Genomic DNA, 49,923 nt, shown 5'->3' with positions numbered 1-49,923 from the left:
TACGCTCCACGCTTCCTCCCCACACTCGGTCGCCCTCATGCAGTTGCGCTTCACTTCATTCGCTGTGACCAGCTTGTGGCGGGACTTACACCCGCAGGAGTGCGCCCATGCTGGGCGCACAAGAAAAACGCCGCCGGGATTGGCGGCGTTTTTGCAATGGCAGGTGCTAGAGCCAATACACCACGACGTAAAGACCCAGCCAGACGACATCGACGAAGTGCCAATACCAGGCCGCGCCCTCGAAGCCGAAGTGGTGCTCCGGCGTGAAGTGCCCCTTCAGAATACGGATAAGCATCACACTCAGCATCACCGTACCCATCATGACGTGAAAGCCGTGAAAGCCGGTCAGCAGGAAGAAGGTCGAGCCGTAGATGCCCGACGTCAACTTCATGTTGAGTTCATGGTAGGCGTGGAAGTATTCAAACCCCTGGAACCCCAGGAAGGTAACGCCAAGGCAAATCGTCAGGAATAACCAGAACGCCGCGCGCGCCCGCTGGTTCGCACGCAAGGCGTGGTGGGCAATCGTGATGGTCACGCCCGAGCTGAGCAGCAATGCCGTGTTGAGCGTCGGAATCGGCCACGGCCCCATCGTGCCGAATTTATCAACCACGCCAGCCGGCCCGAGGGTTGGCCAAACGGCGGTGAAATCGGGCCATAGCAGCTTGGCGTCGAGCCCTGCCAACTGGGGCAGCGCGAAATTCCGCGCGTAGAACAAGGCGCCGAAGAACGCCGCGAAAAACATCACTTCGGAGAAGATGAACCAGCTCATGCTCCACCGATAGGACACATCGACGTTGCGGCCGTAATGCCCGCCCTCTGACTCGCCGATGGCATCGGCGAACCATCCGCGCAGCACGAGCAGCAACCCCAGCATGCCGACGGTGAAAGTCCACGGCGCAAAAGACAGGCCATTGACCCAGCCGGCCGCCGACGCCAATATCACCAGCAGCCCGACGCTGGCAAGGACAGGGTAGCGCGACGGCGCTGGCACGAAATAGCGAGATGCCGCCTGGTGTTGACCGCTCATTGTTGTTTCTCCACTTGAGTCCAGTTTTTCCGCATTCTTATTACTTGGCCAAATTGATCGCCACTCGAACCACCACAATCAGTATCGCAATGAACAGTGCCGCCCCGACCAGCCCCGCCACAATCACATGTACCGGATTGAGCTGCGCCATGTCGCGGTCGTGATCCTTGCCCTTGCGCACGCCGAAAAACGACCAGAATACAGCGCGCATCGACTGGCCAAACGATGGTTTGCGTCGAACCGCCCGCTTGAGGTCATCCACCGCCACTCTCCCGTTGATTCGTCGCGACATCGGTTGAAGTCGCGCCCAGCTCGAAAGAAGTATAGGACAGCGTGATCGTCGGGATATCCTTGGGCAACTTGGGATCGACGACGAAAATCACCGGCATCTCCCGACTCTCGTTGGGCTTGAGCGTTTGCTGGGTAAAGCAAAAGCACTCGATCTTCTTGAAGTAACTGGTTGCTTCGGCCGGCGCATAGCTGGGAATCGCCTGCAGACGAACCACGTGGTCCGTTCGATTGCTCACTTTGTACAACACCTGGGCAATTTGCCCCGGATGCACCGTCATGCTCCGTTGCATCGGCTTGAACCGAAACTCGCCGCGCGCATTGGCATCGAATTCGATGGTTATCTCGCGGCTCTCGTCGACCTGGGTGTTGCGCGCCAGCGCAAGCGAGGTTTTGTCGCCGACGCGATTAATCCCGGTCAGACTGCAAAAAGCCCGATAAAACGGCACCAGGGCATAACCGAATCCGAACATGAATGCGGCCAGCAATAGCAATTTGCCGAAAGTGCGTCGGTTTGCGCGCCGGTTGCGCTCGATCATGACGGATTCCTGAAATGGTTACCGCACTAGAAACCCAGCAATTTGACTTTCACCATTACGCCAAAGAAAAAGATCGCCACGATCGATACCAAGATCCAGGCCAACCTGATGTTCCTGGCGCGAGCATCCTGTCGCGATTTTTTCTCTTCCTGCTGCGAAACCATGGCATCCCCGAGCGGGATGAGCAATCACGCTCATCCCCGTGTTGGCCGGACCGGCTCAGAGAACCTGAGGCGGCGTCTCGAAGGTATGGAACGGCGCCGGGCTCGGGACCGTCCACTCGAGTCCCTCCGCGCCATCCCACGGCTTGTCTTCCGCCTTTTTGCCGCCGCGGTAAGTCGGCAGCGCGACGCAGAAGAGGAAATACACTTGCATCAGCCCGAACCAGAAGGCCCCGACAGTGGCAATCTGGTTGAAATCCGTGAATTGCGCCGGGTAGTCGGCGTAGCGGCGCGGCATGCCCGCCAGTCCCAGGAAGTGCATCGGGAAGAACGCCACATTGAAGGAAATCAGAGATCCCCAGAAGTGGATTTTGCCGCGCAGTTCGCTATACATATGGCCGGTCCACTTGGGCGACCAGTAATACCATCCCGAGAACAGCGCGAATAGCGAACCCGCCACCAGCACGTAATGGAAATGGGCCACCACATAGTACGTGCCATGCAACTGAATATCGATCGGCGCCATGGCCAGAATCAGGCCGGTAAAGCCGCCCATCGTGAACACGAACAGGAAGCCGAGCGCGAACAGCATCGGCGTCTCGAAGGTCAGCGAACCGCGCCACATCGTCGCCACCCAGTTGAACACCTTCACGCCGGTCGGCACGGAAATCAGCATGGTCGCGTACATGAAGAACAACTGGCCGGTCACCGGCATGCCGGTGGCGAACATGTGGTGCGCCCAGACCATGAACGACAGGATCGCGATCGACGCGGTTGCATACACCATCGAGCTGTAGCCGAACAGCCGTTTGCGCGAGAATGCCGGGATAACCTGCGAGATGATGCCGAACGCTGGCAGGATCATGATGTACACCTCGGGGTGCCCGAAGAACCAGAACACATGTTCGTACATGATCGGGTCACCGCCGCCAGCCGCATTGAAAAACGACGTGCCGAAATGGCGATCGGTCAGCAGCATGGTGAGTGCGCCAGCCAGCACCGGCATCACGGCAATCAGCAAATAGGCCGTAATCAACCATGTCCAGCAGAACATCGGCATCTTCATCAGCGTCATGCCCGGTGCGCGCATATTCAAAATGGTGACGATGATATTGATCGCCCCCATGATGGACGAGGCACCCAGAATGTGGCCGGCGAAGATCGCCATGTCCTGGCCTGGGCCCATCTGAATGGACAGCGGCGCGTACATCGTCCAGCCGGCGGCAGTCGCGCCGCCCGGCGCGAAGAACGAACCGAGCAACAGCGCACCGCCGACCGGCAGCAGCCAGAAGCTGAAGTTGTTCATCCGCGCGAACGCCATGTCGGGTGCGCCGATTTGCAGCGGAATCATCCAGTTCGCGAAACCCACGAAAGCCGGCATGATCGCGCCAAAAATCATCACCAGGCCGTGCATCGAGGTCAGTTGATTGAAGAATTCGGGTCGCATGATCTGCAACCCAGGCTCGAACAGTTCCGAGCGGATCAACAAGGCCATCACGCCGCCGGACAGCAGCATGACAAACGAAAAGCACAGATACATCGTGCCGATGTCTTTGTGATTCGTCGCGAACAGCCACCGACGCCACCCATGCGGATGGTCGTGTGCGTGAACGTGATCCGCCACATGATCGTGAGCGATGGAACTCATACCGAATCTCCTTCTTGAAACTCGTCGAACCGCACTTTAATTATTTTCTGATCGAACACGACACCCGGGCGGCACTCGCACTCAGGGCATCTTACCGTTGCGTGCCGCCGCCACTTGCCGGGGCTGCAACACATCACCGGTCTTGTTACTCCACGAATTACGTTCGAATGTGATGACCGAAGCGATCTCGACGTCGCTCAAGTGGCTCCAGTTCGGCATGACGTTCTTGCCATGCAGCACGATATAGACATGATTGGCAATCGGGCCGTTGGCGATCTTCGAGCCGTCCAGCGCGGGGAATGGGCCACCGCCCTTGCCGTTCGCCTGGTGACATGCCGCGCAATTGGCCATGTAGACCTGACGGCCGCGCTCCATCAGCTCGGCCATCGTATAAGTCTTGTTCGGATCGTCAGCCTGGGCCGCCATCTTCTGCTTTTCCGCATCGACCCACTTGGTATAGTCAGCCTGCGACACGACCTTGACCACCACCGGCATGAAGGCGTGCTCCTTACCGCACAGCTCGGTGCAAAAACCCCGATACACGCCAACCTTGTCTGCCTTGAACCAGGTATCGCGCACGAAACCAGGAATGGCGTCCTGCTTGACACCGAAAGCGGGAACATACCAGGAGTGAATCACGTCATTGGACGTTGTGATGATGCGTATCTTCTTATTGACCGGCACCACCAGCGGATTGTCCACCTGTTGCAAATAGGTGTTGCCCTTGGGCTGCTGGCCGTCGATCTGTTCGCGCGGTGTCGAGATCGTGGACAGGAAACTGATGCCCTGCCCTTCACCGTTGATGTAGTCGTAACCCCACTTCCATTGATAACCGGTGACCTTGACCGTCAAATCGGAGTTGCTGGTGTCCTTCATCGCCACCACGGCTTTGGTCGCGGGCAATGCCATCAAGATCACGATGATGAACGGCACGACCGTCCAAATCACCTCGACCGTCGTGCTTTCATGGAAATTGGCCGCCTGATGGCCCTTGGACTTGCGGTGCATGATCACCGAATAGAACATGACACCGAACACGCCGACGAAGATCACGAAGCAGATGATCAACATCATCGTGTGCAGGTTGTACAACTCTTGTGCAATTTTGGTGGCCGGCGGCTGGAAGTCGAGTTCGTTGACAGCCGGGCCGCCCGGCATATTGGTCACGGCCATCGCGGGAACACAGGCAAGCAGCATGCCACTCGCCAGCAAAGCCGCCCAGGCATGTTTCATTGTTTTCATAGCTTCCTTACCCAAAATTACAATTCAATTCTTGTCTGCTCGCCTTCAGGCGCACCGCCGGAGCCAGCCTCGCAGTTCGCGGGCAAACGGCTCACGCCGATGGTACGCCAGATACTTGCCGAGGGGCAGCGTCTGCCGCCCTGCGCATAAAGTGATGCGCGTGCGCGGCTGACCGTCCACCTCGATGCGCACCCAGCGCGGGTTGAACGCGTAATGGGTCAACCGGTCGGCAGACTGCTGCTCCACCACAAGTTGCTCTGGTGATAGCCGAATGTACTCGTAATCCGTTGCGTGTCGGGCATAAACAACAAAAGCTGCACTCACGGCCAGCAAATCCAACCCCGTGAAAGGCAACACCAGCCAGGCGCCGCGGATTGCCACCACAACGGCAATGCCGAGCGACGCGGCCACCAGCGACAGGTAACACAAGACAAACTGGCGCGGGGACATGGCGCAATTTCGCTTGAGCATCCAGTCCTTGAGCACAACGTCCGTGTCCCGGCAGATCGCTTGCATTGGTTTCACCCTGAGGTAAATCGCTGCTTTCTGGCCTTTATCCCAAAAGTTCCCTCCTTCTGGGCGACAAACTGCCGCATTATAGACCTGCGTCTTTGCGAACGACAAGTTTGATACCGGGTATTAAAAAGTACGTAAGAAGGGGGGTCGCCCCGCAATCGAGCGGCCGCCGCCCGCCTCAGAAGCCGCCCGATCTGCGCCCGCCGATATCCTGCAATCGCACCACCGCATTGCCCTGTTCGTCGGTTTTTGCAGGCGTGCGCCAGGCGTGACCATAAATGAATTCAAAGGTAAGCGCTAACACACCGTCCGGGCGGCGCTGCTGCTCCAGTGCACGACACAGGGCCTGATGCCGCCGACGTCCCGTTAGTCCGTCGAAGCGTTCCGACATCGGGTTGCCGCCAAGCAATCTGACGTCCCTCAGCAACGCCGCGGGCGTCTCATAGGTCACGGTGAACGTCTCCATATCGACCACCGGCAGGCCGAAACCGCTCTGAACCATCATATCGCCGAGGTCATGCATATCCGTGAAAGCGATAACATGCGGCCTCGCGTCGACGGCGTTCCAGGCGGCGCGCAATTCGCGCAGGGTGTCCGGGCCAAACGTCGAAAACAGCAGCAGCCCATCGGTATGCAGCACCCGATGCCACTCGGGAATCACACGGTGAGGATCCTCGCGCCAGTGCAGCGCCAGGTTCGACCAGACCAGATCCAGCACACCATCCTTGAGCGGCAGGGCGCCGAAATCCGCCTGAACGACCCCTTGCGGCGGCGCGCGTCTGAGCCAGCGCCGCCAGCCCTCGGACGCGCCGCGCTCGGCGGCGGCGCGCGCCATGCCCAGCGACGAGTCGGCCCCGACCAGATACGCCTGGGGATAACGCGCCTGCAATGCCGCAAAATCGGCCCCCGTGCCGCAGCCCGCATCGAGAATGCATTTGGGAGTCAACTTGATGTAGTCCAGCCGTTCGAGCAATCGATGCGCTACCTCGCGCACCAGAAAATCGGCATCGGACCAATGCGCCGCACGGCGATCGAACACGCGACGCAGATGACGGGAATCGAAGTTCGACCGGGCGTCGGCGGTGGAGGGTGGATTCATGGCGGAGCTCATTGAGGCGGCAGTATACTCGCGACTGCGGCAGGCCGTCTCCGACCGGCTGTCACCGGCCGCGAGAATCCCGTTTGCCCGGAGTAAGACGCCCCGTGTTTGTCCATACGCTGTCACCGAAAATTCGCCGCAGGCTCGCCGTGAGCCTGCGGCGAGCGTTTGACGCTGCGCTGCCGAATACCTGCCGGCTGTGTGATGACACTGCCCACAGCCTGGTTTGCACGCCATGTGCGCGCGATTATTGGCATGACCGGAACAGGCAGCGATGCCCCGCCTGCGGGATCACACTGGCGCCGGGCGCCGGCGCGCGCCGTTGTGGCAACTGTCTGGCGCATCCTCATGCGTTCGATGCCACTGTCGCGCTGCAGGATTATCGAGCGCCGCTGGATCGCTTGATTCTGGCCCTGAAATTTCGCGCCGATCTACCCCTCGCCCGGGACTTCGGCTACCGCTTGAGCCACGCACTGCGACCCCGCATCGCGAGCCCCGCCGCACTGGTCGTGCCTGTGCCGCTCTCGCCGGACCGGCTGGCCACGCGAGGCTTCAATCAGACCTGGGAAATCGCCAGAAGCGTCGCGCGCCACCTGCGCCTGGCCAGCGATCCGCACGTACTGCATCGCGTGCGGCAGACCGCGCCGCAAAGTGGACTCGACATCGCAGCACGGCGGCGCAACGTCCGGCAGGCCTTTGCCGCCGGTGACGAAGTGCGAGGGCGTGAAATCATCGTCGTGGACGACGTCATGACCACCGGTGTCACTCTCGACGAAATCGCCAAGACGCTCAAGCGGCAAGGTGCGGCGCGCGTGGTCAATGCGGTCGTGTTGCGCACGCCGCCGAACAACTGATCTTCTTCAATGTAAAAACGCTATGTTCAATGTCGTGCTGGTCGAGCCGGAAATTCCCCCCAATACCGGCAACGTTATCCGTCTGTGCGCCAACACCGGCGCACGGCTCCATTTGGTCGAGCCCCTGGGATTCCCGCTCGATGACACCAAAATGCGGCGCGCCGGGTTGGACTATCACGAATACGCGGAAATGCGCGTGCATGCGAGCTGGCAGGATTTTCTCGAGGCCGAAAAACCGCTGCCCCAGCGCATGTTCGCGCTGACCACTCGAGGAACGCGTCGTTTCGGCGAGCTGCCGCTGGAGGCCGGCGACTGGTTCATCTTCGGCGCAGAAACGCGCGGCCTGTCTCCTGCGATCCTGCAGACGTTTGCGCCGGAGCAGCGCGTCAGACTGCCGATGCGCCCGACGAGCCGCAGCCTTAATCTCTCCAACACCGTGGCTATCGTGGTGTTCGAAGCGTGGCGTCAGAGCGGCTTTTCAGGCGGCGTGTGATCCGGTCTCGGCACGGGCGTCACGCTTCAATAAAGATTCAACCGCGGCGCGAGGCGCCAGTTGCTCGAACAGCACCGCGCACACCGCCTCGGTTATCGGCATGGCAACTTGGTGCCGCCGGGCCAGTGTCAGTACCGTCTGGGCGCAGCGCACGCCCTCGGCCACGTGCCCGAGGGCGGCGAGCACCTCGTCCAGCGTGCGGCCTTGCGCCAATTGCAGGCCGACGGTCCGGTTGCGCGACAGGTCGCCGGTGGCGGTCAGGATCAAATCACCCACGCCGCTGAGCCCCATGAAAGTCTCGGGCTGCCCGCCCAATGCCACGCCCAGGCGCGTCATTTCGGCCAACCCGCGAGTCACGAGGGCGGCGCGTGCATTCATACCCAGACCGAGGCCATCGCTGATGCCGGTGGCGATCGCGAGCACGTTCTTGACCGCGCCCCCGACTTCGACGCCGATCAGGTCGTCGCTCGAATAGACCCGCAGCGCACCATGATGGCAGGCACGGATCACCAGGTCGCACAGCTCGGCAGAGCGGCTCGCGACAGTGAGCGCGGCCGGCAGCCCCTGAGCCACTTCCCGCGCAAAGCTCGGCCCCGAAAGGATGCCGGAGCGCGCCGCCACCTCGTCTCCCAAGACTGCCGCGACAACCTGGTGCGGCAGCAGTCCGGTGTCGGCCTCGAAACCCTTGCAAAGCCAAAGCAACTGGCTGGGCGCGGCGCCGCCGTCGCGCAGGCGCTCGCATAATCCGCGCAAGCCCGCCACCGGCACGGCGGCAACGCACAGCGCGTCGGCGCCGGTCGCGTGAGCCAGCGCGCGATCGAAATCGGCACCAAAGCGCAGTGCCGGCGTCAGCGCGCAACCCGCCAAATACACGGCATTCTCGTGAGTGGCCGCCAATTCGGCGGCGCGCCCGGCGTCTCGCGCCCACAGCAGCACGTCATGGCGCTGTGCGATGTGGCTTGCCAGGGCGGTGCCCCACGCGCCTGCGCCAAAAACCGAGACTCTCATGGATTTCGTGGCGGAAGGGCGGTTGGCCGTGCGCTCAGTGAGGGCGCGCGGACGAGCCGTCGGGCAGCACGATCCCGCTGCCATCGGCGCCGGCCGCGCCCTGCTGCTCGGCCAGCGCGGCCAGACGTTGCTCGTAGAGCGCCTGGAAATTGATTTCCGACAGATGGATCGGCTGGAATCCGGCGCGACTGATCGCATCGGCGATGTTCGAGCGCAAGTACGGATAGATGATCGTCGGGCAAGCGATGCCGATCAGCGGATCGAGTTGCTCGGCGGGCACATTGCGAATGTCGAATATCCCGGCTTGCTTGCCTTCGACCAGAAATGCGACTTTCTCGTTGACCTTGGCCGTTACGGTGCCGATCACGACGACCTCGAACACACCTTCGGCCAGTTGCTCGGCGCCCACGTCGACCTGCACTTCAACCGTCGGCAGATCCTGCTCGAGGAAAATGGCCGGCGAATTGGGCTGCTCCAGCGACAAATCCTTGAGATAGACGCGCTGAATGTTGAAAAACGGCTGTTGCTGGTCGGACATGGGATTTCCTTGAAAAATGAACAGCCGCGCATGCGCGCGGCCGATGGAGCCATCAAGGCCGGGAGCCTAGGCGACTTGCTGCAGCAAAGGCACCAGGCCGCCGGCTCTGTCGAGAGCCGAGAGATCGTCGTACCCGCCGATATGCCGATCGTCGATGTACACCTGCGGGACCGTGCGGCGCCCGGTGCGAGCCATCATTTCCTCCCGTCGGCCGGGTTCCTTGTCGATCAGGATTTTTTCCACGTGCTCCACGCCGCGCGAGCGAAGCAGGCGCTCCGCCATTTGGCAATAGGGGCACACTTGAGTGCTGTACATTACGACTTTGGCCATTGCAAATTCCTTATTTCACGATCGGCAGGCCGGCTTGCTGCCATGCCTCGACGCCGCCCTGCAGACTGAAGGCTTCGGCGTAGCCGAGCTGGCGCAGAATCGTCTGCGCCTTCGCTGAACGCTGGCCGCTGCGGCACACCAGCAAAACGGGTGTCGTCTTGTTCTTGGCCACCTGCCCGGCCTTTTTCTCGAGCTCTTCGAGCGGCACGTGCCGGGCCTGAGGCAAATGGCCGCCGCCGAACTCCTCGTCGGTGCGCACGTCGAGAATCAGTGCATGCCGGCGATTGATCAATTGCGTCGCTTCGACAATCGACACCCCGCGGCCGCGCCGCGACAATACAGGCCAAGCCAGCAACCCACCGGAAATCAGGGCGATCGCGATCAGGACGAGATTGGAATAATCAGCAAAAAACTTCACGAACCACCCGAAAAATTCAAAATAATCCAACCATTATAAAATAATCCGTTTGGCGTGCCTGTCGTCCCGGGCTGCGCGCACAGATTTTTTACTCTAATTGAACTTCTTATGTACAAACTCGTGCTCATCCGTCATGGCGAATCGCTGTGGAACAAGGAAAACCGCTTTACAGGCTGGGTCGACGTCGACCTCACCGAGAAGGGGGCTACCGAGGCGCGCCATGCCGGCCAGCTGTTGCGGGAAGCCGGTTACGTTTTCGATCTGGCCTACACCTCGGTGCTCAAGCGCGCCATCCGCACGTTGTGGCACGTCCAGGACGAAATGGATCTGATGTGGATTCCGGTGGTTCACTCGTGGCGCCTGAACGAGCGGCATTATGGCGCCCTGACTGGACTCGACAAAGCCGAGACGGCCGCCAAATATGGTGACCAGCAAGTTCTGGTGTGGCGTCGCAGCTACGACACTCCGCCGCCGGCCCTGACCGCAGGCGATTCGCGCGACGCTTGCAGCGACCCGCGCTACGCCAGGCTCAAGCGTGAAGAAATCCCGCTGTCCGAATGCCTTAAGGATACCGTTGCCCGGGTCATGCCGGTATGGAATGAATCGATCGCCCCGGCCATCCGCTCGGGCAAGCGCATCGTCATTGCCGCCCACGGCAACTCGCTGCGCGCGTTGATCAAGTATCTGGACGACGTATCGGATCAGGACATCGTCAACCTTAACATCCCGAACGGCATTCCCATCGTCTACGAACTGGACGAGAATCTCAAACCGCTGCGCCACGAATACCTTGGCAACCAGGGCGAGATCGCCAGCGCCATGGCATCGGTAGCCAGCCAGGGCAAGGCGCGCTAACCTGACACTGTTTTTGGGATTCGTGGGCACCCGCGAGAACCACCGGCGCGGGTGCCGGTCGAATGCGAAGGCCGCGTCGCCGGCCCGGCAAAAGGTTATACTTCGCGAATTGTGCGTTGATTTCCCGATTATCGACGCACCATCAAACCGGAATTGATCCCCCTATGCGCCAACACCTCAAACACATCGGCCTTATCACGCTGGGCCTGATTACGGGCATTGCGGCCACATTGGCTTTTTCGCTGGCATCCGCGCAAAGCGCGCCCGCTCCCTTGCCGCTGGACCAGTTGCGCCTGTTTGCCGAGGTATTCGGCCAGATCAAGCAGGAATACGTCAAGCCGGTCGATGACAAGAAACTGATCACGGCAGCCATCAAGGGCATGGTTGCCAGCCTCGATCCGCACTCCGCGTATCTGGACAAAAAGGATTACAAGGAGCTGCAGGAGCAGACCAACGGGCAATTTGCCGGCCTGGGTATCGAAATCGGCCAGGAAGACGGCATGGTGAAGATCATCGCCCCCATCGAAGACACCCCGGCGTTCCGCGCCGGCTTGCGCCCGGGCGACCTGATCACCAGCATCAACGACAAGCCGGTGCGGGGCATGTCGCTGGATCAGGCGGTCAAGAACATGCGCGGCGCGCCCGGCACCAAGGTCACGCTGACGATCTATCGCAAGACTGACCAGCGGACCTTCCCGGTGACGATCACCCGCGCCATCATCAAAGTGCACAGCGTCAAATTCAAGATCGTCTCGCCCGGCTATGCGTGGGTTCGCATCACGAGCTTCCAGGAGCGCACCGTTCCGGATCTCGCCAAGACCCTTCAGCAAATCGCCAAGGAGCAGCCCCATCTGAAAGGCCTGGTGCTCGACCTGCGCAATAACGGCGGCGGCATTCTGCAATCGGCGGTCGGCGTGTCGGCGGCCTTCCTGAAGCCGGATGCGGTCGTCGTCACCACCAACGGCCAGATCGCGGACGCCAAGCAGACCTATCGTGCAAACTTCGACAACTATCGCTTGAGCGCCAGCCCCGAAGATCCACTCAAGGACGAACCGGCGATCTTCAAGACCGTGCCGATGGTGGTGCTGGTCAATGCCTACACCGCGTCAGCCTCCGAGATCACTGCGGGCGCGCTGCAGGATCACAAGCGCGCGATCATCATGGGCAAAACGACCTTCGGCAAGGGTTCGGTGCAAACCGTGCGCCAGTTGTCGCCGGACACAGCGCTGCGCCTGACCACGGCTTACTACTACACGCCGAGCGGGCGCTCGATTCAATCGATCGGCATCACGCCGGATATTCCGGTTGATCAAAGCGCGAATGGCGATCCGGACGATATCCTGGCCACGCGCGAAATCGATTATTCGAATCACCTGCACAACCTGCAGGACCCGAACGAGCAGAAGCAAATCGAGCAACGCGAGAAATTACGCCTCGAAGCGCTGCGCCGGCTCGAGATCGAAAACGCCAAGAAGACCCCCGCGGAGCTCGAAAAAGAAAGCAACGCGCGCCTGCCGGACTTCGGCAGCCCGGGCGACTTCATGCTGCAACAGGCGTTGCACGAACTGAAGGGCGAGCCGGTCCAGCGCTCCAAGTCGCCGGTTGCAACGGCCGACGCAACGACCTCGACGCAGGCCCCGGGCAGCGCTTCCGCACCCGCGGCGCCGGCCCCCGCCAGCAAGGCGCCTGCCGGCAAGAAGTAATTGACTTACACTGATAGCCGGACCTGGCAATCGCCGGTCCGGCTTTTTTACGTCTGCACTTTATCGCGCCGCATCCATGGACGATTCACAGTTACTGCGTTACTCCCGCCATATCCTGCTCGATGAAATCGGTATTGAAGGCCAGCAACGCCTGATGGACGCCCATGCGGTGATCGTCGGCGCCGGCGGGCTGGGCTCGCCCGCAGCCCTTTACCTGGCCGCATCCGGCGTCGGCAAGCTCACGCTGCTCGATGATGACACCGTTGATCTGACCAATCTGCAGCGACAGATCCTGCATGACACGCAAAGCGTCGGCCAACCCAAGGCGGCATCCGGGCAGGCCCGCCTGGCATTGATCAATCCCGAGGTGCAGGTCGATGCGGTTGTGCTGCGTGCCGATCAGGCGGTGCTGGAAGAAATGGTGGCCGAGGCTTCGGTGGTGCTCGACTGCAGCGACAATTTCGCGACACGACATGCAACCAATCGGGCCTGCGTCAGCCGGGGAGTGCCGCTCGTTGCCGGCGCCGCCTTGCGTTTCGATGGGCAGGTAAGCGTGTTCGACCCGCGCGACAACGCCTCCCCCTGCTATGAGTGTCTTTTCCCTGCCGATCAGGAATTTACCGAACAGCAATGTGCAACGATGGGCGTGTTCGCCCCGCTGGTCGGCATCATCGGTGCGGTGCAGGCGGCCGAGGCGCTCAAGCTGATTGCCGGGATCGGGGTATCGCTGGCGGGGCGACTGCTGATGCTCGATGCGCGCACCATGGAGTGGAACACGATGCGCTGCGCTGCCAATCCGACCTGTCCGGTCTGCGCGAGCCGTCCGGCCCGTTCACCGCAATGAGGCGCGGTTAGACAGCGGCGAGCCGCGTCAGCGCAGCCTGCAGATCCTCCGGCTCGACGGCCGCCAGCACATCCTTGACTACCGGCTCCAACGCCGGCAAATAAGCCCGCAGCACCTCCTGCTTGACCTGGAGAATCTGGCTCGGATGCATGGAAAACTCGCGCAGCCCCATGCCCAGCAAGAGGCGCGTGAGCATCGGGTCGCCGGCCATCTCGCCGCACACGGCGATCGGCACGCCGGCGGCTCGGGCCTCCCGAATCGTGCGCGCAATCAATTGCAGCACGGCCGGATGCATCGGATCATAAAGATGCGCAACCGCATTGTCGGCGCGATCGATTGCCAGCGTGTACTGGATCAAGTCGTTGGTGCCGATCGAGAGGAAATCGAGCCGCTTGAGAAACATGGGCAACGCCAACGCCGCCGCCGGCACCTCGACCATCGCGCCCAGCTTGATATTCGGATCGTAAGCCAATCCGGCCGCGTCACACTGCCGCTTGGCCTCCTGCACCAGCTCGAGTGTTTGATCGATTTCCTGGGCATGGGCGAGCATCGGGAACAAAATGCGTACGGGCCCGAGGGCCGACGCACGCAGCAGCGCCCGCAACTGGGTCAGAAACATGCGCGGCTCGGACAGGCTCCAGCGAATTGCGCGCAGCCCCATCGCCGGATTCGCGCCGTTCTCGTAACTTTCGTGACTATCCAGCGCTTTATCCGCGCCGACGTCGATCGTGCGGATCGTCACCGGCAACCCCTGCATGGTGGCAACCGCGCGGCGGTAAGCTTCGAATTGCGCCTCTTCATCCGGCATGTCGGCCTGGTTCATGAAGAGGAATTCGCTGCGGAACAAACCCACCCCCACCGCGCCGGCGGCGACCGCCGCCTCGGCGTCTTCCGGCAACTCAATGTTTGCCAGCAGCGCCACCGGCGTGCCGTCGATGGTTTGCGCGGGCGAATAGCGCAAGCGCTGCAGCCGCCGCTGTTCGAGCACCTTTTCGCTTTGGCGGTAGCGATACTCCTCCAGGATCATCGGCGCCGGATCGATGATCACCACCCCTTGATCTCCGTCGATAATGATCAGATCGCCCTGCTCGATCAATTGGCTGGCGTGCTGCACCCCCACGGCCGCAGGAATGCCCAGGCTGCGCGCCACGATGGCAGTATGCGACGTCTTGCCGCCCAGATCGGTCACGAAGCCTCGAAACACCTGGGTCTTGAACTGCATCATGTCGGCCGGCGCGATATCGCGCGCCACCACGATCATGTCATCGCGAGGCGCCTGAACCGCCACCGAGCGGATGCCAGGCGCTCCCGCCAGCACCTTCAGCATGCGGTCGGCCACCTGTTCGATATCAGCCTTGCGTTCCCGCAGGTATTCGTCCTCGATGTCCTCGAAACGGGCGATCAGTGCCTCGACCTGTGTCATCAACGCCCACTCGGCGTTGTAATGGCTCGAGCGGATCAAGTCGAGCGCCGTGTCGGCGAGCATGGCGTCGTTGACGATCAGGGAGTGAACATCGAGGAACGCGGACATTTCACCGGGTGCATCGGGCGGCAACTCGGCCTTGAGCGTATCGAGTTCCTGCTGCACGGCACGCCGCGCCTCGTAAAAGCGCGCCATTTCGCTCTCGACTTGCGAGGACTCGATCAGGTAATGCGGGACATCCAGTGTGGCTGGGGCAAGCAGGTAGGCACGTCCGATGGCGATGCCTTGAGACACCGGTATTCCATGCAAGGTGAACGACACGCGGGACTCCCGATTTTATTGTCGTGGGCGCCGGAAACCGCCGATACGTTCCCGATCTTCGGCAGTCGCCAACGGCATTTCAAGCTCGGCGCAAGGCCTCGCCTATTCCCCTTCGCCGAATCGATCGGCAATCAGCTGGAGGATGGCGTCCATGGCTTGCGCCTCATCCTCGCCCTCGGTTTCCACCTCGATCGTGGACCCAATACCGGCTGCCAGCATCATAACGCCCATAATGCTCTTTGCGTTGATACGACGCCCGTTCCGGCTGAGCCAGACCTCGCTTTGGAAACGCGCGGCCAGTTGCGTGAGCTTTGCCGATGCACGCGCATGCAGGCCAAGTTTGTTGATTATTTTGGTTTCTTGTCGGAGCATGTATTTACTTCATGATGATTGAAGGGACGGCGCGGAGCACGCCCCAACTTGCAAAATACCCTGCGCGCCCCCGGCCAGCACCTTATCGACCAGCGTCTCGAGCGGCACCGTGCGATAGCAGACCGCCTTGATCAGCATCGGCAGGTTGACGCCCGCCAACACGCGGACATCCGGCGCCGCGAGCTGCGCCGCGATATTCGATGGCGTAGCGCCAAACAGATCGGTAAGCACCAGCATGCCGTTGTCTTCTCGCAGTGCCTGAACCTGTTCACGGGCGGCAACCAGCAGGGCAGCCGGATCCTGGTCCGCCTCGACGTCGAGCGCGCCAATATGCGAGGGACAACCGCAATAGATGTGAGAAAGACATTCCCGCAGCGCCGTAGCGTACGGAGCGTGAGCGACTATTAAGATTCCTGCCATACCAGCCTGGCCTTCATGTGTCCGTTCACGCCTGGACGTGAGCAGCCATGTTTTACCGCGATAAGTTTCCGAGGAACGCATTGTAACAGGGCCAAAAGCCCGATTTTTGCCTCGCCAGGCTTCATGGTGGATGGACGCGGGCAGCCGCGGTCAGACGGCCCGCTCCAAAGCATCTATGAACATCTTAGCGACATCAAAACCCGTCTGTTGCGTGATTTCCTGAAAACAGGTCGGACTCGTCACATTGATTTCGGTCAGGTAATCGCCGATTGCATCCAGACCGACCAGCAACAGGCCGCGCGCCCACAATCGCGGCCCGAGTTCCCGGGCAATCTCGCGATCACGCGGGGTCAGCGGCTGCGCCTTGCCCAAGCCGCCCGCTGCCAGGTTGCCGCGCACTTCGCCGCCCTGAGGGATCCGCGCCAGCGAGTACGGCACGACTTCGCCAGCGATCACCAGAATGCGTTTGTCGCCAGCGCTGATTTCGGGGATGAACCGCTGCGCCATCACCGACCGCCGTCCATTCTCGCTCAGGGTCTCGATGACGGATCCCAGGTTCATTCCTTCGGGCGTGATGCGAAAGACACCGGTTCCGCCCATACCGTCGAGCGGCTTGAGAATGATGTCGCCATGCTCGGCGTGGAACGCGCGCAAGCGCTTCTCGTCCCGCGTCACCAAAGTCGTCGGCATGAACTGCGGGAATTCGGCGATCGCGACTTTCTCGGAATGATCCCGGATCGCCTGCGGCTTGTTAAAGACCTTGGCGCCGGCACGCTCCGCCACCTCCAGCAGCCACGTCGACGTCACATACTCCATGTCGAACGGCGGGTCTTTGCGCATCAGGATCGCGTCGAAGTCCGACAGTGCGAGCACCTTGCTTTCAAGCTCCTCGTACCACGCATGGGCGTCGCCGGTCAGCCGGATGTGCGTGACCCGGGCTTCGACGCGGCTGCCCTGCCATGCCAGATCACCGGGCCCGCAAGCGTAGATTTCGTGCTGCCTGGCCGCCGCCTCGCGCATCATCGCAAAGGTCGTATCCTTGTAGATTTTGAAATGGTCGAGCGGGTCGGCAATAAAGAGAATATGCATTGCACAGTTGCGACGAGCGAAAACTTCATTTTAGCCGAGCGCACCCAAGTGCGCTTGAGCCCCCGAGCAGACCAGCCGCGCCCCGTCAGACGCCGATCAGCGACAACAGATCGGCCGCATGCTGACCGTGCAGGCGGCTGCGAATTTGCCGCAAGTGGGTTTTCATCGTTTCGGCCCCAATGCGGCAACCGCGCCGCACTTCGTCACGCGAGGCCCCGGCCGCGAGCCGGCAAGCGATGCGCCGCTGGGCCGGCGACAACGTCGTATCTCGCAGGCACCGCAGCACATAGAGCTCCGTTGGTATTTGTTCGCGCAAGGTGACGCTTACCGCGGCATCGCGCCGCCCGCCGCAGGCCGACAGCCGCGCGGCACGCAGTCGCACGCGCCCGCCCGGAACGGTCATCGACCGCTCGACGGGCGCGGCGCGCTCTCCACCCCGATCGATCAGTCCGGCCAACTCGTTGCAGCATCGTGCCACCGGCGCGATATCGAGCCATCCGCCGCCAGGGGCGCAGCGCAGTCGTTGCTGGAGCAATTGCTCGGCGGCCGCGTCGCTCCATTGAGGAAGTCCGTGGCGAATTACCAGCGTGCCATCCGTGCCGCTGTCGCGAAATACAGGCACCGCGCGCTCGGGCGCGGCCAGTTGGGTGAGCAGCGGCAGCCACTGCGCGACCCGTTCGCGCTCGCGCCGACCGAAGCGGCTTTCCGATGGAGACCTGAACAACAGCAGTACGGCATGGGCGCGATGTTCGCGCTGAAGCCAGATGTCCAGCACATGCCCGAATGCCCCCGGCCCCAACAGATAACGCTGGAGATCCGATTCACCCGCGGGTTCCGCACCCATCGCACCGAGCCGGCGCAGTCGGGTAGCCAATTGGCAACGCTGCGCCAGGGTCAGCGAGGGTAGCCAGAAGTCCGCGGGCCGGGCGCGCGAATCCAGCCAAAGGCAGCCGGCCGCACTGGATGGGATCAGCATCCGCAACGCAGCCAGCACATCGGGCATGACGATCCGGCTATCCCAGCCGGTACGGCACAATTGATCGAGATACGCAGTGAAATTGGCCTGTTTACCCACACCGATCCTTATAAGAGCAATCTGATATTGAACTTGCTTCGCCATTTATCCCCCCATCGGGGGATGTTTCGATCCGGGAAAGCAAGCATCATTCTGTGGCGCGAACACGATTGAACGCTTGCAAGGTCAACCGGCAAGACAGGCAAATCAGGGAGTCGATAATAAGGTTCTGCGCCCACCGCGTATGCGGTGCGAGAATTTGCCGCACATCGCTCGCATGTGCGGCAAATATAGTGCCCGGCTTGTCGGGGGGCCGGCCGGGCACATTTTTTTAATACACTTCTTGATCCGGATCCGTACGCTCCAGCTCAAGCGATGCGGCCAACAACGCCAAGCGCGCCACAACGCCATACATATAGAACCGATTGGGCGGCGCCGCACCCGGCTTGGCATGCACATCCGGCAAGGCCGTATGCTCGAACGCCAGCGGCACGAAATGCATGCCCGGCGCATTGAGGTTTTCGTCAATCGCCCGTCCCGTGTGAACCCGATAAAATCCACCAACCACGTAACGGTCGATCATATACACCACCGGTTCCGCGACGGCTTCATTGATTTTCTCGAACGTGTGGACTCCCTCCTGCAGCAAGACGTCGCTCACGGGCAACCCCTCCTGCGCCACGCTCATCCGATTGCGCTCCTTGCGCGGCAAGTGTTTGACTTCCGCGGCATCGCGCACCGTCATCACACCCATGCCGTACGTTCCGGCATCGGCCTTGATAACGACAAAGGGCTTTTCTTCGATACCGTACTCGCGATATTTCTTGTTGATCTTTTTGAACAGCGCGTCAACGCTGTCAGCCAGGCATTCCTCGCCGGTGCTGTGCTGAAAATCGATACCGCTGCATTTGGTGAAATAGGGATTCAGCATCCACTGGTCGACGTCGATCAGTTTGGCAAATTTCTTTGCAACATCGTCATAACATGCAAAATGCTGGCTTTTGCGACGCACCGCCCATCCTGCGTGCAATGGCGGCAACAGATACTGCTCGTGCAGATTTTCCAGGATCGGCGGAATACCTGTCGACAGATCGTTGTTGAGGAGAATGGAGCAAGGATCGAAGTTTTTCAGGCCCAGCCGACGCGAAGTCCGCTCGAGCGGTTCGATCACGAGTTGCTGGCCGTCCGGCAGCTCGACCGTGGTCGGCTCGGTAATATCCGGAGACAGACTGCCCAGGCGCACGTTCAGGCCGGCGTGCCGCATGATCGAAGACAAGCGCGCAATGTTTTGCAGGTAAAACGTATTGCGCGTGTGCTGCTCCGGAATCATCAGGAGATTCTTGGCGTCCGGGCAGATCTTTTCGATCGCGGCCATGGCCGCCTGCACAGCCAATGGCAACATTTCCGGCAACAGATTGTTGAAACCGCCCGGAAACAGATTGGTATCGACTGGCGCGAGCTTGAACCCCGCATTGCGCAGATCGACCGAACAATAGAACGGCGGCGTGTGTTCCTGCCATTCCATACGGAACCAACGCTCGATTGCCGGCGTGGCATCGAGGATTTTTTTCTCTAGATCAAGCAGCGGCCCCTTGAGGGCCGTAACGAGGTGCGGGACCATGCGCTTCTCAGATACAAATGAAGCTCCGATTGTAGAGCAAATACTTCTTTGTATATTTGCGGCCGTCCAAAAGGAAATCAAGCAAAAAAACGGGCGCCCCGCGCCCGCCTCAAACGTCTGGACTGCCTACCTCGGCAGCCAGACGGCTCTCCTCGCGCATACCCCTTAAACCCAAAAGGTTATTTCGCAAGATGGTCTATTCGACGTGTTCCCCATGCAGCGTCACGTCCAGACCTTCGCGTTCCTGCTCTTCGCTGACTCGCAGGCCCATCACCTTATCGATCACCTTCAGCAGGATGAAGCTCACCACGCCGCTGTAAATCAACGTCGTCAGCACCCCTTTTGCCTGCAATATCACGCTGCCGTCGACCCCGCCGATATCCTTGACCGCGAACACCCCCGTGAGCAGTGCGCCGACGATACCGCCGATACCATGCACGCCGAAAGCGTCCAGCGAATCGTCGTAGCCCATCTTGCTCTTGAGCCAGGTTGCCGACCAGAAGCAGATCACGCCAGCGGCCAACCCGATGGCGAGCGCCCCCGTGACGCCGACAAAACCGGACGCCGGCGTGATGGCCACCAGCCCGGCCACCGCACCCGAAGCGATGCCCAGCACCGACGGTTTGCCCTTGGCGAGCCACTCGACGAACATCCAGGCCAGTGCCGCCACGGCGGTAGCCACTTGGGTGGTCAGCATCGCGAAGCCCGCACGGCCATCGGCAGCCACCGCCGAGCCGGCGTTGAAGCCAAACCAGCCGACCCACAGCATCGCGGCGCCGATGAGCGTGAGCACCAGATTATGCGGAGCCATCGCCTCTCTGCCGTAGCCCACCCGCTTGCCCAGTACGAGACAGCACACCAGGCCGGCAATACCGGCGTTGATATGCACCACTGTGCCGCCGGCGAAATCGAGGATGCCTGCGCCCGCGAGCCAGCCGGTCGGCTCCCAGACCATATGAGCGATCGGGGCATAGACGATGACCGACCACAGCGACATGAAGATCAGCATGGCGGAGAACTTCATGCGGTCCGCGAAGGCGCCGGTAATCAACGCCGGAGTAATGATCGCAAACGTCATTTGGTAGACGAAATAGACCGTTTCCGGGATCGTTGGCGCCAGGTGACTCACCGTGAGCGTGGTCGCCTTGTCTCCCTTGATGTAATTCATGCCTTCGAGGAAGACACGCGAGAGCCCCCCGATGAACGGCCCGCCGGGCGTGAACGCCAGACTGTAGCCAATGACCGTCCAGAGGATCGTCACCACGCAGGTGATCGCGAAGCTTTGCATCAACGTGGCCAACACGTTTTTCTTGCGCACCATGCCGCCATAAAACAACGCCAGGCCCGGAATCGTCATGAACAGCACCAGCGCCGTGGAAGTCAACATCCAGGCCGTATCGCCCGCACTGATCTTCGACGCGTCGACCGAAAATGGCGCGGTCGGCGCGGCAGGGGCCGCCGCCGGGGCCGCTGGGGCAGTCGCCACAGGCGCTGCCGCGGCCGGCGCGGAAGCGTCGTCCGCCATCGCTGCGCCTACCCCGCCAGCGAGCAGCGAGCCGGTGAGCAACAAGAACACCAATAATTTACGCATCTTCGTTTTCCTCTTGTCCCTATTTTTTTACAAAGCGTCCGCGCCGGTCTCGCCGGTGCGGATCCGAATCACTTGCTCGACGGGCGTCACAAAAATCTTTCCGTCGCCGATCTTGCCGGTGCGAGCGGCCTGCTCGATCGCTTCGACGGCCTGATCGACCACGTCGTCGCCGACGACGACCTCGATCTTCACTTTTGGCAGGAAATCGACCACATACTCGGCGCCGCGATACAGCTCCGTGTGCCCCTTTTGCCGTCCGAAGCCCTTGACCTCGGTCACCGTGATGCCCGAGACGCCGATCGCGGATAGCGCCTCGCGCACCTCGTCGAGCTTGAATGGTTTAACTATGGCGATAATCAACTTCATGATGTCTGGCTCCTTGGAGGTTGCTGCAATCTGGCTAGGTTCTGCCGGTCGCCCGACGCAGCCGCATGCGATGCGGATGGGCCGTGCCCGGCACCCGCATCACGCCCTAACAACTTCAAAACGTTCTGGTAATGCTGGCAACCACCGTGGCCCCCCCCAAAAACCTGCCGTTGTTGGCAGCCGAATAGACGGATTTTTTCGCGTTGGTATCGATATAGGCGAGCGAGGCGCTGAAGCCCTTGCCGAGATCCTTGTTCAGGGCGATCTTCCAGTCGGTGTACGACGCCTGGCTGTAGTTGTGGACAAACTGGTGGCCCACATGCCCCGTCGCACTCAATCCCCACCAGCCAAGGTCGAAATTGCCCGTCAGATCGAGGTATCCGCTGTTCGTGGTCGAGGCGCCGGTCACCGGATTGACCAATCCGAACAGTCGCGTCAGGGAATTCGAGTATTTCAGCGTGAACGGCCCATAACCCAGTTGTGCATAAAGCTCGAACGTATGCGGACGCGGGAAATATTGGTTGCTCGGATACGAGCCCGGGTAGTAATACTGCAGGCCGCCGACATCGAAGGTCAGACCCTTGACGATCTCCCCGCGATATCCGCCATAGAAATCCATTTCGATCGGAGCGCTCACCGCCGAATTCCCATCCGAAATCCAGCTAATATTGGAGGCCCATACCCCCGCATATAACCCGCTCGTATGGGTGAGATCGAAACCGCCTTGCACGGCGGGATTCTTGTCGGTCTGGGAAATCCCGCGGAACCGATAGTCCGACGCCAGCCCCACGTTGGCCGTGATGGTCAGCGCACTGGCTGGCCCCGCAGACGCCGACTGCGCCCGCGCCGCGCCAGTCATGCCGGCCATCGCGCCACAAAATAGACACCCCGCCATCACAGCTGATACAGTTTTCATATCGCGTTACCCCGGTTGAATTCATTGAATGACAGTTGCTTGTGACCCACCTTCCGTCAATGGGATAAGCAACTCCCGTGCCATCTGAATTCGACCCATGCGACTGACTGGATTGACGGGCGCCCCAGGGATCCCGGGCGCTGCGAAAACGCCCCTTGGCAACGCCAGCAAGGACGTTCGCGAGCCAAACGCGAAAGAAATTCCGTGATACAGTTCCGGGCATTTCGGAACGCCCCGCCGGGCACCCCGCCCCATGCCCAATAGTGCGTTCCAAACGCACGGATTCGGTGCATGCACTACCGCAGTGCCCGTTTGATTGAATACCTCAGCCAAGGAGGAATAGGCGATGAAACCCAATGACATCCTGTCCGACATGCAAGCCAAGTTGGGAGAAATGCTCAAGCATTCACCGGTCCGCGACATCGAGCGCAATATCAAGGCAATGATGGTGCAGGGCTTCAATCGGCTCGATCTGGTCACGCGCGAAGAATTCGACGTCCAGGCTCAGGTCCTGGCGCGTACCCGGGAAAAACTCGAAACCCTGGAGCGCCGCATCGCCGAACTCGAAGGTCGTTCTCATCATCAGGACTAAGCTCGGATGTTTTCCGTTGCGCTGCTCCCGCATTCCGATTTTGTCCCTCATCACTCCCGCGGGCGGTCGATGCCTCGTATAGTGCTCCGCTAACGAGGCGCAGCCGGGTCATCCTGGCAACACCGGCTCGCCGCCACAGGGAGAAAACACGTCATGTCGCTCGCGGTCGTCAAAAGCCGCGCGCTAGCTGGAATGCGCGCGCCCGAGGTGACGGTCGAAGTTCATCTCGCCAACGGTCTGCCGTCGTTGACGATCGTCGGATTGCCCGACACCGAGGTCAAGGAGAGCCGCGACCGGGTTCGCTCCGCGATCCAGAACTGCCGCTTCGAATTTCCCGCACGCCGCATCACCGTCAATCTGGCGCCGGCAGACTTGCCCAAGGAGTCCGGTCGCTTCGATCTGCCCATCGCGCTGGGCATCCTGGCGGCCAGCGGACAAATCCCGGCCCCGGCGCTCGCCGATCACGAATTCGCCGGCGAGCTGTCGCTGTCCGGGGAGTTGCGGCCAATACGAGGGGCCTTGGCGATGGCGCACGCGCTCGCGCATGCCGAGGTCCCAGCCGCCTTCGTCCTGCCGGCGGCCAACGCGGACGAAGCGGCACTGGTCGGGTGCGCGACCGTCTATCCCGCCAGGTCGCTGCTCGAGGTCTGCGCGCACCTGACGGCCCGCGACGACGGCGACCGGCTCGCCGCCCACCGCCGGGCGGCGCCGGCGTGCGTCTGCGACTATCCCGACATGAGCGAAGTCAAAGGGCAAGCGCCCGTCAAGCGAGCCCTCGAAGTTGCCGCCGCCGGCGGACACCAGGCGCTGTTGATCGGCCCGCCCGGCACCGGAAAATCCATGCTGGCAACCCGCTTCCCGGCCCTCCTGCCGCCGCTGAGCGAAGCGCAGTCGCTCGACGTCGCCACCGTGCTCAGCCTGAGCACGCAAGGCTTCGACCCCACCCGGTGGGGCGCGCGTCCGTTCCGCGCGCCGCATCACACCGCATCGGCCGTGGCGCTCGTCGGCGGGGGTGGCACGCCAAGGCCTGGCGAAATCAGCCTGGCCCACCACGGCGTCCTGTTTCTCGATGAATTGCCGGAATTCGACCGCAAGGTTCTGGAGGTCTTGCGCGAACCGCTGGAGTGCGGCCGCATCACGATCTCGCGCGCCTCCCGGCAGGCGGAATTTCCCGCCGAATTCCAGCTGATCGCGGCCATGAACCCCTGCCCCTGCGGCTATCTTGGCCATGCCTCGGGCCGCTGCCGCTGCACCCCGGAAGCCGTTGCCCGTTACCAGGGTCGCTTGTCCGGGCCGCTGCTCGACCGGATCGACGTGCAAATCGAGGTACCCGCACTGAGCGCCGACGATTTGGCGAACCAGCCCGCGTGCGAATCGAGCAGCGACATCGCGCGCCGGGTCGGCGCGGCCCGCAGCCGGCAGCTCGCCCGCCAGGACAAGCCCAACCACGCGCTGCAAGGGCGGGACATCGAGCGGTACTGCCAACCCACGCCGACGGCGGCCGGCATGTTGCGTCACGCCGCAAATCGATTGCACTGGTCAGCCCGCGCCTATCACCGGGCGCTCAAAATCGCACGCACGATCGCCGATCTGGATGGCGCCGAGGGAATCGACAGCGCCCACATCGCGGAAGCGATTCAATATCGACGGGCCGTCTCGGTCAAATGATCTCCACGGGCAAAAGCGATCGAACCGCCTGGCCCGTGACGGCGGCGCTGGATTCGCGACACGCCGATTACTCGAGCGTGAACGAGTCGAAGAATTGCTCGATCTGCTCTTGCGGCGGCGCCTTTTCGCCGAGCACGACAACCTGATAGACCCGGTCGCCATACGCAACGAAGCGCGCATCGACGAAGCGCTGCTCCTTGCCGTCGACACCATGCCCCTGCGCGTACACTCCCGTGCCGGTCACGAACGGCGGCGACTGCGAGGCCACGCGAATCTGCACCGTCTGCACTTGCGATTGCGCGGCACCCAGGTTGGCAAGCAGGCCCTTTTGCAGATCGGCCATCACGCGGGTGCGTAAGGCGACGTCCGCACTCGGCAGCTTGATCACACCCACTGCAAATAAGGCCTGGTCGACCCGCGCTGCCTGCATGTGCATCGGCAATACTCCCGTCGACAGATGCACCTCGCGCGCGTCGCTGCTGGGTTTGGCTGGATAAGTGATACTGTAGGCGCCCTCGGAGGACTGCACGACACGCCAATCGTAGTGGGGGGAACAAGCCGCCAACCCTGCCAGGCACCCGAGCGCGGCAAGCCGCTGAAGTGCCAAACGCCGGAAAAATAATCGCGTCACCCGCCCCTCCCCGTAAAATTGCATTATCCATCACGTGGCCAGCGTCCGGCGGCGTACGCGACAATATGTTCATGCCCCGCCGGCCCCGGCATTTCCATGACGGCCGTCAAGCTTGCGTCGTCATGGCCAGTATGGTTTTCGCGGCAAGCTACAATTCAGAGTAGAATTATTTGCCTTGAGTTGACTGTTTGCAGAACGACAATGACGACAACTTCCTCACGCCCGTTTTCTTTGGGAAAACTGCTTGCCGCGGCGGTGGCTGTCATTATCGCCATGACCGCCTACCTTGCGTTCACTGGCCGGAAGCCGGCGCCGGACGTCACATTCACCCTGCTCTCGGGACAAAAGATCGATAGCGCCCAATTGAAGGGCAAGGTCTATCTGGTCAACTTCTGGGCGACCAGTTGCACGACCTGCATGCAGGAAATGCCGTCCATGGTGCAGACTTACGATAAATACAAAGGCCGCGGCCTGAAATTCATCGCAGTCGCCATGAATTACGACTCGCCGACGTATGTGGCCAACTACTCACAATCCCGTCAGCTACCTTTCATGGTGGCGATGGATTCCGATGGCAGCGTCGCCAGGAAATTCGGCGACGTGCAACTCACGCCGACCACCTTCGTGATCGGCAAAGACGGCAAGATTCTCAAGCAGTATGTCGGCCCGCCATCTTACGCGGAACTCGACAAGCTGCTGAACCGGGCGCTGGGCAAACAGGCCTGAACGTATGGTTTGGGCACCCAGGGGTCCCGCTGGCGCGGGACTTTGTTTATGGTGCGGGCAGGACACGCCTCACGCCGAAAGCCGCTGCGCGACGAAGTCGCGCAACTCGCGTAGGAAGCGACCGATATTTTCCTGAACGACGTCAAACCCCTCGTGCTTCTCGCACGTCGTCTCATCCATATAGAGTGCGCGATTAATCGCGATTTGCACGCTGTGGCGCTGTCGCTGCGGATCGCCGTAAATTCGAATCAAATCCCCGCCCTGATGAAGCGGATCCGCCCCAACCCGATAGCCCATCGCTTCGAACCGTGATACGACCCATTGGGTAAACGCCGGATCGGCACTGCTGCCGTGATTGTCGCCGATCACGACGTCGGGGCGAGCCTGCCCGCTGTCGCGATTCAAGTTGCCACCACGCGAGCGCATCGAGTGGCAATTCAGGTGCCACACCATGCCGTCGCGCTGCCACGCCTGCTCCAGCGCGTCGCTCAACGCCTGCCGATACGGCTGATAGTAGTCGTGCAGGCGGCGCTCGACTTCGGCCACGCTTAGTCGGCGGTCGTACATCGGCACGCCGGGCGCGGCGTAGCGCCTGATCAGGCCGATGCCCCGCTGGCTGCATTCGCCCGGCCGCGCATCATGCGGCCACAACTGCGCCAGCAAGTCCGGATCGATATCATGAATTGCCCGGTTGGGATCGATATACGCGCGCGGAAACAGCGCCCCCAGCAACACCGCGCCGAACCGCGGGGCCTCTGCCCACAGTTCGTCGACGTGGGCATCCCAACTAGTGTAGATCGCCTCGAGCGAGGCGACCGTCGCAAAATCGGCGGGGAACACGATCCCGCTATGCGGCGAATCGCAAACGACTGGCACGCGCCCCTCGAGCGGCGTCTCGACAAAATACCGGCCATCCACCACGTGACGGGGCAACATGGTTATCCCTCCGGTGAAGCAGCGCTGGCGGGAGCGACGGCGCATCGCCGCCGCCTGCACATGCCAATACCGGCATTCTAGGCCCGAAACGCGTCGCCGCCCCGCTCGAGTTGCCCGTTGATGGGAGACTGGTCCAAAACGCGTGCGCATGCGCCCCCAGTGGAGCGTTGCCGGCCGCGTACCGACGCAAATAAAATCAGCCGAGCGGTTGCACGAGGAGATGCGTCACCGCGCAGCGCGTGGCGCAGTGACGCTCTGGGCCGTATCGCCAGCAGCCGACACAGCACGTTCGGCATCGCCGACCCCTGGCTGGCGGCGTTTGAGATCGAGCATCACTTGGGCGGCCGCAATCACCTGCGAGGCAGGTAAATTTTTCAGGCAAGCGCTGTCACTATCGATATGCCGGTCACAGCCCTCCTCCCCGCATGGCACGCATTCGCCCGGACCCTGCACAAGATAGACGTTGCCTCGATGGGCGCTGCCACGCCGTTGCCACGGATTGTCCAGCGAATCCCAGGTGTGCGGCCACGGCCCCCACCGATCCGGCGGGGTCGGCCCGAACATCGTGACCACCGGCGTTCCGGTGGCTGCGGCCGTATGCGTGGTCGCCGTGTCCGGACCCACATAGAGTTCGGCCGATGCGATCAATGCAGCCGTTTGGGCAAAACTAAGCTTGCCGGCCAGATTCAGCATGCCCGGCAAGCGCTGCGCCAGCGCCTCGACGTAGTTCAGCTCATCGGCATCGCCGCCGCCCGTGAGGACGACCGCCAAGCCGCGCTGCTGCAGCCACTGCGCCAGCGCAAACCAGCCCTCGTCGGTCCACATCTTGTAGCGATATTTCGGTCGCAGGTGCAGCACAGCGTAAGCGCGTCCAGCCAGAGGCGCGAGCGACTGCCGCAACTGTTGCCGTTCTGCCTCGGTCGGCACCGGCGGCACAACCTCGCCGGTGGGCACGGCCGCCATCTCGCGGGCAATGCGCATGGCGTCCTGCACCACATGCGACCCATTGTCGGGGATCGTCATGGCGCGGCTGAGCATCAGCCGCTTGGGCCAGTCGCGCAGCTTCGCTTCCACCACGCCCAGGCGCCACCGGCCGCTCACCCAAAGGTACATGCGCGAGCGGTCGGACGACATCGGCGTGATCGCGATATCGTATTTCCGCCGGATCGCGCCCAGATCCCGCAGCGTTTGGCGCCATGGCTGCCGATGCGCCACGGCAATCACTTCATGCAGATCCGGATTGCCTTTGAGCACACCCTCCGTGCCGCGAAATACGAGCATATCGATGGACGCGCCGGGCCATTTCTTCTTCAGGGACCGGATCAGCGGTGTAGTCAGCAGGACGTCGCCGATCCGGCGCGTGCAGACGACCAGGATTCGCGCCGGTGCCTTGGCAAACGGCCCTCGCTTGAGAAGCGCATTCAGGCTCATCGAGTAGCGGAAGCAAAAATCGATCGATGCGCCAGCGTCACACTACACCGGCTTCGTGCGCCTGCACGTCGGCGTGGTAGCTCGAGCGCACCATCGCGCCGACTGCCGCATGCGAGAACCCCATTTTGAGCGCCTCTTCCTCGAACATCTTGAAAGTCTCGGGGGTCACATAGCGACGCACCGGCAGGTGATGCTCGGATGGTTGCAGGTACTGGCCGATCGTCAGCATATCGACATCGTGGGCCCGCAAGTCGCGCATTACCTGCAGAATCTCCTCGTCGGTCTCGCCCAGGCCGACCATCAGGCCCGATTTGGCCGGTACATCCGGATGCAGCCGCTTGAACTCCTTGAGCAGATTCAGCGAATGCTGATAGTCGGACCCGGGCCGGGCTTCCTTGTACAGGCGCGGCACTGTCTCGAGATTGTGATTCATCACGTCGGGCGGCGCGGCATTCAGAATGCCCAGGGCCCGATCCAGACGCCCCCGAAAATCCGGCGTCAGAATTTCGATGCGGGTTGCCGGCGAATGCTCGCGCACTTGCCGGATGCAATCGACGAAATGCTGCGCCCCGCCGTCGCGCAGGTCATCGCGATCGACGCTGGTGATCACGACATATTTCAGCTTCAGGGCGGCGATAGTCTTGGCCAGATTCAGCGGTTCCGCCTCATCCAGCGGATCGGGGCGGCCGTGACCGACGTCGCAGAACGGGCAGCGGCGCGTGCATTTGTCGCCCATGATCATGAAGGTGGCCGTGCCCTTGCCGAAGCATTCGCCGATATTCGGGCAACTGGCCTCCTCGCAAACCGTGTGCAGATTGTGATCACGCAGAATCTGTTTGATTTCGTAAAACCGCGAGTTCCCGGTGGCGGCCTTGACGCGAATCCACTCGGGCTTCTTGAGTTTTTCCGCCGGCACGATCTTGATCGGGATACGCGCCGTCTTGGCCTGCGACTTCTGCTTGGCCGACGCATCGTAAGGGCCGTCGATACTGCGGACTTCCTGCGAGGAAGATTGGCTATCGTTGGGTGACACGGTATTCGTCATAAAGCGTCCAATCCCGCGGCGCGGCATCCCGCAGGCAAAAAAACTCAGCCCGCCAGCGAGGCGAGCCGCAAGGTATGCTGTTCAAGATGAAAAGACAGCCGTTCGGCCAGCTTTTGCGCCACCTCGTTCCAGCCGGCGGTCACGCCGAGCGTGGCCATGTCAATGGTTTGCAAGCCGGCGTAGCCGCACGGGTTGATCCAGGAAAACGGGCGCAGATCCATGGCCACGTTCAAACTGACGCCATGGTAGCTGCACCCGTTGCGGATCTTCAGTCCCAGCGCTGCGATTTTGGCGCCGCGATAAGGATCCTGGGCGACAGTCGGGGCCACGTAAATCCCCGGCGCGCCGGCTTTGCGCTCACCCGCGAGATTATACGCCGCCAGCGTGTCGATCGCCGCCTGCTCGATCAGATTGACGAACTCCCTGACCATCAACTTGCGTCGCCGCAGATCGATCAGGGTGTAGGCGACGACCTGCCCCGGACCGTGATAGGTGATTTGCCCGCCACGATCCACCTTGACCAGCGGGATGCCGGTATCGGCCAGCAACAGATGGGCGGGATCGCCGGCCAGACCCAGCGTATAGACGGCGGGGTGTTCGACCAGCCAGAGCTGGTCGCGGGTATCGGGCTCGCGTGCGTCCGTATAGGCGCGCATCGCGTCGAAACTGCGCTGGTAATCTTCGGTGCCGCGCCAGCACACGTCAATCGAGGAAGTCATCCAGCTAGTTTAGCGAAACCCACCCGAGCGCGCTCGGAGTCAGGCCCGTCGGCGCGAAAAAGGTGCGCGCTCAGGTCGGCGCGCCGCAACGCTGCGGTGCGGCGCGACGCAGATGCCGCGCGCGGGCGAGCAACTGGCGCCACAATCCCAGGCGGCGTGGCGTGGCTCGCCCAATGAGAATGTCGCCAGACGCTTCCGCCGAGACCCAGTGCTGCCGGCGCGGCGCCAGTTGAAGAGATTCGCCGGGCTCCAGCCAGTAATCGGTCGCATCACCCGCACGCGTGACCCAAAGACGCGTCTGGCCTGCCGTCAGCGTATGCGCGCTCGACACGTTCAGCGCCAGAACGTCCTCCTGCCGGAGGGTGTAAACGTATTGAATACTTGTTAGTTTATTTGTCATTTTGGGGCTCCACGTCGTGTTGGTCGATGTGTTGATAATATGACTTGACGCGTCTACCGCCAAAGGATAAATTTTTCCTTTCTTGTCAATATTTTTCACATGGACATTCGCAAGCTCCCGAATCTTGGCGCGCTGCGCGCATTCGAGGCGGCCGCCCGCCAGGAGAGCTTCTCGCGCGCCGCGGAAGAGTTATTCGTCACGCACGGCGCGATCAGCCACCAAATCCGGGCACTCGAGGAAGAACTGGGCACGCCGTTGTTCGCGCGGCACGGCAAGCGCATCAGCCTGACGCCGGCGGGCCGCACCTACGCGGCCTGCGTGCGCGACGCGCTGCTCGATATCGCCCGGGCGACCCAGGCGCTGCGCGCCGGCGCCCGTCACGAGCGGCGGCTGGTCCTGAGCACCATGCCGTCGTTCGCAGCCCGCTGGCTGACGCCGCGCATCGGACGCTTTATCGAACTGCACCCGCAACTCGAGGTGGAACTGCGCTGCAGCATATCGCTGATCGATTTCACCAGGGACGACGTCGACGTCGTCATCCGACTCGGCAATGGAACGTGGCCCGGCCTGCACGCGGAGAAGGTGCTGGACGAAGTGTTTTTCCCTGCCTGCAGTCCCGGTTTCAACGGCGGAAAGCTTCCGGTCCAGCCCGGCGATTTACGTCACTGCTCCCTGCTGCGCTCGGTCGACGAACCCTGGCAGCCCTGGTTCGAAGCCGCCGGCATTCACGATATCCCGGAGCCGCGCAGCGGCATTCTCTACGAGGATTCGGCAATGATGCTGCAGGCCGCGATCGACGGCCAGGGCGTGGCCCTGGTGCGGCGGTCGCTCGCCACCAACGACCTGGCCGCCGGCCGGCTCGTGCGGCTGTTCGACATCGATAGCGCCTATGCGTGGGACTATTATTTCGCGTGCCCGCCCGCACTGCTCAAGACCCAACGGGTGAGCGCATTCCGTGACTGGTTCATGGACGAAATCGCCCTGTTCCGTACCGAATACATGCAACTGGAGCGGGCGCACACGATTGCCGCCTGAACCACGCGGCCAGACGCCGCGGGCACCGTCACAACACCACGGTCACCATCGGATGAGCGGTCAAGGCGCGGTAGATATCGTCGAGATGGGCGCGGCTCGTCGCTCGCACGGTCACCGTCAGACCGAGGTAATTGCCCGCCCGGGACGGCCGCATTTCAATGCGCGCGGCGTCGAACTCGGCATCGAATTGCTGCATCAGTTGAGCAATGCTTTGCGCAAACTCAGGCTGCATCCTGCCCATCACCTTGATGGGAAAATCGCACGGGAATTCGAGCAGGGTTTCGTTGACGGGACTCATGGGTTTTCCTTGGCGCGCCCAAGCCTGGCGCGCAACAGCTTACAAAAAATTTGGCCCGGCATGGGGGGCGCCGCCGATGCCGATCCTGGATGCCATTGATGCGGGCCGATTCTCACTTTTTCAAGAACTTCAATCGCAGGGCATCCCAAGCACGTCCCAGAATGCCGGCCTGCGGCACATCCTGCAGCGCCACCACCGGGAACGAAGCGACCTGCTTGCCATCGGCCGTGATGTTCACCGTACCGACCACCGCACCCTTGGCCAACGGCGCGATCAGCGGCGCGCGCACTTCCAGCACAGGCTTGATTTTATCGCCCAGCCCCTTGGGAAGGGTGACGAAGGTGTCCTTGTCGACGCCGATCGCGACGGTATTGGCCCGGCCTTTCCAGATGCGCGGCTGGGCGATCGCCTGGCCCGCCCCATACACGCGCAGCGTGTCGAAGCTCTGATAGGCGTAGTTCAACGCGCTGAGCGTGTCCTGCACCCGGGCACGTTCGGTGGTGTTGCCCACTGCGATGGCCAGCACGCGTCGATCCACACCCGGCACATTCGGCATGGGCCGATGCGCGGAGGCAATCAGACAATAGCCCGCCTCCTCGGTATGCCCGGTCTTGAGACCGTCGACCGTCGGATCCAGGAACAACAGGCGATTCCGGTTCCATTGACGAATATGGTTATAGGTGAACGACTTGACCGCATAAATCGGGTAGTACTCGGGAAAATCCTCGATCAACCGGGCCGACAGAATCGCCAGGTCGGCAACCGTCGTGTAGTTCTGCGGATCGGGCAGGCCGTCGACATTCACATAATGCGTATTCTTCAGTCCCAGCCGCTTGGCCTCATGATTCATCATGTTGACGAAGTTCGCCTGTGAACCGCCAATCAGCTCGGCCAGCGCAATCGTCGCGTCGTTGCCCGACTGCACGATCATGCCGTACACCAGATCATGCACGCTGACCGGTTTGCCCGCTTCGATGAAGGTGCGCGATTCGTCAGCCCCGACCGAGCGCACGGACTCGCTTGGCCGCACCGTCTGAGTCATCGAGATACTTTTATTCTTGAGTGCCTCGAACACCAGATAAGAAGTCATCAGTTTGGCCAGCGAAGCGGGCGGGATGCGCTTATCGGGATTGCCTTGCGCCAGGATCTGGCCACTCGTCAGATCGCTGATCAGCCAAGCCTTGGCGCTCATCGGCGGTGGCGGAACCTGCGCCTGCGCAGTCAACGAAACGGCAACGAGCGTCGCAACGCAAGCGACGCGGGAAAACGCGGTGGAAATATTCATTGGCGATTCACGAAACAGGGTGCTAAGGCAGTAGCCATCGAATGTCTGACTACTTCGGCGGGGGCGCCGCCGTCAGACAATCCACACCAACCATTAGTTCAGCGAATGATATTCCCCGCACCTGGGCCGACACCATGAGATGTTCCGAGCCAGTCCAACCGGCACTTTTGCGCGCCTGCCGGGCTTCGCCGCTCAGCCGTTCGATGAAAACCCGTCAGGGAGCATCGATCAGCAGGCGTTCAACGATCTTGCCGTTGACCAGATGACTATCGACGATCTCGTCGATATCGGTTTCGTCCACGTAGGTGTACCAGACACCTTCCGGATAAACCACCACGGTCGGCCCGTCTTCGCATCGGTCCAGGCAACCGGCCTTGTTGATGCGCACCTGGCCCGGCCCCGCCAGGCCGAGGGCCTTGACGCGCTTTTTCGCATACTCCTGCATCGCTTGCGCGTTGCAGTTCGCGCAACTCGGACGCGGCGCATCGGGCTCGCGCTGGTTCAGGCAAAAGAAAACGTGATGCCGGTAATACTGGGACATGGGAAAAGGGGGCCTAAGCATGCGATATCAATGGATACGATCCATTCTAACCGAGCCACGCAAAATCAGTGCGCCATGCCTGGACAGGCGGCTCACGGCCTGTCCGGCGGGAGTCTGGGGTGACCCCGGTGAGTCGGGTCGAACATCGCCAACAAATAAACCAGCGCCAAATAGGGCCAGATCAAATCGATCCACCGCGCCAGCACGTTGAAATGCAGATATTGTCCCTGGCGCCACGCATCGAGCGCCATCTGATAGTAGGGGTTGGCCGGCAGCACATTGACCAGCAACAAACCCGCCGACAGGGCCAGCAGGGCAACGCCACCCCGCATGCCGCGCGGCAGCCGGACCGTCAGCAGAAGAAGAACCAAACCGCTCGTCAGGCCCAGCACGGCGCCCGGCGTCACCCAGTCAAATGCCTGGGCCGGGGAAAATTGCAGCGCGGCGGCAGCCGTCTTGACGGCGATTCCTGCGCTCAGCAAGGCCAGTATCAGGCGCAAACGCGGCGCCGCGCGGCGCATCGACAGGGTCGGCAACAGGCCCGCCACGAGCGTGCCGCTGGCTGCCACCATGGTCTCCCAGGCAAACTGTCCGGTGATCGGATCGAGGGTCGCGACATAGCGTTGCAGGCGCGCCAACCCGGGCACCCAGCCAAGCAGCGTGCCGGTCGCGCCGGGGTCCAGGCTCAACCAGATCTGGCGCACCAGGGCGCCCGTGCCGAACAGAAATTGCTGCGGATAGGCCTGCGCCAGCGGCCACAGGCCAAGCAGCGCCAGTGCGGCGCTGGCGCGCCGGTCGAACCAGGCCAGACGCCAATGGCGCAGCCAGCCGCGATCGAGCAACGGACTGGCCAGCGGCGCGGCAATCGCACCGCCGATCAGCGCGCCCAACGCGTTGGTCGCCAGATCGACGTTGGACGACACGCGTGACGGCAAATAGGTCTGCAAGGACTCCATCGCCCCCGACAGCACAAGCCCCGCGGCAAATGCCGCAAATACGGCCCTGGCGCCGCGCCAGGCCGGATGCAATGCCAGAACCACGGCGATGCCCAGCGGCAGATAGCCGAGCACGTTGACGATCACGTCGAACCAGGTCAGATAACGCGGCAACGGCGCCAGCACGAAATCGAACGGGCCGACCGTGGCGCCCTGCCAGTCGAACGGATACAGGCTGGCGTAGACCATCAGCACCACCAGGGCCAGCAGGGCCTGGCGCACCAACGGCGAAGCGCGGCGCTGCCAGGGTTTCACCGACCCCCCGCTCACGGTTCGCGCCTGCCGCGCATCACGACAGCGGCACGGTGGCGAGCCACCGCACCAGTTCGGCCTGGGCCGCGTCGGTAGCAGCTCGCAATGCAGCCACGCCGCCGCGGGCGTCGTTGCTAGGCGCCGGTCGAGTGACATGCAGGGTGGTTTGCGCGACCAGTTTGTCACGATCGAAAACACTGGCGCGCAGCACGACCGCGCCGTGACTGCGGCTACGGCTGTCGAACACCTGCGTGAATTCGTCCAGCTCGATCTTCAGCAGCGGCGCCGCCACCGGGTCGCCGGCATTGAGCACGCTGCGCTGGCTCGCCAGCCGCGCTCGCAGGCGCTCGCCGAACAGGCGCTGGGGCGGCGCCAGCCAACGGCTGTCGGCATAGGCACGCGCCTGGTCGCCGTCGGCGCCCGGCAGGCGGTAGTACATCGATTCCTGGTCGAGCCAGGTGGGCGCCGCCACCATGACTTTGATCGGCGCCAGGGTACGCCCGGAGCTCGCCGGCGATCCAGGCGCAGCCACCGGCGGCGGCCCGAGATCAAAGCGCTCGATATTCGCTGGCAATGGGCCGCTGGCGCATGCGGACAACAGAAGCGCAGCGGCACACGCGAAGAGAAGGCACAGTCGTTTCATGGATCGACTCTCAATTTTGCGGAACGGTTGACGGCCACGCAAAGCCGCTCTCGCCCGGGCCAGGGGTCGGCGGTGTGACACCGAACAGCAGGCTGCGGGGATTGCGGCTGACGGTGTCGGCGGCAGCGCCCAATGACTGCATGGTCGTGCGGGCCTGATCGCTCAGCACGTTAAAACGCGGCAGCGACTCTTGCTCCAGCGTGCCGCTCAGCTCGATGGTGGTCTGCTGCAGCGCCGACAGACTCGCCGTCGCCTGGCTGGCGGCCTGGCCAATGCTGTTCAAATTGCGCGTGAGCGGCCCGTGCGGATCCGATAGTTCGGTCGCCAGCCGGTTGGTCGAAGCCAGCGTGCGGTCGAGTGTGTCGAGCGTCTGCGGCAATTGCTGCGCCGCCGGCGCCAGCTTGCCGGTCAGGTCACTGAGATTGTCCGCCGCCGATTTGATGCCGGCGACCATGCTCATCATCTCGTCGCGATTGGCCCGGCTGAAAAGTCGATTGAGCGACGTGCTCAGCTGTTGCACCTGGTTCAGCAAGGTCGTGCCGCGCTGCTGCAATTCATCGAGAAAACTCGGCCGCATGTAGAGGCGCGCCACGTGTGCCGGCGTCGAGACCAGCGGCGTCTTGTCGCGGCCGGTATCGTCCAGTTGCACGTAAGCAATGCCGGTCACGCCCTGGAACCCGAGATTGGCAAAGGTCGAGTGCGTCATCGGCGCGTCCTTGTTGACCAGGATGCGGATCACGATCTGCCCCGGATTGGCGGGATCGAAGTGAATGCTCTGGACCTTGCCCACGTCCAGGCCACGGTAGCGCACCGCCGCTTCGGGATTGAGTCCGTTGACGTTGCTGCGGGAGATCAAATCGTAGGGCACGCGCTCGGTATTGTCGCGATTGAACCACAGCAGCGTCAGGATCACTGCGGCCACCAGGCCGATGGTGAACAGGCCCGCCAGGAAGGCATGGGATTTATTTTCCATCTTGCAATATCTCCGAGAGCGCGGCACGACGCTGGGGCGGTAATGCTCCGAGCGCCCGGCGGCCCCGCGCGCCGAGGAAGTAGTCGTGAATGAAAGGATGATCGACCCGCACCACATCTTCGACCGGTGCATTGACCAGTACCCGGCGCTCGGCCAGTACCGCCACGCGGGTCGATAGCAGCACCATGGTATCGAGATCGTGCGTCACCATCACCACGGTCAGGCCCAGTTCACGATGCAGATCGCCGATCAACGAAACGAACTCGTCGGAGGCCTGCGGATCGAGCCCGGCGGTCGGCTCGTCCAGAAACAGCAATTCGGGCTCCATCGACAATGCACGGGCAATGCCGACGCGCTTGATCATGCCCCCCGAGAGTTCGGAGGGCATCAGCGTGGCCGCCCTGCACGGCAGCCCCACCATATCGAGCTTGAGCATCACCACGTCGTTGATCAAATCTTCGGGCACTGTATGCAGCTCGCGCAACGGCTGTGCGATATTGTCGAACACGTTCAACGCGGAAAACAGGGCGCCATGCTGGAACAGCATGCCGGTGCGGCGCCGCAGCAGGTGCACCGTCATCTCGTCGGCATTGGTGATATCGTGTCCAAGCACCGTGACGTGACCGCTGCTCGGCGCCTCCAGTCCGATGATCTGGCGCACCAGCGTGGTCTTGCCCGAACCGGATCCCCCCACCAGCGCAATCACTTCACCGCGGTAGACCGTCAGATCGAGATGATCGTGAATGACCGTGCTGCCGTAGCGCTTGCACAGCTCACGCACCTCGATGACGGTCTCGGCGGGCTGGTCGGCGGATGGGCGAAGCGAACTCATCGGACACCCACGCCGGAGAATACGATGGCAAAAATAGCGTCAGCCAGGATCACCACTGTAATGGAGGTGACCACCGAGGTCGTGGTGCCCTCGCCCAGGCTGCGGGTATTCGGCTTGATGCGCAAGCCGAAATGGCAGGCGACGAACGCGATCAGCATGCCGAACACCACCCCTTTGCCCAGACCAATCCAGAGATTGGCCAGCGGAACCGCGCCCGGCAAAGCGAAAATGAAGTAATGGTAGCCAATGCCGAGCGCGGCGTTCGCGGCCACCATGCCGCCGATCAGCGCAATGATGTTGGTCCACATCACCAGCAGCGGCATCGAAATGCCAAGCGCGATCACCTTCGGCAGAATCAGTCGGAGTCCGTGAGGAATATCCATCACCCGCATCGCATCGAGCTCCTCGGTCACGCGCATGACGCCGAGTTGCGCGGTGATCGCCGAGCCCGAGCGTCCCGCGACCAGAATCGCCGAGAGCACCGGCCCGAGCTCGCGAATCACGGACAGGCCGAGGATATTGACAATGAAGGTGCTGGCGCCGAACACCTTCAATTGCTGGGCGGACAGATACGACAGCACAATGCCGATCAGGAATGCCACCAGCGCTGTAATGCCCAGCGCCTGGGTCCCCGTGCTGTAAATATTGGCGGAAATTTCCCGCCACGGTCCACGCAACGGATGCCGCGCTACGCGCATCAAATCAAGCACGAACTGGCCCAGCATCGTGACGCCGCCGCGCAGGTGATCGACGAGCGAGAACAAGGCCAGCCCGAGCCGGCTGACAATGTCGATATGCGGCGGCGGCTTGGGCGTTTCGCGACGCTGGTCGAACGCCGCCAGACGCTCGAACATGGTTTGCTGGTTTTCGCTCAGGACGATGCGCGCAGGCAGGCGCCGTTGCCAGTAGCGCCACAGTGCCTGGGCGCCGACATGATCGAGCCGCTCCACGGCACTGAGATCCCAGCCGAGCTCGCCCGATGGCAAGGCTCGCACCAGGCGCACCACGGTTTTCTTGCGGCGCGCCAGCGCGAAAGCGGTCCACAGGCCTTGCAACACCACGACGTGGCCTTGCGCATCTTGCTTGAGTTCCAGGCTCGGCGGAATGTCACGCTCCAATGCTGGTTTCTCCCGACACGAAATTGAGCTTCGCCATTGTATGCCAGAAGCCGAAGCCTCCCCCGCCGGGCGCCGGCCCGCCGTTACAATACCGTCCTATGACAACCCCATTTTCCGATTCTTCTTCGAGCAGGGACGCCCAGGCACCGACGCGGCAAATCGATCGCGCCCGCCTGGCGGCCTTGACGAGCCGCGCGGTCAACGCCTGGGATATCGAGCTGGTCGAGGCGACCGGGTCGACCAATACCGATTTGCTCACCCGCTGGCGCAACGCTCCGCCAGTTTCACCCACCGTGCGGCTGGCGTACCGGCAAGAGGCCGGGCGCGGCCAGCGAGGTCGGGTCTGGCGCGGGGCGCCCGGCGACAGCCTGATGTTCTCGATAGCCTGCGGCCTGCCCCTCGCGCTGCCGCAATTGGCTGGCCTGAGCCTGGCCACCGGCGTCGCCGTGATCGAAGGCCTGCAGCGCCTGCCGCTAACCGCTCCGCAGGCGTTGACGCTGAAATGGCCCAACGACGTCTTGCTGGCCGGCCGCAAACTGGCCGGCATTCTGATCGAAGCGACAGGGGCGGAGCCGGCGCGCAGCACGGTCGTCATCGGCATCGGACTGAACCTGCGAAATGCCCTGGCGCTCGATGCGCAACTGGCCGCCGACCAGGCGGCCGACCAGGCGGCCGACCAGGCGGCCGATCACCCTCGGGAGCCGACCGCGACGCGGCCCGCCGCGCTGGAGGAAATTCTGTCGCAAGTCGACATGACCCACACGCTGGCGGTTCTTCTCGACCAGTTGGAGCAGATGTTGACGCGCTTTGCCGTCGACGGCTTCGCGGCATTCCGGCCTGCCTGGGAAGCCCTGCACGGCTTCGCCGGCCAGCCCGTGCGACTGGTGCAGCCCGGCATGGGCGACACCGAAGGCATTGCGCTGGGTGTCGACAACAGCGGCTGCCTGCGGCTGGGCACCGCCGAGGGCGTGCAGCTCATCACCAGCGGACAGGTTTCGCTGCGGCCCCGGGAGCGCTCGTGAACCACGCGCTCCTGATCGACGCCGGCAATACCCGTCTCAAGTGGGCGCTGGCGCCCATGCCGGCGCCGCAAAACCGGCAACCTGGCCGGCCGGCCTATTTGGCCAGCGGCGCGGTTGCCCAGCATGACTGGCCGGCGCTCACCGAGCAACTGGCGGCAGCGACGGCCATGGCGCCGCAACACATCTGGCTATCCAACGTCGCCGGCGCTGCGGCCGAACAGGCATTGCGCGGCGCCTTGCGACAACTCTGGGGGCACGCGGCGCCCGCACCCCGCCTGCACAGCATCCGGGCCCAGGCTGCGCAGTGCGGCATCGTCAACCATTACACCGACCCCGCCCAGTTGGGCTGCGATCGCTGGGCGACGCTGATCGGCGCGCGCGCAGCATTCCCCGGTGAGCATTTGCTGGTGGCCACGCTGGGCACGGCCGCGACGCTGGAGAGTCTGAGCGCCACTGGTGACTTTCTTGGGGGATTGATCGCCCCCGGACCGGCCTTGATGTTGACGTCGCTGGCCAAAGGCACCGCGCAACTGCCCACCGTGCTGCCCGCGCAGCTGGCCGACGCGCCGTTCGCGACCGACACGCGAGCGGCCATGCTCGCCGGCTGCCTGGCGGCCCAGGCGGGTCTGATCGAACGCAGTTACGCCGCACTGCGCGCGCGCCTCGGTGAGGTGCGCTGCGTGTTGACAGGGGGCGCGGGGCAGTGGCTGTCGACCCATCTTTGCATACCTCACACCGAGCACGACAATCTGGTCCTGGCCGGTCTGTTCGAAATTGCCGCCTCGGAATCAAACGCGTCTTTGGAAAGCCATACACTATGATTCGCGCGTCATTGCTGGTCGGGCTGCTGCTCGTCAACGCGGGTTTGCTTGCAGCTCAATTGGGCTGGTTGCCGGTGGGCAATGGCGAACGCGACCCCGGGCGGCTGGCGCGGCAGATTCATCCGGAAAGACTGCGGGTTTTGCCACCCGGCGTGAGTGTGGCGCTCGCCACGCCAGCCATTGCCAGTGCCGTGCCGCTCCCGGCGCCGCCGGTGGCGACGCCGCTGGCGCCAACGCCGCCAACACCGGCCTCGCCGGCGCAAACCGCGCCGTCGGCCGGCGCTCCATCACAAGCGTCGGCGCCGGCGGCACCCGGCGTACTGGCCGATTGCGTGGAAATCGGCCCGCTCAGCGCAGCCGAGGCAACCCAGGCCAAGGGGCTGATTCTGGCCACCATGCCAGCCGGGCAAGGCGACCTGCAAAGCGTGCCCAGCGTTGCGCGGTGGTGGATTCACCTGCCGGACGTCGGCAGCCACGCCGAGGCGGATCAATTGGCGGCCCGGCTGCGTCAAGCCGGAGTCACCGAGTACTACGTGCTCGGCAGCCAGGACAAGACGGGATTCGCGATATCGCTCGGCCTGTTCAATGAAAAAGCCCGAGCAGAACGATTGGCCGACGCGCTGAGAAAGAAGGGGTTCGCACCACTGGTCACCGCCAAGGCCGCGAACGGCAGCCAGCTGTCCTACCGCGTGACCAATCTCAGCAAGACAACGGCTACCTCGCTCATCGCCATGGTGCACCAGCAATGGCCGGCAACGGCGGTGCAGCAGTGCGCGGCGCAGTAACGCGCCACGTCGCGCTCAGGTCACCCGACGCAATGCGAGCACGGGCCGGACTTCCCCGGTGCGCAGTCCGCGCGCGTTGGTGAGTTGGGGCCGCACCCAGGGGGCAAGCGGCGTTTGCATCGGGTCTTTCACCAAACCCAGTTGAACCAGCACCTCGACGGCCGCCGTATATAGCGCGCGCATATTGCCGTCGACCGTCTTGATGGCGATGCCCAGTCCGGCAGACCGGATCCCCAGTGCCTGAACTCCGTCGGCGCCGATTTTTGCGACCCAGTCGCCCGGCATCGTGCGCATGAACGCCAGATCGTTGCGATTGGTTCCCGAGACCAGCTCGGGATGGCTTGTCATGGCGGCGTAAAGCTCGGCCAGGCCGGCGCCATGGCTCGACTGCGGCTCTGCCTGCGCCAGACGCGCATAGGCGGTGGCCAAATGACTGAGCGGCAATGCGTAATTCGGCGCCGAGCACCCGTCGATACCCATGGGCAGCGCCTCGCTATCGACCACCGTCACATCAGCGACGGCGCGCCGGATCTCGCGTTGCAGCGGATGAGCCGGGTCGAGATAGGAATCGAGCGGCAAGCCGTGCTGCACGCAGTACGCCAGGAACCCGGCATGCTTGCCGGAGCAATTGTGATGCAACGGCGTCAGTCGCAAATCGGCCGGCACCGGCTCGCCGACACTCGCATAATAGGTCGGCACGTGACACCCGCATTGCAGGTGATGCTCGTCGCAACCGCTTTTGTCGAGCAGGCTTGCAACCGCGTGCACATGCATGGCCTCACCCGAATGGCTGGCGCACAACATCGCCAATTCGCTGGAGTCCAGCGAGAAATGCGCGGGTCCGCCGCCCGCCATAAAGGGTAACGCCTGAAACGGTTTGAGCGTGGAGCGCGTGAACGTCAGAAATTCGGGATCTCCGGCGGCGTATTGCAGGCGGCCGTGCGCATCGACCACCGCCACCGCGCCGTAATGGACGCATTCGACCGTGTCGCGCCCCTGCGCGCCACGCGTGATTTCAACCAGCGGCGCCAATGTCATGATTGCCTCACTTTGCGCAGCAGCGCCGTCGTGGAGCGGTCGTAATCGAACGGAATCGCCAGGGCCCGCCCGCCCCAGCCGCGCACCAGCGTGGTTTCGGCCAGCCGCTCCATATCGTAATCGCCGCCCTTGACGAGAATGTCCGGGTGCAGCGCCTCGATCAATTCGTAGGGCGTGCGCTCTTCGAACGGCACGACCCAATCGACGCTGGCCAGCGCGGCCAGCAGTGCCATGCGGTCGTCGAGCGAATTCACCGGGCGGTCATCCCCTTTGCCGAGAGTTCGTACCGACGCGTCGCTGTTGACCCCAACCACGAGACAGGCGCCCAGCGCCCGCGCCTGGGCCAAATAAGTCACATGCCCGCGATGCAGAATATCGAACACGCCATTGGTGAACACCAGCGGACCCGGCAATGCCGAGCGGCGCGCGCACAGCGCCTCGCGCGTGGTGATTTTGCTCTCGAAATCAGCGCTCATCGAAAATGTACGTGAAAGAGGAATCGGCGCTATTGTCCCATGCCCAACGCTCGATCCGTCAATAAAAAAGGGGCCCGCAGGCCCCCTTGACAACCTCGCGCGTCGAGCCGCTCACGCCGAGTGCGCGGCGTTCTGGATCGCGTTGCCCAGACGGGTCGTGATTTCCTTGCGATAGCGGTTCAGATCCTGCGCCGTCGAGAAGCTGCGCTCGAACAGCAAAGACAGATTGTGCAGAATCCGGTCGACGACCTTTTTCTCCCAGCCATCGTCGAATTTGATCTGCTCGTCGAGCCAATGCTCCAGCCATGTCGGGTCGGGCAGCTTCGACTGCACCGTGTCGTTCGGGAACATTTCTTTGTTGACGTGCAGGTTGGTCGGGTGCAGCGGTTTTTCCGTGCGCCGCGCAGAAGCCATCAGCACGCCGATCTTGGCGAACGCCGAGCGCGCCGTATCGCCAAAGCGCGTCATGGCTTTCTTCATGTAGCGCAGATAAGCGCCGCCGTGACGGGCTTCATCACGCGAAATGGTTTCATAGATGCATTTGATCACCGGTTCGGTGTGCCACTCGGCAGCGCGGCGATACCAATGATTCAAGCGGATTTCACCGCAGAAATGCAGCATCAGGGTTTCGAGCGGCGGCGCCGGGTCGAACGGGAAGCGCACCGCGTGCAGTTCCTCCTCGGTCGGCATCAGATCCGGCCGGAAGCGACGCAGATACTCCATCAGTACCAGCGAATGTTTCTGCTCCTCGAAGAACCAGATGCTCATGAACGCCGAGAAATCGCTGTCGTCGTGATTGTCCCGCAGAAACATCTCGGTGGCCGGCAGCGCCGCCCATTCCGTGATGGCGTTCATCTTGATCGTGCGAGCCTGCTCGTCGGACAGCAAGGATGCGTCGAACTGGCTCCATGGAATATCCTTTTCCATGTTCCATCGCACGGCCTCCAGCGACCTGTATAGCTCGGGATACAACATTCCGTCCATTTCATTACCCCCAAGAAGAAGGCCAAAGCCTTCCACATCACCGATCTCAATTCTTAATGAAGTTTACGCAAATAGCAGTGTTTTAGATGCCGCACGCGACATCCGGGCGCTGCCCTCCCGCGCCCCAATGAGAGTGAGTCGGTCAATCCACCTGCCCAACCTGCCCGCCAACACCGTCCCGAGCACGCGGCGATTGCCCGCCGCCCGGGAACCTGGTAACCACCAAGGAAATGATGCCTTGTCAAAGATATTTGCCCGGATCACCCAAAAATCCAAGACAAACCTTTGAATAATAACATAAAATTCCCAATCAACCCGATTCCATTCCCGCCTGGGCGGCGCACCGGCTGCAGTTCGCATGCCGCTCCTGGCTTGCCAAGTCATGACCGCTGCCTTAGCGTTGGCATTGACGCATCCGCTCGCCGTCTTTTCGGCACAGAAACGCCCATGGAAATCGATCACACAGCGGCCGTGAATCGGCTGATTCGCTTCTTCGAAACGCTGACGCTGCAGAGTATCGCCAATCTGGGTGAATTTTATGTCAGCACCGCATATTTCAAGGATCCGTTCAACGAGGTGCGCAACGTTCAACAGATCGCCGGGATCTTCACACACATGTTCACCCAGGTGGATGCCCCGCGCTTCGAGGTGACCGCCACGATCGTGCAGGGACACCAGGTTTTTCTGGCGTGGAATTTTCATTTCCACTTGAAACATCGGCAGCACGACGCGCAGCAGATTCGCGGCGCCACGCATCTGCGCCTGGCCGCCGACGGCCGCGTTGCTTACCATCGCGATTATTGGGATGCGGCCGAGGAGCTCTACGAGAAACTGCCGGTGCTCGGCACGCTCATGCGTTTTCTTCGCCGCCGCGCCAGCGCTGCGCAGTGAAGCCGGCGCGGCGTCGCGCTCAATCGGCGGCCATCGCCGGCGGCGCGCCGCCCGAAGCGCCCGGCGCAACGGCCTTCGGTCCACCCAGCCAAAGTTCGACCTTGTCGCGCTGCGCGAACGTATCGGCCTCGCCCAGCGCGATCAATTCCCGGGTGTACTCCGACTCGAACAGCAAATAACTGGCGAATGCCGCGCCCGGCGCATCGGCCGCGCCCAGTCCTCGCAAAATCGCGCGCACCGGAACCGGCAGGCATTTGATGTGGCGCGCCGCGATGGGCTCGATGCGCTGGCTGGGCGCGATCACCAGGACCTCGACCGGTCGCCAGCCGCTGCCGCTCAGGTCGGCGTCGGCAACGTAACGCAGCACATTATTGATATGGTTCAGACGCTCGACGTCGGCGCTCAGGCCATCGAGAAACACGCTGGCAAGCGCCTGGCCGCCAATTTGCGCCAGACTCGGATAGCCGGGCGCCGGCTCGCCGCTGCTGTCCACGCCATATTGCGCATGGGCCGCGCCGATCACCAGAATCCGCGAGGCGCCAAGATGAATTGGCGGGCTGAGCGGCGCGATCTGGCGCATGGATCCATCGCCGAAATATTCCAGATGCCCGTCCAGTTCGAGGGGCACTGCCGGAAACAGGAAGGGGATCGCGCTGGAAGCAAGCAGATGCTCGACGCTCAGCCGCACCTGGCGCGCAATGCGTTGGGTGCGCACCCACGGTTGAATCGGTTGGGCGCCTTGGTAAAAAGTGACATGCTGGCCGGACGAATAACTCAACGCGGTGATCGACAGCGCATGCAACATGCCAGTGCGGAAAATGCGCTCCAGACGATCCAGGTCCATCGCCCGGCGCAGCAGTTCGGCCAGCGGCGAGCAATCGAACAACGATCGGGGTGCGCGTCGCAGCGCCCAGCCCAGCGACAAGGCGGTCAACCAGCGCGAGCCGACCGCCATGATGCCGAGCGAGTCCGCGCGAAACACCTGGTCGGCATGAAACCCCTCCCAGACCTGCACCAGGTCGGCGATACCCGCCTGAAAGTCGTCGGCGCGGCAGGCCACGGCAGTGGCATTGATGGCTCCGGCAGAGGTGCCGCAAATCACCGAGAAAGGCAACGCCCGGCGCGCCGGCGCGAGTTCGCGCATGATGGCGGCGATGCCTTTGAGCACGCCAACCTGGTAGGCGGCGCGCGCGCCGCCGCCCATCAGCACCAGTGCCGTTGTCGGCCCCGCCATACTCGCTCCCGCTGATTGGCCGATCGACATCGGCCAGTGCCCGGCCGCTCCCGCGGATCAGGCCGCGCCAGCCGGCTTGCGCGGCGATTTATCCGCTGTCTTCCTGCCCGCGCCCTTGGCCGCCGCCTTCGCGGCAGGCTTCGCTGCCGACGGGGCCGACGCTGCCGATGCGGATTGCGCTGCGGCGGCGATCTGCTCGAACTGATCACGCACGGCATTCCACCAGAGATTCGGGTCCAGCGCGGCATAGGCCGACGCCGCCTCGGCGAAGGGCGACTGGCCGGCGGCCGCAGCGCCGCCCGCACCCGCCTCGCCCGCTGACTCCGGCGCTGGCGCGGCAGGTTCGCTGGCCTGGCTCGGCGCGGCTTGCGCCTTGCCCTGCATACCCTGCGCGGCCGCCCCAAGGCTCGCACCGAACGAGCGCAACGTGGCGTACGTGGCGCGCTGAACCTCGAAAGCCTGAATCGTCGAGCGCAACATATTGACGTTGAGTGTCAGCCACTGTTCGACCGCCCGCATTTCGGCGATGCGCTTTTCCAGTTCTTCCGGGCTCAGCAGCGGCGCGCTGCTTTCCATCAATTGGGTCAAGGGCGCGGTAAACGCCGACGGCGGCGTAAAGGCCTCCCACATTTTCTGGAGAATCTCGAAGCCGTTCGGCAATGCAGCGGATGCGTCGCTCATCGTTGTCTCCCGCAAGGACGTTATCAAATGGTACTCATTACATCATACGCCGCGATGTTCAAAACGGCGCATCCGGGGCGAATCCGGGGGCACGGCGCTCACGCAGCGAAGCGATGCCCTCCTTCACGTCCGGTCCGGAGAATCCCATGAATTCGAGCGCCAGCGAGGTATCGAAAGCCGGACCGGCCGCACGCAGCCAATTGTTGAGCGCGTATTTGGTCCAGCGCACCGCGCTTTGCGAGCCGTGGGCGAGTTTGCCGGCAACTTCGAACGCCTTGGGCAACAGTTCGGACTCGTCGACTGCCAGCGAGACCAGACCGATGCGTTCAGCCTCCTCGCCGCTGACCGGCTCGCACAGCAGCAGGTAATACTTGGCCTTGGCCATGCCGCACAGCAACGGCCAAACGATCGCCGCATGGTCGCCCGCGGCGACACCCAGCCTGGTGTGGCCGTCGATGATGCGGGCATTCCTGGCGACAATCGAAATATCGGCCAGCAGCCCCGCCACCAGCCCTGCACCGACGGCCGGCCCATGCATGGCCGAGACGATCGGCTTGCTGCAATTGATCACGTTGTAGACCAGATCACGCGCCTCGCGCCAGACGCGCGCGCGCACGTCGAAATCGTTCGCCATTTCCTCCACCAACCCAAGATCCCCGCCGCCCGAGAACCCCTTTCCCTCGCCGCGGATCACCACCACACGGGTCTCGGTATCGCGATCGATATCACGCCAGACGTCGGCCAGTTCGCGATGCATTGCCTGGTCGGCGGTCGCCAGACCGCTGCGGTTGGCGCCGGTCCCGTTCATGATCAACTCGAGGATCCCATCGGGATGCCGCTTGAACTCCAGCGCGTGATAATCAGCGTAATCCATGCTTGACTCCATAAAAAATCCCCGCCGCAGCGGGGATATCCGATCCGGCGCAGCGGGCGCTTACTTCACCAGCACCCACTTGCCGTGTTCGATCTCCACCATCACACGGGAGCGCTGATCCAGCCCTTGGTGGTCGGTCTTGCTCATGTTGACCACACCGTTGCTCACGTGCAGGCCATCGGTCGACTCCAGCGCATCGCGCAGCGCCTGACGGAACTCGGCCGTGCCCGGCTTGGCCTTCTTCAATGCCTGCGGAATGGCGTGTTGCAGCAGCAAACCTGCGTCCCATGTGTACGATCCAAATTCCGACACCGAACCCGGGCCGTATTTGGCGTCATACACTTTAGTGTAATTCAGGGCCGGCGCCTTGGCCGGGTTATTGTCGGGCAACTGCGCGGCGACCACCACCGGGCTCGCGGCCAGATAGGTGCCGTTGCAATCCGCGCCGCACACGCGCAGGAAATCGTTATTGGCCACGCCATAGTTGTGATAGATCAGGCCCTTGTAACCACGCTCGACCAGCGTGCGCGGCGGCAAGGCAGCCGGGGTGCCCGCCGCACCCACCACCACCGCGCCCGGCTTGACCTCCAGGATATGCAACACCTGGCCCAACACGCTCGGATCGGTCCGGTTGAAGCGTTCGTTGGCGACGATCTTGATTTGATGCAGGGCGGCGAACTTGGCGATCGCGTCGTAAAACGACTGCCCAAGTGCATCGTTCTGCCCGATATACGCGATCGTCTTCACGCCGCGATCGCTGGCGTGCTGAATAATTGCCGAAGCCATCTGCGTGTCGGTCTGCGGCGTCTTGAAGACCCAGGCCCGCTTGGCGTCCATCGGTTCGATGATATGCGCCGAGGAGGCCAGCGAAATCATCGGCGTCTTGGCTTCGGCCACCACGTCGATCATCGCCAGGGAGTTCGGCGTAATCGACGAACCGATAATGGCATCCACGTGATCGTCGTTGATCAGTTTCTTCGTGTCTCGCACCGCGGCGGTGGTGTCCGAGGCATCGTCGAGCACGATGTACTGCACCTGCTGTCCGCCGATTTCATGCGGCAGCAAGGCAATCGTATTGCGCGCCGGAATGCCCAGCGAAGCTGCCGGACCGGTCATCGACAGGACCGCGCCGATCTTGATCTGCGCAGCGGCAGTGCCCGCCACGGTCAGCAGCAGCGCGGCAGCCAGAGTATGCAACGAAGAAACACGCATTCAGGATCCCCTCAATATATAGTTTAGGAGTAAAAGAATAACTCACTCCCTGCCGCCCGGCATCAGGGTAGACCCGTACGAGTCTCACCGACCGTACGCCGGCCGGCGCGCCGGCGGCGAGTCGCCAATGCATTTTCCTGTCCTAAATACAGAGATTTCTGCACCGTTGCGTTGTTGTTTCTCCGCGGCTGGCTAAGGTAAATTTCCGATGCCGGCTCGCGTCGCCGCCACTTCAGTGCAACGCCGCTCGAACACCGCGATCACGATTGGTCCGGCATGCGAAACGTCTCGAGATTTCAGCACCAGGCACGCCAATGGCCGCGCACCTGACCGTCCAACCTGCCCCGATATTCCCTTCTCATGCATATGCGCAAACTGTTCGTCATTTGTCTGCTCGTCGCCAGTTACCTGGCCGGCGCGACCGCTACGGCCGCACCAACGGTCGACTTCACCGTGGCATTTCCCGACAAGGAGCCAACCTCACTCAAGGACGGCCGCAAAACCTACAAAGTGCGGGCCTACCGCGTTGCATTGGATCCGCAGCAGGTACGCGGCGCAACGCATGCGGTCAGCGACAGGGACATGGTATGGGATTCGGGCGACCTGGTGCTCGGCACGTCGTCGGAAATCAAACCCGTGACTTACGACGGACAAAAGGCCCTGCTGCTGGACACGGACAGCGGGGCCATCATCATCGCCTATGACGAGCGCAAGCCGAAGAACGCGCCGGCCAGGGTGCTGTTTCATCGCGAGTTGACCGGCGACGGCGCCGATTCGATGAACGTGCACAGCGCCGAGGTGCTACCCGACGGCAACGTGGTCATCGCCGATTCGAATGGCTATCTGTACCTTCTGATCAAACCGGGCGACGCGCGCGACGTGCACCAGCCGATGGCGCAGTCGAAATGGTACGAACTGGATTTCGCACACGGCGTCGTGTGGGACCAGCGCAGCGAACGGCTTTACGCGCTAGTGCATTGAATCATTGAAATTGGATGTTTGATGCCCATATGCTTGGGCATGCAAAGAACGATGCTGACGAGCGAACAACGTACCGATCTTGAGGCCGTCATGCGCAAGCGCTACGG

Annotated in this window: 55 protein-coding genes and 1 pseudogene; 14 read left to right on the top strand and 42 right to left on the bottom strand. The window is 62.5% G+C overall.

Annotation, left to right across the window (positions count from 1 at the left end; genetic code table 11):
* Nucleotides 1-166: 166 nt before the first annotated feature.
* The 8 genes and pseudogenes from EPN80_RS19085 to bioC all read right to left on the bottom strand — a co-directional run bounded on the left by EPN80_RS19085 (nt 167) and on the right by bioC (nt 6,520).
* On the bottom strand, nt 167-1,027 hold the full coding sequence (locus EPN80_RS19085; RefSeq protein WP_293031078.1) for a cytochrome c oxidase subunit 3: 861 nt from the start codon (nt 1,025-1,027) through the stop codon (nt 167-169).
* A gap of 40 nt (nt 1,028-1,067) precedes the next feature.
* The gene (locus EPN80_RS19080) at nt 1,068-1,289 is read right to left on the bottom strand and encodes a DUF2970 domain-containing protein (RefSeq protein WP_293031075.1); all 222 of its coding nucleotides are present in this window, start codon (nt 1,287-1,289) and stop codon (nt 1,068-1,070) included.
* A complete protein-coding gene (locus EPN80_RS19075; RefSeq protein WP_293031072.1) occupies nt 1,282-1,854 on the bottom strand; it encodes a cytochrome c oxidase assembly protein in 573 nt (190 codons plus the stop codon). The genes EPN80_RS19080 and EPN80_RS19075 overlap by 8 nt, the downstream gene beginning before the upstream one ends.
* Nucleotides 1,855-1,880: 26 nt before the next feature.
* Nucleotides 1,881-2,018, bottom strand: coding sequence for a cytochrome oxidase small assembly protein (locus tag EPN80_RS19070; protein WP_211276090.1), 138 nt, complete (start codon nt 2,016-2,018; stop codon nt 1,881-1,883).
* Nucleotides 2,019-2,073: 55 nt separating this feature from the next.
* Complete coding sequence (gene ctaD, locus EPN80_RS19065) at nt 2,074-3,663, bottom strand: cytochrome c oxidase subunit I (protein ID WP_293031069.1); 1,590 nt, start codon at nt 3,661-3,663, stop codon at nt 2,074-2,076.
* Nucleotides 3,664-3,747: 84 nt separating this feature from the next.
* Nucleotides 3,748-4,929 (bottom strand): annotated as a pseudogene (coxB, locus tag EPN80_RS19060) (cytochrome c oxidase subunit II); the annotation flags it as partial.
* A gap of 21 nt (nt 4,930-4,950) precedes the next feature.
* A complete protein-coding gene (locus EPN80_RS19055; RefSeq protein ID WP_293031084.1) occupies nt 4,951-5,421 on the bottom strand; it encodes a DUF2244 domain-containing protein in 471 nt (156 codons plus the stop codon).
* Between the two features lie 178 nt (nt 5,422-5,599).
* On the bottom strand, nt 5,600-6,520 hold the full coding sequence (bioC, locus tag EPN80_RS19050; RefSeq protein WP_293031066.1) for a malonyl-ACP O-methyltransferase BioC: 921 nt from the start codon (nt 6,518-6,520) through the stop codon (nt 5,600-5,602).
* Nucleotides 6,521-6,669: 149 nt separating this feature from the next.
* Between bioC and EPN80_RS19045 the strand changes: the two genes are divergently transcribed.
* Together EPN80_RS19045 and trmL are read left to right on the top strand one after the other, a co-directional pair.
* Nucleotides 6,670-7,374 carry a ComF family protein gene (locus tag EPN80_RS19045; protein WP_293031063.1) on the top strand — a complete coding sequence of 235 codons (705 nt, stop codon included), beginning with the start codon at nt 6,670-6,672 and terminating at the stop codon, nt 7,372-7,374.
* A 22-nt stretch (nt 7,375-7,396) separates the two neighbouring features.
* Nucleotides 7,397-7,867, top strand: coding sequence for a tRNA (uridine(34)/cytosine(34)/5-carboxymethylaminomethyluridine(34)-2'-O)-methyltransferase TrmL (trmL, locus tag EPN80_RS19040; RefSeq protein WP_293031061.1), 471 nt, complete (start codon nt 7,397-7,399; stop codon nt 7,865-7,867).
* Here the strand turns inward: trmL and EPN80_RS19035 are convergent.
* From EPN80_RS19035 to EPN80_RS19020, 4 genes are all read right to left on the bottom strand, one after another.
* Nucleotides 7,853-8,875 (bottom strand): NAD(P)H-dependent glycerol-3-phosphate dehydrogenase, encoded by a 1,023-nt coding sequence (locus EPN80_RS19035; RefSeq protein WP_293031058.1) that lies wholly within the window; start codon nt 8,873-8,875, stop codon nt 7,853-7,855. The two genes, trmL and EPN80_RS19035, sit on opposite strands and share 15 nt — an antisense overlap.
* Before the next feature lie 34 nt (nt 8,876-8,909).
* Nucleotides 8,910-9,413: a protein-export chaperone SecB gene (secB, locus tag EPN80_RS19030; RefSeq protein WP_293031055.1), complete on the bottom strand. Its 504-nt coding sequence runs from the start codon at nt 9,411-9,413 to the stop codon at nt 8,910-8,912.
* Nucleotides 9,414-9,479: 66 nt separating this feature from the next.
* Nucleotides 9,480-9,743, bottom strand: coding sequence for a glutaredoxin 3 (gene grxC / locus EPN80_RS19025; protein WP_293031052.1), 264 nt, complete (start codon nt 9,741-9,743; stop codon nt 9,480-9,482).
* Between the two features lie 10 nt (nt 9,744-9,753).
* Nucleotides 9,754-10,161 (bottom strand): rhodanese-like domain-containing protein, encoded by a 408-nt coding sequence (locus EPN80_RS19020; RefSeq protein ID WP_293031049.1) that lies wholly within the window; start codon nt 10,159-10,161, stop codon nt 9,754-9,756.
* Between the two features lie 108 nt (nt 10,162-10,269).
* On the opposite strand from EPN80_RS19020, the gene gpmA reads away from it, so the two are divergent.
* The 3 genes from gpmA (at nt 10,270) to moeB (ending at nt 13,563) form a co-directional block, all read left to right on the top strand.
* Nucleotides 10,270-11,016, top strand: coding sequence for a 2,3-diphosphoglycerate-dependent phosphoglycerate mutase (gpmA, locus tag EPN80_RS19015; RefSeq protein WP_293031046.1), 747 nt, complete (start codon nt 10,270-10,272; stop codon nt 11,014-11,016).
* Between the two features lie 164 nt (nt 11,017-11,180).
* Nucleotides 11,181-12,719 carry a S41 family peptidase gene (locus EPN80_RS19010; RefSeq protein ID WP_293031043.1) on the top strand — a complete coding sequence of 513 codons (1,539 nt, stop codon included), beginning with the start codon at nt 11,181-11,183 and terminating at the stop codon, nt 12,717-12,719.
* Nucleotides 12,720-12,795: 76 nt separating this feature from the next.
* Complete coding sequence (gene moeB / locus EPN80_RS19005) at nt 12,796-13,563, top strand: molybdopterin-synthase adenylyltransferase MoeB (RefSeq protein WP_293031040.1); 768 nt, start codon at nt 12,796-12,798, stop codon at nt 13,561-13,563.
* Between the two features lie 7 nt (nt 13,564-13,570).
* Here moeB and ptsP read toward each other — a convergent pair whose 3' ends face one another.
* The 9 genes from ptsP to EPN80_RS18960 form a co-directional block, all read right to left on the bottom strand.
* The gene (ptsP, locus tag EPN80_RS19000) at nt 13,571-15,307 is read right to left on the bottom strand and encodes a phosphoenolpyruvate--protein phosphotransferase (protein WP_293031037.1); all 1,737 of its coding nucleotides are present in this window, start codon (nt 15,305-15,307) and stop codon (nt 13,571-13,573) included.
* A 102-nt stretch (nt 15,308-15,409) separates the two neighbouring features.
* Nucleotides 15,410-15,679: an HPr family phosphocarrier protein gene (locus EPN80_RS18995; RefSeq protein WP_293031034.1), complete on the bottom strand. Its 270-nt coding sequence runs from the start codon at nt 15,677-15,679 to the stop codon at nt 15,410-15,412.
* A 9-nt stretch (nt 15,680-15,688) separates the two neighbouring features.
* A complete protein-coding gene (locus EPN80_RS18990; protein ID WP_293031032.1) occupies nt 15,689-16,099 on the bottom strand; it encodes a PTS sugar transporter subunit IIB in 411 nt (136 codons plus the stop codon).
* A 150-nt stretch (nt 16,100-16,249) separates the two neighbouring features.
* Nucleotides 16,250-17,188 (bottom strand): glutathione synthase, encoded by a 939-nt coding sequence (gshB, locus tag EPN80_RS18985; protein WP_293031029.1) that lies wholly within the window; start codon nt 17,186-17,188, stop codon nt 16,250-16,252.
* An 85-nt stretch (nt 17,189-17,273) separates the two neighbouring features.
* The gene (locus EPN80_RS18980; protein ID WP_293031026.1) at nt 17,274-18,308 is read right to left on the bottom strand and encodes a helix-turn-helix transcriptional regulator; all 1,035 of its coding nucleotides are present in this window, start codon (nt 18,306-18,308) and stop codon (nt 17,274-17,276) included.
* Between the two features lie 226 nt (nt 18,309-18,534).
* Nucleotides 18,535-19,824, bottom strand: coding sequence for a glutamate--cysteine ligase (gshA, locus tag EPN80_RS18975; protein WP_293031023.1), 1,290 nt, complete (start codon nt 19,822-19,824; stop codon nt 18,535-18,537).
* Nucleotides 19,825-20,020: 196 nt separating this feature from the next.
* Nucleotides 20,021-21,415 (bottom strand): ammonium transporter, encoded by a 1,395-nt coding sequence (locus EPN80_RS18970; protein WP_293031021.1) that lies wholly within the window; start codon nt 21,413-21,415, stop codon nt 20,021-20,023.
* A 27-nt stretch (nt 21,416-21,442) separates the two neighbouring features.
* Entirely contained in the window at nt 21,443-21,781 is a 339-nt protein-coding gene (locus tag EPN80_RS18965) for a P-II family nitrogen regulator (RefSeq protein ID WP_293031019.1), read from the bottom strand.
* Nucleotides 21,782-21,896: 115 nt separating this feature from the next.
* Nucleotides 21,897-22,640: a TorF family putative porin gene (locus EPN80_RS18960; protein ID WP_293031016.1), complete on the bottom strand. Its 744-nt coding sequence runs from the start codon at nt 22,638-22,640 to the stop codon at nt 21,897-21,899.
* A gap of 403 nt (nt 22,641-23,043) precedes the next feature.
* On the opposite strand from EPN80_RS18960, the gene EPN80_RS18955 reads away from it, so the two are divergent.
* Both EPN80_RS18955 and EPN80_RS18950 read left to right on the top strand, forming a co-directional pair.
* Nucleotides 23,044-23,289: an accessory factor UbiK family protein gene (locus EPN80_RS18955; RefSeq protein ID WP_293031013.1), complete on the top strand. Its 246-nt coding sequence runs from the start codon at nt 23,044-23,046 to the stop codon at nt 23,287-23,289.
* A gap of 153 nt (nt 23,290-23,442) precedes the next feature.
* Entirely contained in the window at nt 23,443-24,957 is a 1,515-nt protein-coding gene (locus EPN80_RS18950) for a YifB family Mg chelatase-like AAA ATPase (protein WP_293031010.1), read from the top strand.
* Nucleotides 24,958-25,024: 67 nt separating this feature from the next.
* Here the strand turns inward: EPN80_RS18950 and EPN80_RS18945 are convergent, their stop codons facing one another.
* Nucleotides 25,025-25,588: a hypothetical protein gene (locus EPN80_RS18945; protein ID WP_293031007.1), complete on the bottom strand. Its 564-nt coding sequence runs from the start codon at nt 25,586-25,588 to the stop codon at nt 25,025-25,027.
* A gap of 201 nt (nt 25,589-25,789) precedes the next feature.
* On the opposite strand from EPN80_RS18945, the gene EPN80_RS18940 reads away from it, so the two are divergent.
* Complete coding sequence (locus EPN80_RS18940) at nt 25,790-26,314, top strand: TlpA disulfide reductase family protein (RefSeq protein WP_293031004.1); 525 nt, start codon at nt 25,790-25,792, stop codon at nt 26,312-26,314.
* A gap of 69 nt (nt 26,315-26,383) precedes the next feature.
* Here EPN80_RS18940 and EPN80_RS18935 read toward each other — a convergent pair whose 3' ends face one another.
* From EPN80_RS18935 to EPN80_RS18915, 5 genes are all read right to left on the bottom strand, one after another.
* On the bottom strand, nt 26,384-27,250 hold the full coding sequence (locus tag EPN80_RS18935; protein ID WP_293031001.1) for an N-formylglutamate amidohydrolase: 867 nt from the start codon (nt 27,248-27,250) through the stop codon (nt 26,384-26,386).
* Nucleotides 27,251-27,475: 225 nt separating this feature from the next.
* Nucleotides 27,476-28,681 carry a glycosyltransferase family 9 protein gene (locus EPN80_RS18930; RefSeq protein WP_293030998.1) on the bottom strand — a complete coding sequence of 402 codons (1,206 nt, stop codon included), beginning with the start codon at nt 28,679-28,681 and terminating at the stop codon, nt 27,476-27,478.
* Nucleotides 28,682-28,718: 37 nt separating this feature from the next.
* Nucleotides 28,719-29,726: a lipoyl synthase gene (gene lipA / locus EPN80_RS18925; protein WP_293030995.1), complete on the bottom strand. Its 1,008-nt coding sequence runs from the start codon at nt 29,724-29,726 to the stop codon at nt 28,719-28,721.
* A 44-nt stretch (nt 29,727-29,770) separates the two neighbouring features.
* Entirely contained in the window at nt 29,771-30,445 is a 675-nt protein-coding gene (gene lipB / locus EPN80_RS18920; protein ID WP_293030993.1) for a lipoyl(octanoyl) transferase LipB, read from the bottom strand.
* Nucleotides 30,446-30,515: 70 nt separating this feature from the next.
* Nucleotides 30,516-30,845 carry a DUF2917 domain-containing protein gene (locus tag EPN80_RS18915; RefSeq protein WP_293030990.1) on the bottom strand — a complete coding sequence of 110 codons (330 nt, stop codon included), beginning with the start codon at nt 30,843-30,845 and terminating at the stop codon, nt 30,516-30,518.
* Nucleotides 30,846-30,944: 99 nt separating this feature from the next.
* Between EPN80_RS18915 and EPN80_RS18910 the strand changes: the two genes are divergently transcribed.
* Nucleotides 30,945-31,880: a transcriptional regulator GcvA gene (locus tag EPN80_RS18910; protein ID WP_293030987.1), complete on the top strand. Its 936-nt coding sequence runs from the start codon at nt 30,945-30,947 to the stop codon at nt 31,878-31,880.
* A gap of 28 nt (nt 31,881-31,908) precedes the next feature.
* On the opposite strand, the gene EPN80_RS18905 is transcribed toward EPN80_RS18910, so the two are convergent.
* The 8 genes from EPN80_RS18905 to EPN80_RS18870 form a co-directional block, all read right to left on the bottom strand.
* A complete protein-coding gene (locus EPN80_RS18905) occupies nt 31,909-32,178 on the bottom strand; it encodes a DUF493 family protein (RefSeq protein WP_047215168.1) in 270 nt (89 codons plus the stop codon).
* 112 nt (nt 32,179-32,290) lie between these two features.
* Nucleotides 32,291-33,463, bottom strand: coding sequence for a D-alanyl-D-alanine carboxypeptidase family protein (locus tag EPN80_RS18900; RefSeq protein WP_293030982.1), 1,173 nt, complete (start codon nt 33,461-33,463; stop codon nt 32,291-32,293).
* Nucleotides 33,464-33,677: 214 nt separating this feature from the next.
* Complete coding sequence (locus tag EPN80_RS18895; protein WP_293031081.1) at nt 33,678-34,004, bottom strand: (2Fe-2S) ferredoxin domain-containing protein; 327 nt, start codon at nt 34,002-34,004, stop codon at nt 33,678-33,680.
* 92 nt (nt 34,005-34,096) lie between these two features.
* Nucleotides 34,097-35,254: a VanZ family protein gene (locus EPN80_RS18890; RefSeq protein ID WP_293030979.1), complete on the bottom strand. Its 1,158-nt coding sequence runs from the start codon at nt 35,252-35,254 to the stop codon at nt 34,097-34,099.
* A 34-nt stretch (nt 35,255-35,288) separates the two neighbouring features.
* On the bottom strand, nt 35,289-35,894 hold the full coding sequence (locus EPN80_RS18885) for an ABC-type transport auxiliary lipoprotein family protein (RefSeq protein ID WP_293030976.1): 606 nt from the start codon (nt 35,892-35,894) through the stop codon (nt 35,289-35,291).
* Between the two features lie 10 nt (nt 35,895-35,904).
* Nucleotides 35,905-36,867: an MlaD family protein gene (locus EPN80_RS18880; protein ID WP_293030973.1), complete on the bottom strand. Its 963-nt coding sequence runs from the start codon at nt 36,865-36,867 to the stop codon at nt 35,905-35,907.
* Complete coding sequence (locus EPN80_RS18875) at nt 36,857-37,699, bottom strand: ATP-binding cassette domain-containing protein (RefSeq protein ID WP_293030970.1); 843 nt, start codon at nt 37,697-37,699, stop codon at nt 36,857-36,859. Before EPN80_RS18875 ends, EPN80_RS18880 begins: the two co-directional genes overlap by 11 nt.
* Nucleotides 37,696-38,817: an ABC transporter permease gene (locus EPN80_RS18870; protein WP_293030967.1), complete on the bottom strand. Its 1,122-nt coding sequence runs from the start codon at nt 38,815-38,817 to the stop codon at nt 37,696-37,698. The genes EPN80_RS18875 and EPN80_RS18870 overlap by 4 nt, the downstream gene beginning before the upstream one ends.
* Nucleotides 38,818-38,915: 98 nt before the next feature.
* Between EPN80_RS18870 and EPN80_RS18865 the strand changes: the two genes are divergently transcribed.
* The 3 genes from EPN80_RS18865 to EPN80_RS18855 are packed head-to-tail and all read left to right on the top strand — an operon-like array spanning nt 38,916 to nt 41,445.
* Nucleotides 38,916-39,839 (top strand): biotin--[acetyl-CoA-carboxylase] ligase, encoded by a 924-nt coding sequence (locus EPN80_RS18865; protein WP_293030965.1) that lies wholly within the window; start codon nt 38,916-38,918, stop codon nt 39,837-39,839.
* Nucleotides 39,836-40,660 (top strand): type III pantothenate kinase, encoded by an 825-nt coding sequence (locus tag EPN80_RS18860; protein ID WP_293030963.1) that lies wholly within the window; start codon nt 39,836-39,838, stop codon nt 40,658-40,660. Before EPN80_RS18865 ends, EPN80_RS18860 begins: the two co-directional genes overlap by 4 nt.
* Nucleotides 40,657-41,445, top strand: coding sequence for an SPOR domain-containing protein (locus tag EPN80_RS18855; RefSeq protein ID WP_293030959.1), 789 nt, complete (start codon nt 40,657-40,659; stop codon nt 41,443-41,445). The genes EPN80_RS18860 and EPN80_RS18855 overlap by 4 nt, the downstream gene beginning before the upstream one ends.
* 15 nt (nt 41,446-41,460) lie before the next feature.
* On the opposite strand, the gene EPN80_RS18850 is transcribed toward EPN80_RS18855, so the two are convergent.
* The 3 genes from EPN80_RS18850 to EPN80_RS18840 form a co-directional block, all read right to left on the bottom strand.
* Entirely contained in the window at nt 41,461-42,483 is a 1,023-nt protein-coding gene (locus tag EPN80_RS18850) for an asparaginase (RefSeq protein ID WP_293030956.1), read from the bottom strand.
* A complete protein-coding gene (rfaE2, locus tag EPN80_RS18845) occupies nt 42,480-42,959 on the bottom strand; it encodes a D-glycero-beta-D-manno-heptose 1-phosphate adenylyltransferase (protein ID WP_293030953.1) in 480 nt (159 codons plus the stop codon). The genes EPN80_RS18850 and rfaE2 overlap by 4 nt, the downstream gene beginning before the upstream one ends.
* A 111-nt stretch (nt 42,960-43,070) precedes the next feature.
* Nucleotides 43,071-43,943, bottom strand: a complete 873-nt coding sequence (locus EPN80_RS18840) for a ferritin-like domain-containing protein (protein WP_293030950.1) — start codon at nt 43,941-43,943, stop codon at nt 43,071-43,073.
* Nucleotides 43,944-44,390: 447 nt separating this feature from the next.
* Here EPN80_RS18840 and EPN80_RS18835 point away from each other — a divergent pair, with 447 nt between their 5' ends.
* The gene (locus EPN80_RS18835) at nt 44,391-44,834 is read left to right on the top strand and encodes a nuclear transport factor 2 family protein (RefSeq protein ID WP_293030947.1); all 444 of its coding nucleotides are present in this window, start codon (nt 44,391-44,393) and stop codon (nt 44,832-44,834) included.
* Between the two features lie 19 nt (nt 44,835-44,853).
* Here EPN80_RS18835 and EPN80_RS18830 read toward each other — a convergent pair whose 3' ends face one another.
* The 4 genes from EPN80_RS18830 to EPN80_RS18815 are packed head-to-tail and all read right to left on the bottom strand — an operon-like array spanning nt 44,854 to nt 48,835.
* The gene (locus EPN80_RS18830; protein WP_293030944.1) at nt 44,854-46,068 is read right to left on the bottom strand and encodes a patatin-like phospholipase family protein; all 1,215 of its coding nucleotides are present in this window, start codon (nt 46,066-46,068) and stop codon (nt 44,854-44,856) included.
* A 57-nt stretch (nt 46,069-46,125) separates the two neighbouring features.
* Nucleotides 46,126-46,749 (bottom strand): PhaM family polyhydroxyalkanoate granule multifunctional regulatory protein, encoded by a 624-nt coding sequence (locus EPN80_RS18825; protein WP_293030941.1) that lies wholly within the window; start codon nt 46,747-46,749, stop codon nt 46,126-46,128.
* A 58-nt stretch (nt 46,750-46,807) separates the two neighbouring features.
* A complete protein-coding gene (locus EPN80_RS18820; RefSeq protein WP_293030938.1) occupies nt 46,808-47,623 on the bottom strand; it encodes an enoyl-CoA hydratase/isomerase family protein in 816 nt (271 codons plus the stop codon).
* A 60-nt stretch (nt 47,624-47,683) separates the two neighbouring features.
* Complete coding sequence (locus EPN80_RS18815; protein WP_293030935.1) at nt 47,684-48,835, bottom strand: ABC transporter substrate-binding protein; 1,152 nt, start codon at nt 48,833-48,835, stop codon at nt 47,684-47,686.
* Between the two features lie 360 nt (nt 48,836-49,195).
* Between EPN80_RS18815 and EPN80_RS18810 the strand changes: the two genes are divergently transcribed.
* On the top strand, nt 49,196-49,816 hold the full coding sequence (locus tag EPN80_RS18810; protein WP_293030932.1) for a DUF6528 family protein: 621 nt from the start codon (nt 49,196-49,198) through the stop codon (nt 49,814-49,816).
* The last annotated feature ends 107 nt before the right edge of the window (nt 49,817-49,923 follow it).

This window comes from Pandoraea sp., from assembly GCF_004297875.1.
GTDB lineage: Bacteria > Pseudomonadota > Gammaproteobacteria > Burkholderiales > Burkholderiaceae > Pandoraea.
The sequence above is the reverse complement of the archived record's forward strand: the minus strand, read 5'-3'. Positions and strand labels throughout refer to the sequence as shown.

Coding starts and splice junctions, on each gene's coding strand:
- EPN80_RS19085 (WP_293031078.1), bottom strand. CDS start 1,027: ATGAGCGGTCAACACCAGGCGGCATCTCGCTATTTCGTGCCAGCGCCG.
- EPN80_RS19075 (WP_293031072.1), bottom strand. CDS start 1,854: ATGATCGAGCGCAACCGGCGCGCAAACCGACGCACTTTCGGCAAATTG.
- EPN80_RS19070 (WP_211276090.1), bottom strand. CDS start 2,018: ATGGTTTCGCAGCAGGAAGAGAAAAAATCGCGACAGGATGCTCGCGCC.
- ctaD (WP_293031069.1), bottom strand. CDS start 3,663: ATGAGTTCCATCGCTCACGATCATGTGGCGGATCACGTTCACGCACAC.
- EPN80_RS19055 (WP_293031084.1), bottom strand. CDS start 5,421: ATGCAAGCGATCTGCCGGGACACGGACGTTGTGCTCAAGGACTGGATG.
- bioC (WP_293031066.1), bottom strand. CDS start 6,520: ATGAATCCACCCTCCACCGCCGACGCCCGGTCGAACTTCGATTCCCGT.
- trmL (WP_293031061.1), top strand. CDS start 7,397: ATGTTCAATGTCGTGCTGGTCGAGCCGGAAATTCCCCCCAATACCGGC.
- EPN80_RS19035 (WP_293031058.1), bottom strand. CDS start 8,875: ATGAGAGTCTCGGTTTTTGGCGCAGGCGCGTGGGGCACCGCCCTGGCA.
- secB (WP_293031055.1), bottom strand. CDS start 9,413: ATGTCCGACCAGCAACAGCCGTTTTTCAACATTCAGCGCGTCTATCTC.
- grxC (WP_293031052.1), bottom strand. CDS start 9,743: ATGGCCAAAGTCGTAATGTACAGCACTCAAGTGTGCCCCTATTGCCAA.
- gpmA (WP_293031046.1), top strand. CDS start 10,270: ATGTACAAACTCGTGCTCATCCGTCATGGCGAATCGCTGTGGAACAAG.
- EPN80_RS19010 (WP_293031043.1), top strand. CDS start 11,181: ATGCGCCAACACCTCAAACACATCGGCCTTATCACGCTGGGCCTGATT.
- moeB (WP_293031040.1), top strand. CDS start 12,796: ATGGACGATTCACAGTTACTGCGTTACTCCCGCCATATCCTGCTCGAT.
- EPN80_RS18995 (WP_293031034.1), bottom strand. CDS start 15,679: ATGCTCCGACAAGAAACCAAAATAATCAACAAACTTGGCCTGCATGCG.
- EPN80_RS18990 (WP_293031032.1), bottom strand. CDS start 16,099: ATGGCAGGAATCTTAATAGTCGCTCACGCTCCGTACGCTACGGCGCTG.
- gshB (WP_293031029.1), bottom strand. CDS start 17,188: ATGCATATTCTCTTTATTGCCGACCCGCTCGACCATTTCAAAATCTAC.
- EPN80_RS18980 (WP_293031026.1), bottom strand. CDS start 18,308: ATGGCGAAGCAAGTTCAATATCAGATTGCTCTTATAAGGATCGGTGTG.
- gshA (WP_293031023.1), bottom strand. CDS start 19,824: ATGGTCCCGCACCTCGTTACGGCCCTCAAGGGGCCGCTGCTTGATCTA.
- EPN80_RS18970 (WP_293031021.1), bottom strand. CDS start 21,415: ATGCGTAAATTATTGGTGTTCTTGTTGCTCACCGGCTCGCTGCTCGCT.
- EPN80_RS18965 (WP_293031019.1), bottom strand. CDS start 21,781: ATGAAGTTGATTATCGCCATAGTTAAACCATTCAAGCTCGACGAGGTG.
- EPN80_RS18960 (WP_293031016.1), bottom strand. CDS start 22,640: ATGACTGGCGCGGCGCGGGCGCAGTCGGCGTCTGCGGGGCCAGCCAGT.
- EPN80_RS18955 (WP_293031013.1), top strand. CDS start 23,044: ATGAAACCCAATGACATCCTGTCCGACATGCAAGCCAAGTTGGGAGAA.
- EPN80_RS18950 (WP_293031010.1), top strand. CDS start 23,443: ATGTCGCTCGCGGTCGTCAAAAGCCGCGCGCTAGCTGGAATGCGCGCG.
- EPN80_RS18940 (WP_293031004.1), top strand. CDS start 25,790: ATGACGACAACTTCCTCACGCCCGTTTTCTTTGGGAAAACTGCTTGCC.
- EPN80_RS18935 (WP_293031001.1), bottom strand. CDS start 27,250: ATGTTGCCCCGTCACGTGGTGGATGGCCGGTATTTTGTCGAGACGCCG.
- EPN80_RS18930 (WP_293030998.1), bottom strand. CDS start 28,681: ATGAGCCTGAATGCGCTTCTCAAGCGAGGGCCGTTTGCCAAGGCACCG.
- lipA (WP_293030995.1), bottom strand. CDS start 29,726: ATGACGAATACCGTGTCACCCAACGATAGCCAATCTTCCTCGCAGGAA.
- lipB (WP_293030993.1), bottom strand. CDS start 30,445: ATGACTTCCTCGATTGACGTGTGCTGGCGCGGCACCGAAGATTACCAG.
- EPN80_RS18915 (WP_293030990.1), bottom strand. CDS start 30,845: ATGACAAATAAACTAACAAGTATTCAATACGTTTACACCCTCCGGCAG.
- EPN80_RS18910 (WP_293030987.1), top strand. CDS start 30,945: ATGGACATTCGCAAGCTCCCGAATCTTGGCGCGCTGCGCGCATTCGAG.
- EPN80_RS18905 (WP_047215168.1), bottom strand. CDS start 32,178: ATGAGTCCCGTCAACGAAACCCTGCTCGAATTCCCGTGCGATTTTCCC.
- EPN80_RS18900 (WP_293030982.1), bottom strand. CDS start 33,463: ATGAATATTTCCACCGCGTTTTCCCGCGTCGCTTGCGTTGCGACGCTC.
- EPN80_RS18895 (WP_293031081.1), bottom strand. CDS start 34,004: ATGTCCCAGTATTACCGGCATCACGTTTTCTTTTGCCTGAACCAGCGC.
- EPN80_RS18885 (WP_293030976.1), bottom strand. CDS start 35,894: ATGAAACGACTGTGCCTTCTCTTCGCGTGTGCCGCTGCGCTTCTGTTG.
- EPN80_RS18880 (WP_293030973.1), bottom strand. CDS start 36,867: ATGGAAAATAAATCCCATGCCTTCCTGGCGGGCCTGTTCACCATCGGC.
- EPN80_RS18875 (WP_293030970.1), bottom strand. CDS start 37,699: ATGAGTTCGCTTCGCCCATCCGCCGACCAGCCCGCCGAGACCGTCATC.
- EPN80_RS18865 (WP_293030965.1), top strand. CDS start 38,916: ATGACAACCCCATTTTCCGATTCTTCTTCGAGCAGGGACGCCCAGGCA.
- EPN80_RS18855 (WP_293030959.1), top strand. CDS start 40,657: ATGATTCGCGCGTCATTGCTGGTCGGGCTGCTGCTCGTCAACGCGGGT.
- EPN80_RS18850 (WP_293030956.1), bottom strand. CDS start 42,483: ATGACATTGGCGCCGCTGGTTGAAATCACGCGTGGCGCGCAGGGGCGC.
- rfaE2 (WP_293030953.1), bottom strand. CDS start 42,959: ATGAGCGCTGATTTCGAGAGCAAAATCACCACGCGCGAGGCGCTGTGC.
- EPN80_RS18840 (WP_293030950.1), bottom strand. CDS start 43,943: ATGGACGGAATGTTGTATCCCGAGCTATACAGGTCGCTGGAGGCCGTG.
- EPN80_RS18835 (WP_293030947.1), top strand. CDS start 44,391: ATGGAAATCGATCACACAGCGGCCGTGAATCGGCTGATTCGCTTCTTC.
- EPN80_RS18830 (WP_293030944.1), bottom strand. CDS start 46,068: ATGGCGGGGCCGACAACGGCACTGGTGCTGATGGGCGGCGGCGCGCGC.
- EPN80_RS18825 (WP_293030941.1), bottom strand. CDS start 46,749: ATGAGCGACGCATCCGCTGCATTGCCGAACGGCTTCGAGATTCTCCAG.
- EPN80_RS18820 (WP_293030938.1), bottom strand. CDS start 47,623: ATGGATTACGCTGATTATCACGCGCTGGAGTTCAAGCGGCATCCCGAT.
- EPN80_RS18815 (WP_293030935.1), bottom strand. CDS start 48,835: ATGCGTGTTTCTTCGTTGCATACTCTGGCTGCCGCGCTGCTGCTGACC.
- EPN80_RS18810 (WP_293030932.1), top strand. CDS start 49,196: ATGCATATGCGCAAACTGTTCGTCATTTGTCTGCTCGTCGCCAGTTAC.